The sequence below is a fragment of the Hymenobacter segetis genome, from assembly GCF_054776495.1.
Map to the genome: position 1 here is coordinate 576,717 of NZ_BAAHBV010000003.1, position 57,671 is coordinate 634,387.

At 61.3% G+C, this 57,671-nt stretch carries 33 protein-coding genes and 1 pseudogene (2 of these 34 cut by a window edge); 8 read left to right on the top strand and 26 right to left on the bottom strand.

Annotation, left to right across the window (positions count from 1 at the left end):
• Window positions 1–144, bottom strand: the beginning of a protein-coding gene (gene lipB, locus ACYU70_RS19355) for a lipoyl(octanoyl) transferase LipB (RefSeq protein ID WP_342300453.1). 675 nt of this gene lie to the left of the window's left edge; the window shows 144 of its 819 coding nt (coding positions 1–144); its start codon is at window positions 142–144; its stop codon lies beyond the left edge, outside the window.
• Window positions 145–306: 162 nt separating this feature from the next.
• Here lipB and ACYU70_RS19360 point away from each other — a divergent pair, with 162 nt between their 5' ends.
• Entirely contained in the window at window positions 307–666 is a 360-nt protein-coding gene (locus tag ACYU70_RS19360) for a YraN family protein (RefSeq protein WP_342300451.1), read from the top strand.
• A 5-nt stretch (window positions 667–671) separates the two neighbouring features.
• Here the strand turns inward: ACYU70_RS19360 and ACYU70_RS19365 are convergent, their stop codons facing one another.
• The gene (locus ACYU70_RS19365; protein ID WP_342300450.1) at window positions 672–1,727 is read right to left on the bottom strand and encodes a toxin-antitoxin system YwqK family antitoxin; all 1,056 of its coding nucleotides are present in this window, start codon (window positions 1,725–1,727) and stop codon (window positions 672–674) included.
• Between the two features lie 199 nt (window positions 1,728–1,926).
• Here ACYU70_RS19365 and ACYU70_RS19370 point away from each other — a divergent pair, with 199 nt between their 5' ends.
• Window positions 1,927–5,958, top strand: coding sequence for a DUF7948 domain-containing protein (locus tag ACYU70_RS19370; protein WP_342300448.1), 4,032 nt, complete (start codon window positions 1,927–1,929; stop codon window positions 5,956–5,958).
• Between the two features lie 349 nt (window positions 5,959–6,307).
• Entirely contained in the window at window positions 6,308–9,658 is a 3,351-nt protein-coding gene (locus ACYU70_RS19375) for a DUF7948 domain-containing protein (protein WP_342300446.1), read from the top strand.
• Window positions 9,659–9,668: 10 nt separating this feature from the next.
• Here the strand turns inward: ACYU70_RS19375 and ACYU70_RS19380 are convergent, their stop codons facing one another.
• The 5 genes from ACYU70_RS19380 to ACYU70_RS19400 form a co-directional block, all read right to left on the bottom strand.
• Window positions 9,669–10,934, bottom strand: coding sequence for a lipopolysaccharide biosynthesis protein (locus ACYU70_RS19380; protein ID WP_342300444.1), 1,266 nt, complete (start codon window positions 10,932–10,934; stop codon window positions 9,669–9,671).
• 86 nt (window positions 10,935–11,020) lie between these two features.
• Window positions 11,021–12,274 (bottom strand): glycosyltransferase, encoded by a 1,254-nt coding sequence (locus ACYU70_RS19385; RefSeq protein ID WP_342300443.1) that lies wholly within the window; start codon window positions 12,272–12,274, stop codon window positions 11,021–11,023.
• A 125-nt stretch (window positions 12,275–12,399) separates the two neighbouring features.
• On the bottom strand, window positions 12,400–15,858 hold the full coding sequence (locus ACYU70_RS19390) for a TonB-dependent receptor (protein WP_342300441.1): 3,459 nt from the start codon (window positions 15,856–15,858) through the stop codon (window positions 12,400–12,402).
• A 309-nt stretch (window positions 15,859–16,167) separates the two neighbouring features.
• Window positions 16,168–17,907: a T9SS type A sorting domain-containing protein gene (locus ACYU70_RS19395; RefSeq protein WP_342300440.1), complete on the bottom strand. Its 1,740-nt coding sequence runs from the start codon at window positions 17,905–17,907 to the stop codon at window positions 16,168–16,170.
• Between the two features lie 135 nt (window positions 17,908–18,042).
• Window positions 18,043–20,925, bottom strand: coding sequence for a TonB-dependent receptor (locus tag ACYU70_RS19400; RefSeq protein WP_460616081.1), 2,883 nt, complete (start codon window positions 20,923–20,925; stop codon window positions 18,043–18,045).
• Window positions 20,926–21,185: 260 nt separating this feature from the next.
• Here ACYU70_RS19400 and ACYU70_RS19405 point away from each other — a divergent pair, with 260 nt between their 5' ends.
• Entirely contained in the window at window positions 21,186–22,085 is a 900-nt protein-coding gene (locus ACYU70_RS19405) for a YicC/YloC family endoribonuclease (RefSeq protein ID WP_342299300.1), read from the top strand.
• Window positions 22,086–22,441: 356 nt separating this feature from the next.
• Window positions 22,442–22,978: a hypothetical protein gene (locus ACYU70_RS19410; RefSeq protein ID WP_198069415.1), complete on the top strand. Its 537-nt coding sequence runs from the start codon at window positions 22,442–22,444 to the stop codon at window positions 22,976–22,978.
• Between the two features lie 54 nt (window positions 22,979–23,032).
• On the opposite strand, the gene ACYU70_RS19415 is transcribed toward ACYU70_RS19410, so the two are convergent.
• The 9 genes from ACYU70_RS19415 to ACYU70_RS19455 all read right to left on the bottom strand — a co-directional run bounded on the left by ACYU70_RS19415 (window position 23,033) and on the right by ACYU70_RS19455 (window position 41,077).
• Entirely contained in the window at window positions 23,033–24,856 is a 1,824-nt protein-coding gene (locus ACYU70_RS19415) for a VanZ family protein (protein ID WP_342299299.1), read from the bottom strand.
• 32 nt (window positions 24,857–24,888) lie between these two features.
• Entirely contained in the window at window positions 24,889–25,269 is a 381-nt protein-coding gene (gcvH, locus tag ACYU70_RS19420; protein WP_342299298.1) for a glycine cleavage system protein GcvH, read from the bottom strand.
• A 154-nt stretch (window positions 25,270–25,423) separates the two neighbouring features.
• The gene (sov, locus tag ACYU70_RS19425; RefSeq protein ID WP_342299296.1) at window positions 25,424–32,851 is read right to left on the bottom strand and encodes a T9SS outer membrane translocon Sov/SprA; all 7,428 of its coding nucleotides are present in this window, start codon (window positions 32,849–32,851) and stop codon (window positions 25,424–25,426) included.
• A 227-nt stretch (window positions 32,852–33,078) separates the two neighbouring features.
• Entirely contained in the window at window positions 33,079–33,684 is a 606-nt protein-coding gene (gene ruvA, locus ACYU70_RS19430; protein WP_342299295.1) for a Holliday junction branch migration protein RuvA, read from the bottom strand.
• Window positions 33,685–33,950: 266 nt separating this feature from the next.
• The gene (locus tag ACYU70_RS19435) at window positions 33,951–36,221 is read right to left on the bottom strand and encodes an NADP-dependent malic enzyme (protein ID WP_342299306.1); all 2,271 of its coding nucleotides are present in this window, start codon (window positions 36,219–36,221) and stop codon (window positions 33,951–33,953) included.
• A gap of 119 nt (window positions 36,222–36,340) precedes the next feature.
• Complete coding sequence (locus ACYU70_RS19440; RefSeq protein ID WP_342299294.1) at window positions 36,341–38,515, bottom strand: LysM peptidoglycan-binding domain-containing protein; 2,175 nt, start codon at window positions 38,513–38,515, stop codon at window positions 36,341–36,343.
• A gap of 172 nt (window positions 38,516–38,687) precedes the next feature.
• Window positions 38,688–40,118 (bottom strand): Asp-tRNA(Asn)/Glu-tRNA(Gln) amidotransferase subunit GatA, encoded by a 1,431-nt coding sequence (gatA, locus tag ACYU70_RS19445; protein WP_342299292.1) that lies wholly within the window; start codon window positions 40,116–40,118, stop codon window positions 38,688–38,690.
• A 34-nt stretch (window positions 40,119–40,152) separates the two neighbouring features.
• Window positions 40,153–40,626 carry a Sec-independent protein translocase subunit TatA/TatB gene (locus tag ACYU70_RS19450; protein ID WP_342299291.1) on the bottom strand — a complete coding sequence of 158 codons (474 nt, stop codon included), beginning with the start codon at window positions 40,624–40,626 and terminating at the stop codon, window positions 40,153–40,155.
• Window positions 40,627–40,675: 49 nt separating this feature from the next.
• Entirely contained in the window at window positions 40,676–41,077 is a 402-nt protein-coding gene (locus ACYU70_RS19455) for a Sec-independent protein translocase subunit TatA/TatB (RefSeq protein WP_342299290.1), read from the bottom strand.
• Window positions 41,078–41,348: 271 nt separating this feature from the next.
• Between ACYU70_RS19455 and ACYU70_RS19460 the strand changes: the two genes are divergently transcribed.
• A complete protein-coding gene (locus ACYU70_RS19460) occupies window positions 41,349–42,293 on the top strand; it encodes a GAF domain-containing DNA-binding protein (RefSeq protein ID WP_342299288.1) in 945 nt (314 codons plus the stop codon).
• Between the two features lie 281 nt (window positions 42,294–42,574).
• Here the strand turns inward: ACYU70_RS19460 and ACYU70_RS19465 are convergent, their stop codons facing one another.
• The 7 genes from ACYU70_RS19465 to ACYU70_RS19495 form a co-directional block, all read right to left on the bottom strand.
• On the bottom strand, window positions 42,575–44,110 hold the full coding sequence (locus tag ACYU70_RS19465) for a murein hydrolase activator EnvC family protein (protein WP_342299286.1): 1,536 nt from the start codon (window positions 44,108–44,110) through the stop codon (window positions 42,575–42,577).
• A gap of 169 nt (window positions 44,111–44,279) precedes the next feature.
• On the bottom strand, window positions 44,280–45,068 hold the full coding sequence (locus ACYU70_RS19470; protein WP_342299284.1) for a DUF4292 domain-containing protein: 789 nt from the start codon (window positions 45,066–45,068) through the stop codon (window positions 44,280–44,282).
• On the bottom strand, window positions 45,061–46,881 hold the full coding sequence (locus tag ACYU70_RS19475) for a tetratricopeptide repeat protein (RefSeq protein ID WP_342299281.1): 1,821 nt from the start codon (window positions 46,879–46,881) through the stop codon (window positions 45,061–45,063). The genes ACYU70_RS19470 and ACYU70_RS19475 overlap by 8 nt, the downstream gene beginning before the upstream one ends.
• A 113-nt stretch (window positions 46,882–46,994) precedes the next feature.
• Entirely contained in the window at window positions 46,995–48,005 is a 1,011-nt protein-coding gene (locus ACYU70_RS19480) for a sugar phosphate nucleotidyltransferase (protein ID WP_342299279.1), read from the bottom strand.
• Window positions 48,006–48,178: 173 nt separating this feature from the next.
• Window positions 48,179–48,616: a dUTP diphosphatase gene (gene dut / locus ACYU70_RS19485; protein ID WP_342299277.1), complete on the bottom strand. Its 438-nt coding sequence runs from the start codon at window positions 48,614–48,616 to the stop codon at window positions 48,179–48,181.
• 57 nt (window positions 48,617–48,673) lie between these two features.
• Window positions 48,674–50,188 (bottom strand): lipopolysaccharide biosynthesis protein, encoded by a 1,515-nt coding sequence (locus ACYU70_RS19490; protein ID WP_342299275.1) that lies wholly within the window; start codon window positions 50,186–50,188, stop codon window positions 48,674–48,676.
• Window positions 50,189–50,399: 211 nt separating this feature from the next.
• On the bottom strand, window positions 50,400–51,191 hold the full coding sequence (locus ACYU70_RS19495) for an enoyl-CoA hydratase/isomerase family protein (RefSeq protein ID WP_342299273.1): 792 nt from the start codon (window positions 51,189–51,191) through the stop codon (window positions 50,400–50,402).
• A 241-nt stretch (window positions 51,192–51,432) separates the two neighbouring features.
• Here ACYU70_RS19495 and mscL point away from each other — a divergent pair, with 241 nt between their 5' ends.
• Window positions 51,433–51,861, top strand: coding sequence for a large conductance mechanosensitive channel protein MscL (gene mscL, locus ACYU70_RS19500; RefSeq protein ID WP_342299272.1), 429 nt, complete (start codon window positions 51,433–51,435; stop codon window positions 51,859–51,861).
• 239 nt (window positions 51,862–52,100) lie between these two features.
• Window positions 52,101–52,550, top strand: a complete 450-nt coding sequence (locus tag ACYU70_RS19505) for a hypothetical protein (RefSeq protein WP_342299270.1) — start codon at window positions 52,101–52,103, stop codon at window positions 52,548–52,550.
• A 224-nt stretch (window positions 52,551–52,774) separates the two neighbouring features.
• Here ACYU70_RS19505 and infB read toward each other — a convergent pair whose 3' ends face one another.
• The 3 genes and pseudogenes from infB to ACYU70_RS19520 all read right to left on the bottom strand — a co-directional run.
• A complete protein-coding gene (gene infB / locus ACYU70_RS19510; protein WP_342299267.1) occupies window positions 52,775–55,876 on the bottom strand; it encodes a translation initiation factor IF-2 in 3,102 nt (1,033 codons plus the stop codon).
• A 346-nt stretch (window positions 55,877–56,222) separates the two neighbouring features.
• Window positions 56,223–57,455, bottom strand: a pseudogene (gene nusA, locus ACYU70_RS19515) (transcription termination factor NusA); the annotation flags it as partial.
• A gap of 17 nt (window positions 57,456–57,472) precedes the next feature.
• Window positions 57,473–57,671: the final stretch of an LSm family protein gene (locus tag ACYU70_RS19520; protein ID WP_342299266.1), read on the bottom strand. The gene runs 272 nt beyond the window's last position; 199 of the gene's 471 nt are visible here — the last part of the coding sequence; its start codon lies off the right edge, out of view — the gene reads right to left on this strand; the stop codon is at window positions 57,473–57,475.

Here is a 57,671-nt window from a genome sequence, read left to right on the forward strand (position 1 = left end):
CTGCTCCTGGAGCTGCCAGGTGGGCACGTAGTCGACCAAGCCCAGGCGCTGCACCTGTACCGAGCGGTTGGGAGCGGGGCGGGCGTCGTCGGGAGCGGCGGCGTCGAGCAGTTGCGGGGGGAACTGTTCTACGAAGGAGGCCATGAGGGAGGGTTGATGAAACAGGATACAAAGGTACTAAGCGCGGCAAGCATTGGCCTGCCCCATTGAATCACTGTTGGTGCGTGCGGGCCAAACCACTAGCTTGCACTGCGGTGCGCTACTCCCCCACTGTCCTGTTTTCACTCCTTCGCCAGCTACCCGCTTATGGCCCACGCTCCCCACGAACTAGGCCAGGCTGGCGAAACGGCGGCCGCTGATTACTACTTGGGCCAAGGCTACGAGGTGCTGGCCCGCAGCTACCGCCACGGCCGGGCCGAGGTGGATTTGGTGTTGCGGCGCGGCACGGAACTGCTGGTATTTGCGGAAGTAAAAACCCGTTCCTCCGGCCAGTTTGGCCCACCTGAGACGTTTGTATCGAACCGCAAAAAGGAGCTATTCCGCCTCGCAGCCACGCACTTGCAGGAAGAGCTGGACTGGCGCGGCGATATCCGATTCGACATTCTGGCCCTGACCTTGCTCAGCCAGGGCTTTCGCATCGAGCACTTTGAGGACGCTTTTTATTAAGGCACCTATCTCCGCTTGGGCTGCACTTTGGCCGGGGCGCGGGGCACGGTGCGGGGGGCCACGGTGGGGCGGTGCTGGCCGGGACGGTCCTCCACGTCGGGCTGGCCGCGCTTGTCGATATTCTTTTCCTTGTCGTAGATGAGGACGGCGTTGCGGTTGTACTCGCGCACCAGCTCGGGCTCGGTCACTTCGGGGTCGTAGCCGGTTTCGGCGTACTGATACTCGTAGCGGCGGCGGCCCCGGAAGCCCCAATATTTGGTCCAGGTGCCCACGCGCTTGCCGTTTTCGAACTGGCCGCGCCAGTCGGGCTGGCCGTTGATGAGGAACTTGGCATAGTCGCCTTCCAGCTTGCCGTTCACGTAGGGCACCACTTCGTTGATGAGGCTGCGGTCTTCGCCATAGTAGCTCACGTTGGCATCGCGTGGGAAGCCCATTTCGTAGTGGGTTTTGCTCAGCAGCACGCCGTTTTTGTCGAACTTTTCCCAACGCAGGTGGCGGGTACCGAGGGCGTAGTAGCCGGTTTCGAGCACCTTGTTGTTTTGCATCACCTTGTAAGGGCCATGCATGATTTTCAGGGTCGATACATCCTCCTGTATCTCCGCCAGCTTCAGGATTTTATGCTTCTTGGTGTCGTAGTAATAATAGGCTGGCGCGTAGGCATTCAGCGGCTTGGGATACTTCAGGTAGTAGAAAATGGCAATTTCCTGGTTGCGTCCCTTGGGTCCTCTCTTCACGAAAGCCCGCTTCATCTTCTCGCCCAGGAAGACGTTCTTCTTCTTCTTTTTTAATTTGCGCTGGGTGTCCTTCTCGGCATCCTTGGCGGCTTTTTCCTGCTCCTTGGTGAGCACCACCTTGCGGGCCGTGCTGAGTGAGGGCTTGCCGTTGAGCGAGTCGCTGGTGCGCGTGAGCGTATCGGCCGCGAGCACGGCCAGCGCGGGCTGCTCGGGGTTGCTGTTGAAAGAAACGGCTTTGCGGGTGCACGCCCACGGCAGCAGCGTGAGCAGCACCAGGGCCAGGACCAGAAAGCGTAGCGGCCGGAGCCACAGACTAATAATACGCATGAATCGCACGGGATATTTTCGCGGCATCAACGCAAAGGTAGGGCGATTTGGTGCCCACGGAGCGCGACGCTGAAACAGAAAAAGCGGGCACTAACTCCGTCGGCGCAGCAGCAGGCAATGAAGCTCCAAGGTACCGCCCGGTATTCAGCAGCCCAACCCTTTATCTTTACCGGTTGCAATTCCTTTCCCCTTTTCTTCAATGAAGCTACTGTTACCCTTAGCGGCCACCTTACTGCTCGGCAACCTGACCGCCAGCGCCCAGGCGCAACCCGCAAATCCACCAGTTGCGGCCACCCCATCCCTCGAATTTATCGAAAACAAAGGCCAGTGGGACGGCCATGCCCGCTACGTGGCCGCGCTGCCCAGCGGCCGCCTTTTCGCCGAAGCTGATGGGCTGACTTTCGCGCTGCTTGATGCGTCCGCCCTGTCTCATCACGGCGCAACTGCCCACCACGAGCCCGCCAACGGCCAGCCCACCACTCCAGCCGACTCAGTGTTTCGGGGCCATGCCGTGACGCTGCGCTTTGTGGGCGCGGCCTCTACTGCCAGCATAACGCCCGCCGAGGCCACCGCCGACCGGCGCAACTACTTCCTGGGAACCGACCCGAAGCACTGGGCGCAGGATGTGCGCGGCTACCATCGGCTGCGCTACGCCGGCATGTGGCCCGGCGTGGATGCGCAGGTGTACGAAAGCGCCGACCAGCAATTAGAATACGATTTCGAGCTGGCCGCCGGGGCCGACCCTACGACCATCGTGCTGCGCCACGACGGGGCCGAAAAGGCGCAGCTCGATGCCAACGGTAACCTGCTGCTGCAAACCAGCGTGGGCCGCATCATGGAGCGGGCCCCGCAGGCCTGGCAAGCCGATGCCGCTGGCCAGCATCGCCCCGTAGCCTGCCGCTACCGGCTGGCAGCCGATGGCACCGTGCGCTTTGCGCTGGGCACTTATGACCGGCAACTGCCGCTGACCATCGACCCGGTGGTGGTGTTTTCGACCTACACGGGGTCGTTTGCGGATAACTGGGGCTTTACTTCGACCTATGATGCGCAGGGCAACCTGTATTCGGGCGGCATTGTGTTTGGGGTGGGTTACCCGGCCAGTCCGGGGGCTTTTCGCACCACGTTTGCGGGCATCACCGACATTGCCATTATTAAATATAACACGGCCGTGAGCGGCACGGCGGCGCGGGTGTGGGCCACTTACCTGGGCGGCAGCAACGCCGACTTTCCCACCAGCATGGTGGTGAACAGCCAGGGCGAGTTGCTGATGCTGGGGGCCACCTCCAGCACCGACTTCCCCACCACCACCGGGGCCATCCAGCGCACTTTCGCGGGGGGGACTTACACCGACCCTTATGGCGGCGGCGGCAATACCAGCTTACCCAATGGTACCGACCTGGTGATAACCCGCTTCAATGCCACCGGCGCGGCGCTGGTGGGCTCGACCTACCTGGGCGGCAGCGGCAACGACGGCGTGCTGTCCTTCGCCTGGTCGCCATCGGCGGGCCAGTTGGTGAATAACTACGGTGATTCCTTCCGGGGCGATATTGTGGTGGATGCGGCTGATAACGTGTACGTGGCTTCGCACACGGCCTCGACCGGGTTTCCGGTGGCGCGGGGCCTGGCGGGCGGCTACCACGGCGGGGCCACCGATGGGCTGGTATTAAAGCTCAACCCCACCCTGACGGCGCTGGTGTGGGGCAGCTTTTTGGGTGGCAGCGGGGCCGATGCGGCTTATTCGCTGCAAGTGGAGCCCGTGAGCGGCGATGTGTACGTGGCGGGCGGCACCACCAGCACCAATTTTCCCACCACGGCCGGCAGTTACCGGCCTACCACGCCCGGCTTCGTGGATGGCTTCGCGGCCCGCATCAGCACCAATGGGCTCAGCCTGAGCCGGGCCACCTACGTGGGCACGGCGGACTACGACCAGGTCCATTTCCTGCAATTGGGCTCCGATGGCGGCGTGTACCTGCTGGGCCAAACGCTGGGCGCTTACCCCCGAACGCCGGGCGCTTTCGGCACCACCAATGGCACCTTGTTCGTGCAAAAGCTGGCGGCCGACCTGGGCAGCAGCCTCATTTCGACCGCCTTCGGCAGCACTGATTCCCGTAATCTAAACCATATTTCCCTCTCCCCCACCGCCTTTCTGGTGGACCAGTGCGACCGGGTGTACGTGTGCGGCTGGGGCGGCGGGGCCAACCAGACCATCGGCTATTCTTACCTGGTTAACAATGGTTCGACGTTTGGCTTGCCCGTAACCGCCGGGGCCATCCAGCCCACCACCGACGGCAGCGACTTTTACCTGGCGCAGTTCACGGCCGGCCTCACGGGACTGGCGTATGGCACCTACTACGGCCGGACTGGCAGCACCGGTGACCACGTGGACGGCGGCACGGCGCGCTTTGACCCGCGCGGGGTGGTGTACCAGGCGGTATGCTCCTGCACAGGTTCAGGCTTTCCGATTCCGGGCGGGGTCAATACTTTTTCGCCCACCAACAACAGCGGCAACTGCAATAACGCCGCCTTTGTCCTGAACTTCCAACCCAACATTGCCAACGCCGGCACCGACCAGACGGTGTGCGCCACGGCCAGCCCGCTGGCCCTGGTGGGTACCCCGGCGGGCGGCGTCTGGGCCGGGCCGGGCGTGACGGGCAGCGTGGCCACGGGCTTCGTGTTCACGCCCTCCACGGCCCTGCTGGGCCTGCAAACCCTTACCTACACGGTGGCCAGCACCGGCATTTGCACCACGGTGGGCAGCCGGCGCATCACGGTGGGCATTCCGCCCACAGTCACGTTTGCGCCGGTGGGCACGGGCGTGTTTTGCCGGGCGGTTTCGGACCCGGTGCTGGCGCGGGTGCCGCTGGTGGGCACCCCGGCCGGGGGCACCTTCAGCGGCCCCGGCGTGGCCAACGGTTTTTTCGACCCCATGGTGGCCGGCGCGGGTACCCACACCCTGACCTATACCTATTTCAACGGCTGCACCGTGGCCCTTACGCAGCAGGTGCGGGTGGCATTCGTGTCGGCCGGGGGACCGCAACGGCTGTGCACGCCGGGGCCCGCGCCGGCTCTGGTGGGCACCCCGGCGGGCGGCACCTGGACCGGGCCGGGCGTGACGGGCAGCGCCGCCACGGGCTTTGTGTTTACGCCCACCGCCGGGCTGGCCGGGGCCAATACGCTTACCTACACCGTCGCCACCACGGCTCCCGGCTCGGCCGCGACGTGCACGGCCAGCAGCAGCGCGGTGTACACGGTGGTGCCCACGCCGGTTATCAGCCTCACGCCCGTGCCGGCTTTGTGCACGGCCACGCTCACGCGCCAGCGGCTGACGGCCACGCCGGCCGGCGGCTACTGGACCGGGCCGGGCGTGGGCTTCGATGCCGCCGGTTACTTCTTCCAACTGCCGCAGGGTCTGGTGGGCACTTACCAGTACACCTACACCGTGGGCGACAGCCCTTGCGCGGCATCGGCGGTGCTGAGCGTGGTGGTGGCGGGCCTGCCCGTGGTGACGGTGGCGGCCGATACGGTGCTTTGCCCCGGCAGCACCACGCCGTTCCGGCTGCGCGGCACGCCGGCGGGCGGCGTCTGGTCGGGGCCGGGCGTGAGCGGCAGCGCGGCCACGGGCTACCAGTTTGCGCCGGCCGGGCTCAGCAGCTTCGCCACCCTGACGTACTCGGTGGCCAATGTGGGCTGCACGGGCACGGCCACCCGGCGCGTATCCATCGCGCCGGTGCCGGACGTGGTGCCGTCGTGGGCTCCCGAAATCTGCGTTGAAACCCGGCTGGCCCCGCTCACGGTGCGCTTCCGGCTGGCCAGCACATCGAGCGTGACTTATACTGGGGTGATATGGGAGTTTGGCGACGGCACCCAATCGACCGAAATCAACCCGCTGCACACCTACGCCACCCCCAACAGCTACCAGCCCCGCCTGCGCACCCGCTACAACCAGGGCCGTTGCGAAACGCTAACCACCCTGCCCGTGGTGGAAGTGAAGGAGCGCAAAATCCCCAACATCATCACCCCCAACGGCGACAACCAGAACCAAACCTTCCAGCTGGGCCCCGATTGCCCGCCCCACCTCCAGGTATTTTCCCGCTGGGGCCAGCCGGTGTTCGAGACCGCCGCTTATCACGATGACTGGAACGCCGAGGGCCAGCCCGACGGCATCTACTACTACCTGGCCCGCTACCCGGACGGCCATCAGCTCAAAGGCTGGGTGGAAGTGCGGCGGTAGCAACAGGCTGGACGAAGCGCGCCAGCCGGTTGGCCTTTTTTGAGCTTTATACATATTATGAAGCAGGGTGCGGGGCTTGCCCCCGCCCGTCGTTGAACGATTTCGCCTGATTTCGTTTAACGGCGGGCGGGAGCAAGCCCCGCACCCTGCTTCATTTTTCGCAAACCATTTCGCGACGACTATCATAACACCATAAAGTAGCGGCGCGAGTATCTGATATGTACGAGCGAGAATTTACTACCTATGAGCAAGCATTTGGTGCGTATAAGCAGATATTTGATGCGTACGAACAAGCAGTTAGCACGTACGAGCAGTTATCAACCAACACCCCGTTTTTCAATTAGGGCGTATGAAGCAATTGCTACTCTTGGGGCTGGGGCTGCTGGCGGGCTTCAGCAGCTTTGCTCAGGCAACTGGATACGATGAGCACACGGCGCACACGCTCGAATTCATCGAAAACAAAGGCCAGTGGGATGCCCACGCCCGCTACGCCGCTGCCTTACCCGGCGGCCGCCTCTTCGCCGAAGCCGACGGCCTGACCTTCGCCCTGCTGGCCGATGACGGCCGGGCGCACCACGGCCGGCATGTCCCCGGCGATGTGCCCGCCGCCAGCCGGGCCGTGCGCGGCCACGCCCTCACCCTGCACTTCGAAAACGCCGCCCCCACCCTGCTCACGGCCGAAACCCTCACCGCCGAACACCGCAGCTACTTCCTCGGGGCCGACCCCAGCCACTGGGCCGCCGACGTGCGCAGCTACCGCGAGCTGCGCTACAACGAGCTGTGGCCCGGCATCGGGGCGCGGGTGTACGAAAGCGCCGACCAGCACCTGGAGTACGATTTCACACTGGCTCCGGGAGCCAACCCCACTGCCATAGCCCTGCGGCACGACGGCGCCGACGCCCTGACCCTGGACGGCGAGGGCAACCTCGTGGTGAAAACCAGCGTGGGCAACCTCACCGAGCGCGCCCCGCAGGCCTGGCAAACCGATGCCGCCGGCCAGCGCCACGCCGTGCCCTGCCGCTACGTGCTGGCGGAGCGCACCGCGCACTTTGCCCTGGGCCACTACGATGCTTCCCGCCCACTCACAATCGACCCGGTGGTGGTGTTTGCCTCTTACACCGGGGCCACTTCCGACAACTGGGGCTTCACGGCGACTTATGATGCGCAGGGCAACCTCTACTCGGGTGGCATCACCTTTGGGGCCGGCTACCCGGCCAGCCCGGGCGCGTTCCAAACCACGTTTGCGCAGCTCATTGACATTGCCATCATCAAGTACAACACCCACGTGAGCGGGCCGGCGGCGCGGGTGTGGGCCACCTACCTGGGTGGCAACGGCCCGGATTTTCCGCATAGCCTGGTGGTGAATAATCAGGGCGAGCTGCTGGTGCTGGGCTCCACGGGCTCCAGCAACTACCCCACCACGGCCGGGTCGGTTCAGCGCATTTTCGGCGGCGGCACGGCGGCGCAGCCGTTTGGCAATTTCGCCGCGCCCTACGACCTGCCCACCGGCTCCGACCTCATCATCACCCGCCTGAACGCCGATGCCACGGCCCTGGTGGGCTCTACCTATCTGGGCGGCACCGGCAACGACGGCGTGCTGCCGTTGTATCCCAACCTCTACCCTTCCAGCTCCGCCAAGCAGCTGGTGCACAATTACGGCGACCCTTTTCGGGGCGATATCCTGGTGGATGCGGCCGATAACGTGTACATCGCCTCGCACACGGCTTCGGCCGATTTTCCGGTGACGCGGGGCCTCGGCCTCACCTACCGGGGCGGCAGCTCCGATGGCGTGGTGTGCAAGCTCACGCCCGCCCTCACGGCCCTCACCTGGGCCAGCTACCTGGGCGGCCGGGGGGCCGATGCCGCGTATTCCATCCAGCTGGAGCCAACCACCGGCGATGTGTACGTGGCGGGCGGCACCACCAGCAACAACTTTCCGGCCACGACCGGGGCTTACCGCACCACCCCGTACGGCGATGTGGAAGGCTTTGCGGTGCGCATCGCGGCCAATGGTACCAGCCTGCTGCGGGCCACCTACGTGGGCACCACCGACTACGACCAGGCGTATTTTCTGCAGCTGGGCACCGATGGCGGGGTGTACCTGCTGGGCCAGACGCTGGGCCAGTTCCCGACCACGCCCGGCCTGTTCCACACGGCCAACGGCACGCAGTTTATTCAAAAGCTCGATGCCAACCTAGGCCAGAGCCTACTCACCACGTCCTTCGGCAGCCTCGATTCCGTCAATATAGGCCGGGTCAGCCTCAGCCCCACGGCCTTCCTCGTCGACCGCTGCGACCGGGTGTACGTGTGCGGCTGGGGCGGCATGGTGAACGGCCGCTACCTGCCCGATTTCCCGGCCGCCAACCATTACCAGGAAGGCAACGGCAGCACCACCGGCCTGCCCCTGACGGCCGATGCGCTGCAACGCAACACCGATGGCAACGACTTCTACTTGGCCCAGTTTTCGGCCGGCCTCACGGCCCTCACCTACGGCACCTACTACGGCCACGTGGACCCCAATGCCGAAGGCGAGCACGTGGACGGCGGCACTTCGCGCTTCGACCCGCGCGGCGTTGTTTATCAAGCGGTTTGCTCGTGCTTTTCCTACACGGGCTTTCCCATTCCGCCCGAAGCGAATACGTATTCAACCACCAACAACAGCGGGACGCTGGGCGGGCCGGCCGGCTGCAACAACGCGGCGTTTGTGCTCAACTTCCAGCCCAATATTGCCAACGCCGGCCCGGCGCAGGCGCTGTGCGTCACGGCGGGCCCGGTGCCGCTGGTGGGCAGCCCAGCCGGCGGCACGTTCACAGGGCCGGGCGTAACGGGCAGTGTGGCCACAGGCTTCGTTTTCACACCCACGCCTGCTTTGGTGGGCGTGAACACCGTGACTTATACGGTACTGAGCACCGGCCTGTGTACGACCTCCGACACCCGCCGCATCACCGTGCTGGCCCCACTCACGGCCGGGGCCGATACCGTGCTATGTGCTGGCAGCACGGCAACGGTCCGACTTAGCGGCACGCCGGCAGGCGGCACGTTTAGCGGGCCGGGGGTGGCGGGCAGTGTGGCTTCGGGCTTCAATTTCACGCTGCCGGCCGGGTTCACGGGCACCGCTACGCTGACTTACACCGTCACGAATACTACCTGCTCGGGGGCCAGCACGGCTACCCGGCGCATATCGGTAGCGCCCGTACCGCTGGTGCAGGCCAGCTGGCAGCCCGTGGCCTGCCCCGAAAATCGCCAAGTCCCGCTCACGCTGCGCTTCACGCTCATTAGCTCCAGTAATTCCTCAACGCCCACCGTGGTCTGGGAATTTGGCGATGGCACGCAGTCGACCGAAGTTAGCCCCGTGCATACCTACACCACGCCCGGCAGCTACCAGCCCCGCGTGCGGCTGCGCTACAACCTCGACCGCTGCGAGACCACCACGACCACGCCACTGGTAGAGGTCAAAGAGCGCAAACCCGTGCCCAACATCATTACCCCCAATGGCGACAGCCAGAACCAGACCTTCCAGCTTGGTCCCGGCTGTGCGCCCCGCCTTCAGGTGTTTTCGCGCTGGGGCCAGAAGATATTCGAGTCTGCCGCTTACCACGACGAATGGAACGCCGACGGCCAGCCCAACGGCATCTACTACTATTTAGCCTCTTATCCCGATGGGCAGCAGCTGAAAGGCTGGGTGGAAGTGCGGCGGTAGTCAACCGCAATTAAGAGCTCGAAGCCACGCGCTGCCATAGCCAGCGCACATCGGCCCAGCCCGGCAGAATATCCGTCCACGTCGCCTCAATAGCCCGGCGGTAGCGCCCCACCAAGTACAGCACCCCGGCCGCGTAGGAAGCCGACATGCTCAGCGCCGCGCCCACGATGCCCAGCTGCGGCACCAGCAGCAAACACGCGGGCACCGTCACGGCCAAGCCCAGCAGCGTAGCGCGGTTGTTGATGCCGTATTGACCCGTACCGGCGAAGTACGTGCTGGCCTGCATTCCGGCGCCATTGATGAAAATGCCCGGGGCCAGCGCCATAATGACCCCGTGCGCCGCCCCAAATTCCGGCCCGAAAATGGCCACCAGCCAACCGGCCGGCACGGCGGCCAGCACCAGCACGGCCCCTGCCGTGGCCAGCAGCGTGAGCCGGCTGCCACGCAAGGCCGCGTGGGTTTGCTCGCGCTTGTCGGGCGCATTCACCAGCGCCACATACTGGATGAGGGCCGTGCTGCGCGGAATCAGCCAGATGGCCTCGGCCAGTGCCACGCCCACCGAGAGAATGCCCAGCGCCCGCGTATCGGCCAAGTATGCCACGGCGTAGTAGCTGAAACGGTAATTGGCGAAGGCCAGCAGGTTGGATAAATGTGCGCCCCGGCTGTGGCGGGCCAACTCCCGCGCCGCCGCCCGGCGTCGAATGCGGCGGCTACCCCAGGCATCGGGCAGGCGCAGCAGCAGCGCCGTGCTGATGAGCCACGTTAGGCCGTAGGCCAGGTAGTTGGCGTAGTAATAGGCATCAATGGAAAGCCAGCGCAACGGCCCGAACGCCACCGCCAGCGCCACGGCCAGCAGCCCGGCCTGCGTGGTGGTGAGCACGTTATACATGCGCTCCCGCTGCCGGCCCAGCAGCAAAAAGACGTTGATAGACAGCAGCACCTGCACCAGCGCCACCGCCCCGAGGTGCAACACGTAGGCCACGCCCACCGGCCGCAGCAGGCCCACGATGGCCGCCCCGCCCAGGCTCACCAGCGCGCCCCAGCCGTAGGCGGGCAGCAGCAGCAGCCACACGTTGCGGCGCGGCACCAGGTATATCAAGGACGAGCCGCCCACCAGCCCCGCCAGCAGCGACAACCCCGCCACATCGGTGATAAACAGGCTGACTTGCCCGCGCCCCGCCGCCCCCAGATAGCGCGCCGTGAGCCACACCACCGCGAAGCTCAGCCCCGCCGTGAGCACCCGCGCCGCAAAATGCTGGAGAATGCGCTTTATCATACCAAAGAAGGAGCCGGTCGAAATGGAAGGCGCATAATGCTGTTGGGGCCGGAAAAATCAGCTTTTGTACCGATTCTGTACTCTTATTACTCGTTTAATACTTTTCGATACAATTCGCCAAACGCCTGCCCTACCGCAGCCGGGGCACACCGCGCCGTAGCATCCGCTCTTAGTTGGGTTGAGTCGAAGTGAATTTCCCCACCAATCAACTGTTTCAGAGCGTTTTCTAAAGCAATTTCATCATCAGGATTTACCAGCAGGCCGAAGGCGTTTTCGGGCTGAAAAAGCTCGGGCACGCCGCCGGTGCGGGTGGCCACTACCGGGCAGCCGCTGGCCCGCGCCTCCAGCAGCACGCAGCCGAAGGTTTCGGCGCGGCTGAAGGACACCAGCGCGGTGGCGCGGGCCATTTCGGCGGCCACGGCTTCGTGCGGCAGCTTGCCTAGGAAGGTCACGGTGCCGTCGGCCAGCAGGTTTAGCTCGGTGGCATAGGCACGCAGCAGCTGCTCATCGGGACCGTAGCCGGCAATGCGCAGCTTCAGGCCGGGCCGGGCGGCGCGCAGCCGCGCCACCACCCGCAGCACGCCGGATATGTTCTTCACCTGGTCGTGAAAAGCGGAAACGTGCAGCAATGTGGGCGGAAACGCCGCCTTGCCAGTAACTGCTGCTTCGCTAGCAACGAATGAAACATCAGTTGCTTTGATTTTGGCTGGTTTCTCAGGATGGAAAAGCTCGGTATCCACCACGTTGGCGATAACCACGGAGCGCGGGTTCACAAAGCCCAGTGCGGCCATGGCCCGCCGCAGGCCATCTGACACGGTGTGCATGGCCGCCGCGCGCCGCACCACCGCCCACGTGAGCACCCGGCGCAGCCACGAAATGCCGCCTGCCCGCTCGGGCAGATACAGTGTCCAATGCTCCGTGACGATGAACGGGATGCCGCGCACCGCCCGCAGCGCCCACGCAAATAGGCCCGTGCGCAGCAGCACGTGCACATGCACCAAATCGGGCCGCTGGCCGTCCCAGTGCCGCCGCAGCCGCCGGTAGCCGCGCAGCAGGCACCAGAAATACAGCAGCAGCTTCAGCGGCTTATCAACCAAACCCAGGCCGGTGGGCGCGGCGCGATAGTAGTAGCGCAGCGTGGGCCACGGGCCGCTGAAATCCTCCTCGGCCTCAATCAAGCCCGGCAGCGGCCCCCGCGCCACGGCCGCGAACAGCACCGCTACCTCCGCTCCGCCGTGCGCCGCGATGGCCGCCACGTGCCGCGCCACGAAGTCGCCGTCCTGGTCATCGTAGCGGTTGGGGTACCACTTGGGCAGGTGCAAAACGCGGGGCGTTTTCAAAGGGAATGCGAAAGAGGAAACGAGTTGATTAGCCTGCAAGGTACTACCTGAGCCAAGCGTCGGCGCACAAAAAAGCCGCTGCTCCCAACGGAAGCAGCGGCTTAAAAATGCACTGAGCGGGCTGACTAGAACGAGTAGCGCAGGCCCAGCTGGCCCTGCCAGCGCGAGGCCAGCTGGTCGATGGAGTAGGTGGCCGGCGTGCCATAGGTGAAGGCCGGGCGATTGAACGTAGCGGCGTTGTAGCCGCTGGCCACGGTGCCGGCGCTGTTGATGTAGCCCACTTGCGTGAGGCCGGTGCCCAAGGTCGAGTTGAAGGTATTGGGCACGAAGTACTGACGGCCCCAGTTGCTGTTCAGCAGGTTGCCGAAGTTGATGATGTCCAGCGACACCTGCAGGGTGTGGCCTTTGGGCGTGATGCCGGCGGCATCGGCGTCCAAGTTACCGAGTTTCATGTCCAGCATCAGGCGGATGTCGGCCTGGTTGTTCCAGGGGGTGCGGCCGGCGTTGCGCTCGGTGTACTGGCCGCGGCGGGTGCTCAGGTAGCTGTCGCCGTCCACGAAGCTGTTGAAGGCGGCGTTGCGGCTGGCATCGAGCAGGTAGGGGCTTTTATCATCAACGCGGCTCACGATGGCGATGTCGCCGGCCGTGGCCGGGATGTAGGCCAGCTGCACGTTGTTCTGCTGGCCGTTGCCGAAGTTGTAGTTGGTGTACGTCCAGGTGTAGGGCGAGCCGCTGGCGTAGGTGAGCACCGAGGTGAAGTAGCCGGTGAAGCGCTGGGCGAAGGTTTTGTGCAGGTTGAGGGAGGCCACCACGCGGTGGCGCAGGTCGAAGTTGGAGAAGGCCAGGGCGGGGTCGTTCACGTTCAGGGCCGGGTTCAGCTCCCAGTTGCTCTGGGGCGAGTTGCGGATGCCGTTGCTGATGTCGTAGCTCTTGCCGTAGGTGTAGGCCACCGAAGCATCCACCAGATTATTAATGGTCTGGCCCACCGAGCCGGTAAGCTGGTAGCGGTAGCCCTGAGTGGTGTTGGTCAGGAAAAAGGCGTTCGACAGGCCCGTATTTACCCGAGCGTTGCCGCCGGCCGGGGCCGAGTACACGGGCGTCTGCGTCGGGCCGTTGGCCAGGTAGGTCACGTTGTCGGTGAGGTTGATGTTCTGGAACTTCACGTCCTGCAAGGTCTTGGTGTATAGGCCTTCTACCGAGAAGCGTGTGCCCGTGGGCAGCTTGAAATCGAAAGCCAGCGACGAGCGCCACACCTTGGGCATCTTGAAGTTGTTGTCAATCAGATTGACTTCCGTGGGGCCGGCCTTCAGGTTGGTGGCGTTGTAGTTGGCGGGCGGCAACTGCGCGTAAATCAGGTTCGGGTCGGTGTTGAGGTACACGGTTTTCACGCCGGTGTTGGAGGCCGCCTGAATATTATTGTAGTCCACCGAGTTGAAATTCACGCCGTTGTTATAATAAGCGTAGCCGAACCAGGCAAACGGCACCCGGCCGGTGAAGATGCCCGAGCCGCCGCGAATCACGAACGACTGGTCACCCTTCACATCGTAGTTGAAGCCCAGACGGGGCGAAAACTGCACCTGACCCAGGTAGTTGTTGTTCAGCTCGCTCCAGGGCGTGTGTGAGTAGGTCTGGTTCAGCGTTTTGGCATCGTTCTGCGGGTTGTTCACTAGGGCCGTGTTCAGGGTGGGCTTGGTGGGCAGCGAGGCAATGTCGAAGCGGATGCCGGGTGTGATTTTTAGCTTATCGGTCACGTTCCACTCATCCTGCAGGTAGGCGCTGTAGAAGTTGATATTGAAGGCTGCCGAGGGGTTGTTGTAGTTGTAGGCATAGGAGTTGTCGCCCTGCGTGCCGTTGTTGTAAGTGCCGCGGATGCGGCTGGGCTTGTCGTTCAGGAAGTCGTTCACGTTGTTGTACTCGATACGGCCGTTCCAGGAGTTGATGAAGCCGTAATCGATGTGGTAGAACTCGTTGTGCGTGCCCAGCGTGAGGGCGTGCGAGCCCACGTAGTACGTGAAGTTGTCGGTCAGCTCGAACGTTTTCTGGCGCGTGTTGAAGATGCTGGCCTCGCGGTCGGAACCGAGCAGAATCTGGTTCGAGCCGGCGTAGTAGGTGGCGGTGCCGGGCGTGCCCACGGTGGTGCCCACGCCGTTAATCTGCACGGCCGGGAACAGGTTGCCCTGCCCGCCGATGAGGTCGCGGTAGTCGTGAATGTTGGTGTAGCCCAGAATCAGGTTGTTCGAGAACTTGCTGCTGAAGTTGCTCTTCACTTCCAGCACCGTCGAGTTCTGAATGTTGTGCTGCGTGTAGTCCTGCGAGCCGAACTTGAACAGGCTGCCCGAGCGCTCCAGGTTGGTGGCTTCGGAGGTGATGAAGTTGTGACGCAGCGCGATGCTGGTTTTCTCATCCAGGTTGAAGTCGAGGCGGCCGAAAATCTTGTTGCTGTTCGCGTGGATGTTGTAGTCGCCATAGTCGCCCACGTTGTAGCGGGCGGTGGTGGTCTGGGGCCCGGTATTGGTCGCGTTGGGAACCACGCCGCCGTTGCCGTTCGAAATCACGGTGTTGTAGTTGTTCAGCTTGTTGGTAATGGCCTGGGCCAAGTCCGCCGTCACCGGCGAGCCGGGCTGGCCGGCCCCGTAGAACTGGGGCTCCTGGCGGCGGGCAATTTCCGCGTTGGTGAAGAAAAACAGCTTGTTTTTGATGATGGGGCCGCCGATGCGGAAACCCGTCTGGTAGTCGTGGTACTCCGAGCCAATTTTGGCTTTATCGCTGTCGATGCTGCGGCCGGTCACGTTCTGGTTGCGGCCGTAGCCATACACCGAGCCCGTCACCTCGTTGGTGCCCGAGCGCGTCACGGCATTCACCGAGCCGCCCGTGAAGTTGCCCAGCTTCACATCATACGGGGCCACTTGCGCCTGAATCTCCTGAATGGCATCGAGCGAAATGGGGTTGGCGCGGGCCGAGCCGCCGGGCAGGCCGCTGGTGCCGCTCTGCCCGCCCAGCGAGGGCGAAAAGCCGATGGCGTCGTTGTTCACGGCCCCGTCCAGGGTCACGTTGTTGTAGCGGAACGAGCTGCCCGCGAACGAGCCGTTGGAGTTGCGCGGGTCGAGGCGCGTGAAGTCCGAAATGCTGCGCGAGATGGTGGGCAGCTGCTGGATGGAGGCGCCGCTCACGTTGGTGCCGGCCCCGGTTTTGGTGGCCTGGGTGTTGCCCACCACCACTACTTCGTTCAGGGCCTGGGCCTCGGCCGCCAGCACGAAGTTGAGGCGGGTGGTATTGCCCAGGGTCAGGAATACGTTGTCAATCTTCTGCTCCTTGTAACCCACGTAGGTTACCGTTACCTCATAAGGGCCGCCGGGGGCCAGGTTCGGAATGGTGAAGCGGCCGTCGGGCTCGGTGCCGGTGCCGCGCTTGGTGCCGGTGGGCATATTGGTGGCCACCACGGTCACGCCAATGAGGTCTTCGCCCTTGTCGGAAGTCACTTTTCCGCTCAGCGCGGATGTCGTTACCTGCGCCGAAGCCAGGTGTTGAATGACCAGAAAAAGCAAGCTGAAACAAGCAGCTCGCACTCCAATAACATACTTCATGATGAAGGGGGAATGTTTGAGCCACAAAGTTCCGGCGGTATCCAAGGGGGTAACATGAAGATTGATTCATGAAATTGTTATGCCTCAGACTGGTTGGTAACAATAAGGCAACAACCAAATCCACTTCCATCCCAGCAAAAAAGCCTGCCCCACGAATGGGACAGGCTCATAGCTCAAGCATAACATAGCCTTAATCAACACATATATAGTGTATTCGAATAGCCTTTGTCATTCCGACGCAGGAGGAATCTGAGGTAATCTGTTAAACGGTTTTACCCAGATTCCTCCTGCGTCGGAATGACAGCCCAACTACTTAGCGACCACGAAGCGCACCGACTGCACCATGTCGCCGGTGGTCACCGTGGCCAGGTACATGCCGGGAGCCAGCGTGGCGGGCAGCAGCAGGCGCTGCGGGCCGGCCGACAGCTTGCCGCCGTTCAGCACCACGGCCACTTCGCGGCCCATCATGTCCACCACGCGCACGGTGGCGGTGGTAGCGGTTTTCACGTCGAAGCCCAGGGTGGCGGCGGTGCCATCGGTCGGGTTGGGCGATACGGTGAGGGCTTGCAGCGGGGCGCTCACCACTTCGCGGTTGGCGAGTACCGCGCCGGGCGTATTATAGCAGGTAATTTGGGGGTTGAAGTTGGTCCAGCCGGTGGCCCAGTTGGCCTGCGCCGTGCCGGCCGGGCCAAACGCGCCGCGGAAGCTCACAACATCGAAGGTGCTGTTTACGCCGATGCCGGCGCTGGTCAGCTTAGCGCTAGTGAAGGCCGCGCCCGTGTTCAGCGCCGAAGCGGTGGGCAGGCCAAAGTTTGGCGCGCACTGCTTGTTGTTGCCGCAGGCTCCGTTAAACTGGAAGTTGTCGGCGTTCAGCCCGAGGCCGGCCACGGTGCGGGTGGTATCGTTGCTGCTGCCGATGAAAGTATTGATGTTGAAACCAGCCGTGTTGCCGGCGCTGCTGGTGACGCGGGCCACGCGGCCGGGCAGCGGGGTGTAGCCGGCAAACACGTTATTCTGCAGCTGAAGCGCGTTGCTGGCGGCATTGGCCGTCGTCAGGTTGGCCGAGTTGCTGTTCAGCACCACGCCGTAGCGGCGATTGGCAAACACAGAATTGAAAATACTTTCGGCCGAGTTGCGGCGAATCAGCGCCCCGGCGGCGGAGGCAAATGGTGCCGCGTACGTCGTCTGGTCGGGCATGATGACGGTCATGTTCGAGAACACGGCCGAGGTCTGGGGCGTGTTGGCGGTACCGGTGGCGTCGTTGTCGCTTTCGAAGCCGTTTGAGACGCCGCTGTTGGGGTAGTCGCCGCGCTGGGGGTCGCGCACGGCCACCCCAAATTGCACGCGGCCCGAGAAGCCGTTGTCGGTATCGAAGTCGTCGTCGGTGCCGGCCATCGCAATCAGGTACTTGGCGTTAACCGTGCCGCCGAACCACTCAAAGGAGTCATCACCGGAAGCCGTTACCTGAATGTGGTCGATGGTGGTGCCCGCGCCTACGCCGCCCAGCGTCAGGCCATTGATTTCGCTGTCCTGGATGAACGAAACGCCGGGAAACTCGATGCGCACATACTGCATCACGCCCGAGTTGTCCAGCGGGTCGTTGCCGCCGAAGGTGCCTACTACGCCGCCCTCAATGGTGGGGGTGCCGGGCAGGTTCTGCGGAGCGCGGCCCAGCAGAATGATGCCGCCCCAGTCCCCGGGAGCCCGCAAGCCGGCCGGCTGGTTCGAGGTGAAAACGATGGGCTGAGTAGCCGTACCGGCGGCATTGATTTTCGCCCCCTGACGGATAATGAGGGAGCCTTTATTGGTCAGGTCGCCCTTGATGATGGTGCCCGGCTCGATGGTGAGCGTGGCATTGTTATCCACGTACACGAATCCGTTCAGCAGATAAATATTATTGCGCGTCCAAGTGGTGTTGGTCGTGATGGTCTGGGCTGCTACCGTGACCACGTTGGAAGCCGTGGCCGGGCAGGCCGTCTGCGCCTGCGAGGCTAAGGGAGCGGCCAGCGAAGCCAGCGCGAGCAGAACGGGAAGTACAATTTTTTTCATGGCGAAAGCAGGATTTGGGGAGGTGATAATTGGTGAGGCAAAGGTCCGAGCGTTTCTACTGGCCGTGGTTTCTGGCACGGTTACCTTTTGGCCATCATGTGGTTAAGCCATTGTTACCCGCGCCGGGCAAGCGGGCTAGAAATGGTAAGTCACACCCAGCGTAGAGTAGACGCCGCGCTTGTAGCGGGCAAAGGATTTGCCGTCCTCCGTGCCGTTGATGGCACCGTTGCGGTCGAAGTCGTAGTACTGCCGCACCTCTTGGTTGAGCAGGTTCTGCACCCCGGCCCGAACTTCGACGTGCGAGCCGATGCCCTTGGTCACGGCCACGTCCACGGTGTGGCGCGGCAGCTCGATGATGGAAGGGTTCTGGAAGACATCGCCCACGAACGTGATGCGCGGCCCAATGACGTTGTACTGCGCCGACACCTGCCACTTGGCTTCGGTGTCCTGGTAAAACAGGCCCAGGTTCACTACGTAGGGCGACTGCCCCTGCAAGGCACGGGGCGGCAGCGCAAACTGCTTCTTGGTCACCGGGTTCCGGTTGTTGGGATTGAGCGAATCCAGCTCCACCCGGCTGTGAATCAGCGATAAATTGGCTACCAGCGAGAAGCGTTGCAGGAACGCGCTTTCCGTGAGGCCCACCAGCGACTTGCGCACTTCCAGCTCGGCCCCCACGTCGTAGGCCTGCTTGGCGTTCTGGTAGGTAAGGTAAAGCTCCGCGCTGGGCTTCGAGGACGTCACCTGCTCGATGGCGTTGGTGAAATACTTGTAGAAAACACCCACCGAAATCAGCTCCGAGCGCGTGGGGTAAAACTCGTAGCGCAGGTCGGCGTTGTAAATGCGGGCCGTCACCAGGTCTTTATTGCCTTCGATAAAGAAGTCATTGTTCACGTCGTAGTACGTGTACTGGGCAATTTCCCGGAATTCGGGGCGGTTCACCGAAATGCTGCCCCCGGCGCGCAACAGGCTGCGGTCGTTGAAGTTATAGGTCGCATTGAGAGAGGGCAGCACGAACGTGCGCTCCTCGGAATAAGGCTCGTCGGTGGTGCGGCCCGATACGAGCTTCTTGCGGTTGTACTCAACCCGCACCCCACCCGAGAGATTGAACTTGTCGGAAAACGGGAGCACGGTGCCCAGGTAGCCGGCTATCAGGCGGTTATTGCCGGTATAACGGTCTTCCGGGTTGGTGCCTTCCAGCAGGGTCAGGCCTTTCACGGGGTCCAGGTTAGCGGCGCTGAAAATGGTGCTCAACGGCTGCTCGCGGATGCTGGGGTTAATATTCCGGCCCGCCACGTAGTTGAAGTAGCGGCTGTCATAGTCCCGCTTTTTTTCCTCGGCATAGAAGCCCAGGCGCAGCTTTATCTGGTTCACACCCAGCGTGTCGCGGCCATTGAAACGGCGCTCTATCTGGCCGCTGGCCATGTAGGTATTTTCCTTCAGCGTCGAGAAAAAGCGCGCATCGGAGTTGGCCACGCCGCCATTGTTGATGGATACCTGAAACGGCACGGGGTTAGTATCGCTCAACTTGCCCGGCACCAGCTCCCGGTCCTGCTTGTTGAGGCGGTAGTCGGGCTCGTTGCGGTTCACGTAGTTGTAGCCAGTGGCCCAGGTCAGGAAGGTGCGGCGGGCGGGGCCGGCCTCGTGGCTGCCGCTCAGCTGGCCCGAGTAAATGCTCCGGCTCTGGTAGTGCAGGCTGTAATCGTTGCGCTCCCGCTCATCGGGAAAGTTCACCAAGTGCCGGTTCACCACTTCATCGGTGGCGTATTGGTTGAAAAAGTTGCGAAACTCTATCCGGTTGCGGTCGTTCAGCCGCACCTGGTAGTTGTGGATTACCCCCAGCCGCACCGCCGATATGCTGCGCGTATCCACATAATCGATGTTCAGCACGGGCTCGGCCCGCTGCCCGGCGGGCAAGAGGCTTTCCTTGGCATAGTCGTAAGCATAGCGCTGCCGGCGCGAGTCGTACTGCTCCTGCGTATTGGAATAAGAGACGGACGTGACATTGCTCACGTACACATGGCCAATCTCAAACTTCCGATTGATACCCAACGACATGCGCAAATCGGGCCGCGAGGTAATGCTCTTGGGCAGAAACTCATTGCGCAGGTCGTTCCGAATCGCGGACAGCTGCTCCGGAGTAGCCTTAATCGCCGGAGCCAGGCCCGCCAGACTGCCCGGCAGCTTCCGCTGTCCATTGTCAAAACCCAGGAAATCGGTCGGGCTGTGGTCGGTGCTCAGGTAGCCGCTATTGAAGGTATTGGTCGAGCGGTTCCAGCCCGAAATCGTGAAGGTGGTCGTATTCTCAAGCACCGAGTTTTTGGTATACACCTTCACCACGCCGCCGCCAAATTCGCCCGGCAGCTCCGGCGCGCCGCTCTTGAAAATCAACACCCTATCAATCACCGAGCTCGGCAGAATATCAAACGAGAACGAGCGGGTATCCACCTCGGCCGAGGGCGTGAGGGCATCGTTCAGCAATACGGTATTATACCGCTCGGCCAGGCCGCGAATCACGATGAAGTTGTTGTTCTGCACCGTCACGCCCGGAATGCGCTTCACCACTTCGGCCGCGTCGCGGTCTAGGGTGCGTACTATCTGGTCGTTGCTCATACCGCTCACCACCACCTCGCTTTTTTTGAGGTCCTGAATCATGGCCACTTCGGAGCCAGTCTGCTTCACGCCAGTCACTGTCACCTCGGTCAGGCTGGTGGCGCTTTCCTCCATCGTGCCGTTCAGGGTCGTGGTTTCACCGCTTTTGATGATGATGCCGGCGAAGGTGAGCGGCTTGTAGCCCACGTAGGTCATCGTGATGTTGTAGGTGCCCGCCTCCAGCGGCAGGCTGTAGCTGCCGTCCACATTCACGGGGGCCGCTAGGGTGGTGCCCGTCACCAGCACCGTGGCCCCGATTACGCCCTCACTGGTCTTTTTATCGGTCACTTTGCCGGCCAGCGTGCCCGGCTGAGCCAGGGCTAAACCACTCACAAACAACCACAAAAACCCGAGTAGATAATACCGCATACACTTCATGTTGGTTAGATGAAGCAAAATTACCGGGGCCCTATTACGGCATCGTAGCCCGCACATTGTCCTATTGTTACGGCCTGATTTCAAGGCTTCGCGGGCCGTCGGGAGCTACTACTTTTGCGGCCTTTTTTGCCTTTTTGAGGTGCGAAAAGCCCCGCAGCCCAACACCCGCCGCGAATGCCGTTCCTTTGCACCCGCAACCACTGGCCCCGGCCCGTGGCCCTGCTTCCCGCTCACCGCAATTCTTCCCTCGGATGCTCCTCTCCATGACCGGCTACGGCCAGGCCCACCGCGAAATCGACGCCTACACCGCCACCCTCGAAGTCAAGTCGCTCAACTCCAAAACCCTCGACCTGACCCTGCGCCTGCCCCGCTTCCTGCTCCCCCACGAGCTCGAAATCCGCAACACCGTGGCCAAGGCCCTGCTACGCGGCAAAGTCAACCTCAACCTCGATTTTGTGCGGCCCGCCACCACCCGCGCCGCCGCCACCCTCAACCGCGAAGCCCTGGCGGCCGCCTACCACGAGCTGCAAGCCGTGGCCGACACCCTGGGCCTGCCCACCGGCGAAGCCACCCTCCTGGCCGCCCTGCGCCTGCCGGGCGTCATCCCCAGCGCCAGCGAGGTGCGCGACGCCGAGCCCGCCGCCGAAGACGTGACCTGGGCCGAGCTCCAGCCGCTGCTGATGCAGGCGCTGGCCGCCATGCAGCAGTTCCGGCAGGACGAGGGCCACACCCTCACCACCGAAATCATGGGCTACATCGCCACCATCCGGCAGCAGCTGGCCGCCGTGGAGCAGCACGACCCCGCCCGCATCGAGCACGTGCGCCAGCGCCTGGCTGGCCACCTCGCCGAGCTCACCAGCCACGAGCAGTTCAACGCCACCCGCTTCGAGCAGGAAGTGCTGTACTACATTGAAAAGCTGGACATTGCCGAAGAGAAAGTGCGCCTCGCCGCCCACCTTGCCTACTTCGAGCAGGCCGTGCTCCAGCCCGACGAGGCCGTGGGCAAAAAGCTCGGTTTCCTGGCCCAGGAAATCGGCCGCGAAATCAACACCATCGGCTCCAAGGCTAATGATGCCACCGTGCAGCACTTGGTGGTAGGCATGAAGGAAGAGCTGGAAAAAATCAAAGAGCAGCTGAATAATATTCTTTAAGCCAGTCCTTTCTTTTTGGCTATCCGCATTGGCCTCAGCAGCTTTGTCGTTCGCCCGGTAAAAGTCCCAGTTGGCCGAAAACACATCAACCAAATTGGACTATACCACTTAATTTTGAAATATGATAGTGACCCTGGCGCTATGTGGCTGGAAAGTTGCGTAAGGTCATCATCTGAGCCACGATGCCTCCAACCGTTCGATTGCTAGGCATTTATTGTTAATTTTAAGCTCAACCCAGCCGGCATCTCAAAAAAAATGACAATATTTGTACGTTCAAAGTTGGATATCTGATTATTGTATCTAACTTGGGTTTACAAATAGGCAGTTAGTTAACCAAACCCTTATCCCCCATTAGTATGAAATCTACACTTTTACTCTGTATTCTGGGACTTTTACTAACGGCTGCGCGTCCCGCATCTGAAATTGAACTTGTCAAGAAGCGTGTGCTCAGCGAGCGGGTTGAAATCCTCATTCCCAAGGGCTTCGAGGTGATGACCGAGCAGCAGATGGACTTCGCTTACGCCAAAGCCCAGAGCCGTCCGAGCGTTATCTTCACCAATAACAACCTCATCAGCCTCGCCTTCAACTACAGCGACAACGACGCCGACCAGGACATGGTGGACGTGTATTCCGCATCGTTCGGCAAGACTTACCACAAGCAATACAAGGATGCCACCTGGTTCGGCGACGGTGTGAAAAATATCAACAACCGCAAGGTGGGCTACCTCGAATTCATGAAGCCCGAGATGGGCCACGAGGTGTACACGCTGGTTTTCTTCACCGATGTAGAGGGCAAGCTGATGATTTGCACCTTCAACTGCGCCGACCGCCAGAAGCCAGAGTGGGAGCCCATCGCCAAGCAAATCATGCTTTCGCTGAAAGCCAAAGGTTAATATCCCTGCAAATCAGTACCGTAGTCGGTGGTTGAACGCAAGTTCGGCCACCGACTATTTTTTTGCGGCGGGGGCGGCTCCTTCTTCGTTCAGGAAATCGCGCACCAGCCCGAAAGCCCCGGCAAAACCGGCCAGCGACAAAGCTTTGGGCTGGTCGTTCACGTCGTGGTAGGCCGCGCTGCCACCGCGCGTGTACATGAAAAACGCCGGCACTTTGGCTTCGGAAAATGGAAAGTGGTCGGAGTTGGCAGCACGGCCGCGAGCCCCCAGGGCGGGCAGGTAGTGGTGGGCTTCGTTGAGGGCCACTAGGCGACGATAGGGCGCTTCCAGCAGCTTGCCGTTGACGACGGTAGCGCCTTGCTCGCCGGTACCCAGCAGGTCGAGGTTGAACAGGAACTTGATGCTTTTGAGCGGCACCAGCGGGTGCGCCACGAAGTAGCTGGAACCCACCAAGCCGGCTTCCTCACCCCCGAAAAGCAGAAAGACTACAGAGTAGGCCGGGCGGTTTTCGGGTTTGGCGTAGTGGGCGGCCAGCTCTAGGAGCAGGGCCACGCCGCTGGCGTTGTCGTTGGCTCCCGGGAAGTACACGTCCTTGCCCATCATGCCGAGGTGGTCGTAGTGGGCCGAAACGATGAGGAAGGAATCGGGTCGGATGGAGCCGCGCACCACGGCGGCCAGGTTCTGGGTCTGGTAGCTGCGCTGGAGTTGGGCATCGACGCGCACGGTGCTCCACACGGTGCGGCCCTGGGGCGCGCCGGTAGCAGTATCGCCAAAAATGGCTTTATCGAGCCACATGGGCACCTTTTCGGCCAGCACTTCCACGCGGGGCTGCGCCGCTTGCTCGGCGGCCAATGAGGCGGTGAGCTTGGGCACCACGGTTATCCAGGCAGCGGCCGAGTTCAGGCGCTGGCGTAGGGCGGCGGGCAGCTTGGCCAAGCGGTTGGCATCGGCGGCGCGCAGCAGCAGCACGCGGCTGCTCCACTGCGTGCGCAGGTAGCGGGCCTGCACCGAGGCTTTAGTGAAAACCAGCGTATCGAGCAGCAGCAGGCGGCCCTTGGCAGTGCCGGTACCCGAATTGGGGGCGGCGATGCAAGCCGTACCGGCTTTCCAGCTCGTCATTTTGCCAGCGGGTCCATCGGCCTTGATGGAGGCGCTCACCCGGCCCGGAAACGTGTTTACGTCCAGCGTAAAGGGTTGCGTGTAGTTGGGAGCCAGCGGAACTAGTTTCAGCTCGCTCAGGCGTTCGCGCAGGTAGGCGGCGGCCAGGTGCTCGCCCTGCTTCACGTAGCCCCGGCCGTGCATATCGGGAGCCGCCAGGGCTTTGATGGTACGGCGGGCGCGGGCCCGAATTATCAAAGCATTCTGTGCCCGCCCGGGTAGCGGGGCGGCGCTGAGCGTGGCGGCAGCGACCAGCACCAGCCACGGCCCGCTGGCCAAGGGCCGGGCGCGGCGGCCGGATTGGCGGGCCGACCAGACGGCGGCCACGCCCACAGCCAACGCCGCGCCAATACCATCACTCAGCAAATCGGACCACTCGCCGTGGCGGCCCAGGCGCATGGTCATTTGCAGTACTTCGATGATGGCCCCGAACAGGATGCTGCCGGCCAGTACGGCCCAGCCGGCGTGGTGGGCCAACTGCGGCCAGCGGCGCTGCCGGTGCAACGAGAACCAGCTCAGCCCCGCCAAAACCAGGAACACGCCCGCATGGGCGGCTGTGTCGAACGACAGCAGCTCCCACACGGGCGTGCGCGGCATTTCATCAGAAGGGGTGAGCGTGAGAACCAGCACCACGACGGCCCACAGCAGCGGCAAAGCGGCGTAGGCGCGGCGGGAACGGGGTATGGGGGGCGTTGGCTTGGGGTTAACGAAATCAGGCATCGCGGCGCACAAGCGAAAGCCGTGCTAGTTTTTTAGGCTCCCACCAGCTCGCCGTAGGCTTCGGCGCTGAGCAGCTCGCTCAGCTCTTCGGGCTTGGCGATGGAGATTTTTACCATCCAACCATCGCCGTAGGGGTCAGAGTTCACGGTTTCGGGCGCATCGGCCAGCTTTTCGTTTACTTCCAGCACGGTGCCGGTAATGGGGCTGAACAGGTCCGAAACCGTTTTCACGGCTTCCACGGTGCCGAACACTTCGTGCTGGGCCACGTCCTTGTCGAGCGTGTCGATATCGACGTACACGATGTCGCCCAGCTCTTTCTGCGCGTGGTCGGTGATGCCCACGTAGGCAACGTCGCCTTCAACGCGAATCCATTCGTGGTCCTTGGTGTAGTGCAGGGTGGCAGGCAGGTTCATTGGGAGGGAATTATGAGTTAGGAATTATGAATTACGGGTTGGCCGAGATGAGTGACCAACGGCGGTGATACGTCAAAAGTAGAACCGGCAAACTTCTCCGTTCCATAATTCTCCATTTCCCAACTCATAATTCATAACTCGCAATCCATAATTACTACTGCGTCAGGCTGTAGCGCAGCTGAATACCGCCTTCGGTATTGGAGTTGCGGAAGGCGTTGCTGATGCGCGGCGTGGTGATGGTCTGGCTGTAGTAGAACTGCAGGTTGAGGCGGGTGTTGAGCAGATAGTCGATGGTTGGACGCAGCTGGAAGGTTTTCGAGCCGTTGGTAATCTGGCCCTGGGCGCGGCCCACCGATTCGCGTATGGTAGGCGTGGCAACATCAGGGTCTACCGAGTCGATGATGCTGCGCTGGATGGTGATGTTGTCGCGGATGCTCAGGTCGAGGCGGGCGGTGAGGTTGTTTTTCAGCACGCGCTGCTCGCCGCCCACTTTGAAGGGCAGCTTGAGGCTGTTGGTGGCGTAGCCGAAACCAATCACAAACTCCTTGGTCGACAGCTCGGTAACCTGGGCGTTGGTGATGTTCAGGGCCACGGTGCGGTTGGTGCGGTACTCGATGCGGCCGGTTACCTTGCTCACGGTCTGGAAGTTGACGCCGATGAGCGGGGCCAGCGTTTCCACGATGCTCACTTGGCCCACCACGTAGTAGGGCTGGTACTGAAGGCTGGCATTCGGCTGGAAGGGATTAGTCGGCGGGAGGCCCGGCGAGCCGAAGGTGGGCTCAGCCGAGTAGATGTTGTTGGTGGTGTAACTGCCGATGCTGTAGATGGACGAGTAGGCGTGGTTCAGCGTGAACGAGCTGAAATACTGCTTGATAAGCGGCAGCTGGGCGAAGCCGTTGTAGTCGACGCGCCAGTTGGGCAGCGGTATCATGGCGAAGGGGCTGAACTCTTTGGCCTGGTAGCCGTCCGACGAGCGGCCGTGGTAGGCATCGATGAAGCTCTGCACCAGCACGTCCTGCGAGTTGTAGCCGTAGGTGGCGCCGGGGCTTTGGTTGGCCAGGGCCAGCTTGTTGCGCACAGTGCGCCGGTTTTTGACAAACTGCTCGAAAGCCGCCGACGTTTCGCCATTGGCGCTGAGGTCGCCGAACAGGGTATTGATGGTGATAGTAGATGTCTGGAACGAACCCGAACCCAGCGTCTGGGGCACGATGGGCGCGTTGTCTATTGCCTTCAGCGTCTGCTCGTCAATGGTGCGACGGTAATAGGCATCAAGGTTCTGCACCTTTTGCTGGCGCGCATCCACCTGAATATTGAAGTCGCGGAACGGCTCCAGGGCCGTGCGCAGGGTAAAGCTCTGTGTGAGCAACGAGCTCAGCGGCGTGTTCAGGAACTCGCTTTCCCGGGTATACCAGCCGTTGCTGCTGGCCCGGTTGTAGAGGGTTTGCAGGCCCGGCTGCTCGCCCAGGATGAAGGGCAGGCCGGGAGCCGTGAAGGTTTCATCGAAGCCAAACGCTTTGGTCTTGGGCAAGTAGCCGGGCAGCAGCGTGCCGTTGGAGCGGGTGAAGGTGAAGTTGATGGAGCGGGCCGTCATCAGCGAGCGCAGCACGGCTTTCACGAAGCGCAATTTTTCGCGGGTGGTATCGGCGGCCGGCGCGGGCCGGTTGGGCGCGTTGGCTTCGCCGATGTTGGCCCGCATGGCCGCAGGCCGGCCCTGGGGCGGCGGCGCGTTGTTGATGATATTCAGGAACTTGACCTTGTTGTAGAGCTTCACCAGGTCGATTTTACCATTGGCACTGATTTCGGCATTGTTCTGAATCGTGTTGCCGATATTGACCTGGTAGCTCGACGTATCGGTGGCGCTGGTGGGGTTTTTGAGGGCGCGCTGGCCTTGGGCGGCGGCCTGCCAGCTGTAGGTGGCGGCGTAGCGGGTATCGGCACTCAGCCAGTCGGTGAGCGGGAATTTATCGAGCGGCAGCCGGTAGGTGAGCGCGGCCGTCTGGTTGAAATTGACGGTGCGGCCGCCGCGCAGCAGGTTGCGCTGGAGCTGCGTGCGGTTGCTGTCGGCCCGCGCACTCACCCCAATGGTGCGGCCGGAGCCTTCGTCAATCACGCCCCGGTTGGTGGCGGTGTAGTCGAAAATCAGGCTCTTGGTCAGGTCCCATTTCAGGTCGTAGATGCGGCTGATGAAGAAGGATTTTTGCACCACGGGCGCGATACCAGCCGTGCTGGGCACTTCGCCGGGGTTCAGCACGCGCTGCAGGAACCGCTCGTTGTAGCGCCGGTCGAGGTCGGTGCGGAACGAGAAGCGCGAGGGCAACGGGGTGAAGTTGATTTGCTGGAAAATCTTCAGGTACGGGTTGTCCAGCGCCTTGAAGTTGGCCAGCGGGGTGTAGTTCTTGGGCGTGGTCTGGTACACGTAGGCCACGGCGGCGGTGTAGGCCTTGGTGTAGTCGCGGTCGGTGCGGATGTCGGAGTGCAGGCGGTCGGTAATCGAATAGCTCAGGGCCACGTTCTCGATGTCCCAGGGCTTGGGCTTGGCGGGCAGGGCACCGGGTTTGGGCAGGGCGCGCTCCTTGCGCACGTTCAGCACCGAGATGCTGCGGCTGGTGGTCTGGTCGATGACCTTATTGCGGTACGCCGCCTGGGCCGATGCGTTGATGCTGCCGTCGGTGTTCTTGAATTTCTGGAGGCTTTGCTCCAGCTTGGTGTCGGGGTCGAGGGGGTCGTAGAGGGGCGAGCGGCTTTCGCGGCCCACCTGGAGCAGCACCGGCAGGCGCAGGTTCAGCTGCGGGGGCAGGAATTTCTCCACGGCCACGGTGGTGTTCAGGTCGCCGCGGAACACGTCGTCCACGGAGCGCTGCTGCACCTTATCCTGCAAGCCGCCGAAGCCTACGCTGGTGAAACTGCCCGTGGCCGTCACGTTGGCCACGTCGGCCAGCTTCACGTTGAGACGGGCGGTGGCGGCGTAGCCGGCCTGCTGCTCAAAGTCGAACACGCGGAACTCATCGGCCCACAGGTTCACGGTTTTTTCTGCCGTGCTGGGGTCCTTCGGGTTCAGAATGCCCAGCATCACGCCCTGCACCGCCGAAAAGTCGGGGTTGCCCAGCACCGTGATGGTCGCGCCGTTGTCCAGAGTTACCGTGAAGGGAATCTGGAGGTTGACATTGGGCTGCTGGTTGCGTTTGGCTTTGGCATCAATGAAATCCTGAAACGACACGTCGATGCGGTTTTCCACGGGCCACACGCCGTCGGCCGACTGGTCGCCGGCGGCCGTGAGCTTCAGCGGCAGCGAGTACTGGTAGTAGTTCTGGCTGTAGTCGGTGCCGATGCGCAGGAAGGCCTGCACGTCGCCGCTGAGGGTGGTGGGGTCGTCCGAATCGCCGTGCAGGAACATGCGCAGGCGCTTGTAGCGCAGCATGTTGATGGTGATGTTCTTGTAGGCGGCTTTGGCGTAGCCGTCGCGCAGGTTCACCACGGCCAGGCGCAGGCTCTGCTCGTTTTGCAGGCGCGAGGTGCTGCTGCTGCCATACTCCTTGTCGCGCAGAATGCCGGGCGGCGACACGTAGGGAATCTTACCCGTAACGCCCACAGCCACGCCGTTTTCCTCCACGCTCACCGTCGAGATGTTGAAAGCGTCGGCATCGGTGAGGCTGGGGTTAGGCAAGGTGTTGCCCTGGCGCGAATCCACGATGGGGTACAGAAAGCGGCGCCACTGGTTGGCCACAAACTGCGGCTGCACCAGGCGCAGCACCACGGGTTGCGACCAGCCCGTCATGTACATGCGCAGGAAGCGGATGGACTTGAAGCCGAAGTCCTTGCCGCCGTTGCCCTGTACCTTGTAGCCTTCGCGAATCGGAATGCGGAACAGGTACCAGTTCACCTCCTCACCGTTCACGTTGTTCTTCACGTTGTCGATGATGTAGTTCGAGCCCACGTTCAGGTTGCCCGGCCGCAACGACATCTTGTACTCGTAGTAGCGCTCCACGTCCTGCACCACGTTGTCGCGGTTCAGGTCTTCTTTGTCGGGGAAAGCGGTGGAGCTGAGCTGGCTGTTTTCGGGCGAGTTGCCGTCGTAGCCGTCATAGTTCTTGTAGCGCCCCAGTATTTTGGTGTTGTTCTGGTCGTAGCTCGGGTCGAGGTGGTGGCGGAAGTCGTCGCCCGAGGGGTCGGGCAGCGTGCCGTACACCGGGGCCACCGTGCCCAGCGCGGACGGGTAGTTGCTGAAATAATTCTTCTCGTTGTCGTCGCTCAGCCCGTCGAGGCCCACGTCCTGGGCCGTGCGCGCGCCGGGGGCCGCGTTGAAGGCATCGGTCAGGAACTGCTGGCGCGTCACGCGGCCCCACACCGTGTTGTTGGTGTTGTCCTTCACATCCTGCGCGTCGTTGGTCACGGGCAGGCCGTTCTCGAACTCGTGCTGGTTGCCGTCCTTCAGCACGTCCTCACTCACGTTGCCCAGGTTGATAACGAAGTCGCCGCCGATGGTAGTAGGTGCGTCGTTACCGTCCTGGTCGGTGATGTTTACGCGGGCAGCCGGGGCGTTGGGGTTGGTGATTTTCAGGAAGGGGTCCATCATCCAGAACTCCATGTACTCGATGTTGGCGTTGTCAAAATCGGTATCGAAGGTGATGGCCCGGCTGACGCCGGCAAACTTGTCCTCGGGCCGCTCGCCATTCGTGAACTTCTTGCCGTTGTTGTCTATGTTGGGGTTGTAGTTGTAGGGGCCGCGTTCGCTGGGAAAATAGGCCAGGTCGAAGCTGTATTCGAAGCCGTTGCCGGTTGAGCCCAGGTCCTTGTTCGGAAACACCTCGTCGCGCTTGATGCCACGGGTATAGTGGTTCAGCAGGTCGCTGGCCCCGATGTTGCCCGGCACGCTGCTGCCGCCGGTGTAGTAGCTCTGGTCCACGGTGTACCAGGCCAGCTTGGCGCGCTGATAGTTGTAGGCCAACCCACCCACCGAGCTGTTCTTAATGGGTAGCGGCGTCGAAGCCAGCCGCCACGCCGGAATGGACGCCAGCCCGCCCAGCGTATAAGGCGTGCGGGCATTCTCAAAGTCGTCGATGTACGACACGCCATTCTCACCGTTGCCCAGCTGCGAGCGGCCCGGCAGCAGCTTGGCAAACTCCCCGCTGAAGGCAATGGTCGAAATCTCCTTCGTCGACACGAAGGGCAGCATGTCGAGGTATTTGGTCAGCACCCGGCTGTCCTTGCGAATACTGCCGTCGAGACCGATGATAGTGTTGTTGCCCGGCTCGTCGCCAATGTTCACGCGGTTGATACCCGGGGCCTGGTTTTCCAGCAAGTGCAGGGCCGTGCCGCCGATGGTCACGTCCTTGTTCAGCCGATAATCCAGACGCACGCCCAGCAGCTTGCGCGGCTGCACCTGCACCAAGGCGTTTTTCTCGAATTCTACCCGCAGTTCATTGGCCGAATTCAGATAGGCTGGGTTCAGGATTTTCACCTTGGCCTGGTCGTAGAACACTTGGTAGTCGGTGCCCTCCGTGAGCAGCGTCGAACCCGAGCGCACCCGCACCGACCCCTGCGCAATGCCAATGCCGGGCAGGTTAATCTCATCCGAAGATGCCCCGCCCTGAAAGCGCCCGCGCAGGAAAAACTTGTCCTTTTCCTGCCGCTGCTGGGCATCACTCTGGGTCTGGTTGTACAGCTCGTTGTAAACGTACTTGTCAATCAGCGGCTGCTCGCCCGCAAACTTGCTTTGCAGGAAAGAGCCGAACGGCTGCACGTTCGGGAAAATAATCTTGCCCAGCTCGGGATCAATCGTGATGCCCGGGAAGTAATCGAAGTTGCCGTCCGGAATCTTGTCGTTGTTGGAGTTAACGTGGTCGAGGTTAAGCACCTCCACCAGCGGCCGGTTGGTCACCTGGGCCCCTTCCTTCAGCGAAATCAAGTCCACGCCCGTCGCATCGTCCTTGTAGATAATTTGCAGCTGGAAGTTGTCGCGCTGCAGCTGCGAGGCGTTCAGGGGATAGATGTTTTTCATCATCAAATCCCAGGTCGGCGTGTTCAGCGTGAGCAAGTTGGGGTTGTCCGGGTTCTTGCTAGGGTCGGCAATGCCCACGCCGGGGTTGCTGGCCTTCAGCATCTTGAGGAAGATGACCTGGTCGGGCGTCACGTTGTTGTAGTCGCCCGACAGCTCGCCCACCTTGTAGGTCTTGCCGTTGTAGATGTATTCGAAGCTCACGCCCAGCACCTGGTCGGGCAGCAGGGCGGTGTTCAGGCTCAGATAGCCCAGCTGGGCATTGAAGGTGTACTCGCGGGTATCGAGCTTGCGGGCCCGCACGCGCTCAAAGTCTACGTTCTTGGTCAGGCCTTGATTGGCCGGGTTTTGCAAAAAATCGTCGACCGCAATGTTGTCGCGCGTCGCTCCGGGGCTGGTCAGCTTGGCGAACTCGCTGTTGGCTGCGTTGTTGGCCGGGGCCTGAATGGTTGGGTTGCCAATACGGTACTTCTGAGCCTGATACAGCCGAAACGGCTCCCCCAAGTCCATCAACGTCACCACGTTGCGCAGGTTTTCGGTGGTGCGGTTGTCGTTGGTCACATACACCTCCAGCCGGTTGATGGTAATCTGGCTCTGGATGGTGGGCAGGCTGCGCAGGGCTTGGTCGTACCGGTCGCGGAAGAACTGGGCCAGGAAAAAGTGCCGGTCCTTCTCGTATTGGCTGGATTTGATTTCGTACTGCCGGCTCTGGGCGCCGTTCTGGATGCGCACCTCATCGGCGGTACCGCGCACGGTGGCGGCCACAGCCGTCACGCCCAGCTTGCCAAACTGCATCTGGGTCTTGATGCCGAACAGGTTCTGCCCGCCCTGCACCAGCGAGTTGGTGAGCGGCAGGCTCACGTTGCCCAAATCCACCTTGCGGATAATGTCCGTTTCCTCGCCCGCGTAGTCGAACTTCATCTGGTTGTCGAAGTCGAACGCGGCCTTGGTGTCGTAGTTGAACACCAGCTTGAGCTTGGTGCCGATGGCCCCCGACAGGTTGACGTTGATGTTCTGCTCAAACAAAAAGTCGCCCACGCTCTGTTGGCGCAGGGTCAGGGCCGGGTTTTCGTTCTTATTAAACCGCGCCCCAAACTTGAGCGTGACCGAGCCCGCCGGCCGAATATCCACGTAGCTGCCCCCGAAAATCCGGTTGGCAATCGGCCCCATGTAAATTTTCGGAATCAGCCGCTGGGCCTGCGCTGTGCCGGGTGCCGCCGCCGGGCCCGTAATGCCGCCCTTGGCCTTCTGCCGGTAATAGTCGCTAATGGCCTGACGGCGTTGGAATTCCGTATACTGCTTGTAGCTCAGTACGCTGGGGTCGCGGTAGTCGACATCTTTGCCCACCGTCTCCTTAACGTCGAATTGTTTCAGGCTGTCGTCAACCGCAACGTTCAGTTTTACGTTCTTCGGCAAGGGCAGCACCAGCGGCGACTCGCGGCGGTGCGGCCCGAACGGGCTACCTGGCCGGTCGTGCGCCCGCACCCGGGGCCGGCGGCTCGGCTTGTACGGCCCCGTGGTATCCGCCACCGCCCGGATGGGCCGGGGCGTATCGGAGGCCAGGGCCCGGCTGGCGCGTAGCCACATGCTGGCTGCTCGCGGGCCGGCAATAGGTGCGGCCTGAGCCCACCATGCCAGCAACGACGCAACCATAACAACCGACGCGGGGAGTAATTTCTGTCCGGATTTCAAGCAGGATAGGTGGATAATGACGCCGGCCAGATGGCCCGCGTCAGGCACGGCATTTCAAATACAATAGCAAGCCAGCTGAGGCAACCCGTGCAACGACGCAGGCTAAAAACCCGCGTCACGACTCAGTGCGACTTCAAAGCAAATTTAATCAATTCCTCCACGCTTAGCTCCCCGCCGTGCTTGTGCTGAATCTGGTCCAGCTGTTTCTCGGCAGCGGCCCGCGCAAAGCCGAGGGTCACCAGGGCCTGCAACGCTTCGGCGCGGCGCGTATTGTGTTGGCGGGCCAGCGGCACGGTGTCCACGCCGGCTTTGGCCAGCAGCTCGTCTTTGCGCAGCTTGTCTTTAAGCTCCAGAATCACGCGCTGAGCGGTTTTCGGCCCCACGCCCTTGATGCTCTGGATGGCGCGCACGTTTTCGCTCACGATGGCCTCGCGGATTTCGCCCACACTCATGCTGCTCACCATCACAATGCCCGTGCCCGGCCCGATGCCCGATACCGAAATCAGGAGCATGAACAGCGCCTTCTCACTGGGGTCGAGGAAGCCATAGAGCGTCTGCCCATCTTCCTTGATGTGTTGGTAGGTGTAGATTTTGGTGGCCGCACCCTCGGCCGGGAGCTTGGAGTAGGTGGCCAGCGAAATCCGAACTTCGTAGCCGATGCCGAGGATGTCGACAATGGCGAGGGTGGCGTCTTTGTAAGCGAGTTTACCGTCGAGGTAGGCAATCATAAGCCGGCGAAAGGAAGAAAAGAGAGGGAACAGGATGTTACTTAGGCAACACCAGTCCCCGGTTTTTATCTCCCAAATTTACTGGCTTTTCGGCCAAAAATATTGGGTCAAATGAAGAAGATGTGAGGATGAAGAAATAAAAAAAGAACGTCATGCTGAGCGTAGCCGAAGCATCGCGCGTGCCATAGTAAACCAATCGATTGAGTTACTATGGCACGCGCGATGCTTCGGCTACGCTCAGCATGACGTTCCTTCAGTTGCCGAACCTACAGCGCCCGGCTGCCGGTTTGGGCATCCACCACCGCAATGGCGGCCATGTTCAGGATGTCGCGCACGCTGGCCCCAAGCTGTAGAATGTGCACCGGCTTGCGCATGCCCATCAGCACCGGCCCGATTACTTCCGTGCCGCTGATTTCCTGCAATACCTTGTAAGCAATGTTGCCCGACTCCACATTGGGAAAAATCAGCGTATTAGCGCCTTTCTCAGCCAGCGGCGAAAAGCCGTAGTGCTCCTGAAGCAGGGCGGGGCTCAGGGCCACGTTGGCCTGCATCTCGCCGTCAATCAGCAGGTCCGGGAAACGGGCTTTGGCCAATTCGGTGGCGCGGCGGGTTTTTTCGGGCAGCGGCCCGGAGTTCGAGCCAAAGTTGGAATAGCTGATAACGGCCACGCGCGGCACCGCATCGAAGAAGCGCACGGCGCGGGCCGTGAGGCCGATAATCTCCACCATCTCCTCGGCCGTCGGGTTGATATTCACCGTGGTATCGGCAAAGAAGTACGGGCCTTTCTTGTGCTGAATGATGTACATCGACGACACGCGCTTCACCCCGTCCTCGGTACCAATGACTTGCAGCGAGGGGATAATGCTTTTGCCGTAGTCCTTCGTAAGGCCGGTGATGCAGGCGTCGGCTTCGCCGGTTTCCACCATCATAGCGGCGTAGTAGTTGCGCTCACGCATCAGGCGGCGGCCTTCGTAGAGCGTCATGCCACGCCGCTGGCGCTTCTGGTACAGGATATTGGCGTATTCGTCGCGCTTGGCGTCCTGCTTCAGAATGTTGATGATTTCGCAGCCGTCGAGGTCGAGGCTGTTTTCGCGGGCAATGGCTTCGATTTTTTCCTGCGGCCCCAGCAGAATGGGAAAGCAAACGCCCTCATCCTGCAGAATCTGAGCGGCTTTCAGAATCTTGTAGTTATCAGCCTCCGCAAACACCACACGCTTGGGGTTGGCGCGGGCCGCCGAGGTGATGCGGTTCATCAGCTTCTGGTTCACGCCGAGGCGGGCGCGGAGCTGGTCCTCGTAAGCGTGCCAGTCGGTGATGGGCAGGCGGGCCACACCGCTTTCCATCGCAGCCTTCGCCACGGCAGGGCTGATGCTGGTAATCAGGCGCGGGTCGAGTGGCTTGGGGATGAGGTAATTACGACCAAAGGCCAACGTATTATCGCCGTAGGCCTTGTTCACCATCTCGGGCACGGGCTCCTTGCTCAGTTCGGCCAGGGCACGCACGGCGGCCAGCTTCATGGCTTCGTTGATTTCGGTGGCGCGCACGTCCAGCGCGCCCCGGAAAATGTAGGGGAAGCCCAGCACGTTGTTCACCTGGTTGGGGTGGTCGGAGCGGCCGGTGGCCATCACGAGGTCGTCGCGGGTGGCCATGGCCAGCTGGTAGCTCACCTCGGGGTCGGGGTTGGCCAGGGCGAAAACGATGGGGTTGCCGGCCATCAGTAGCAGCAGGCCGGCGGGCAGCACATTGGCCGCCGAAAGGCCCAGGAACACGTCGGCCCCGGTCATGGCCTCTTCCAGCGTGGTCACGGCGCGGCTGGTGGCAAACTGCATCTGAATGGGGTCCAGATTGGTACGCTGGGCATTGATGACGCCGTCCTTATCGAACACCACCACGTTGTCCTTATTCAGGCCCAGCGCCAGGTACAAACGCAGGCACGATACGGCTGCCGCGCCCGCCCCGCTCACCACGAGCTTCACTTCGCCAATCTTCTTGCCCACGATTTCGAGCGCATTCAGCAGCGCAGCCGAAGTAATGATGGCCGTGCCGTGCTGGTCGTCATGCATCAGCGGGATGTTCATCTTCTCCCGCAACTCGGTTTCGATGCGAAAACACTCCGGTGCCTTGATGTCCTCCAGGTTGATGCCACCAAATGTGGGCTCCAGCGACTTCACGATGCGAATAAACTCGTCGGGGTCGGTGGCATCAATCTCAATATCAAAGCAGTCGATTCCCGCGAACTTCTTGAACAGCACGCCCTTTCCTTCCATTACCGGCTTGCTGGCCGCCGGGCCGATGTTGCCCAGGCCCAACACCGCCGTGCCGTTCGAAATCACGGCCACCAGGTTGCCCTTGGCGGTGTATTTGTACACGTCGTCGGGGTTTTCGGCAATGGCTTTGCAGGGCTCGGCCACGCCGGGCGAGTAGGCCAGGGCGAGGTCGAGCTGGGTGCTCATGGGTTTGGTCGGCACCACTTCGAGCTTGCCGGCGGGCTCCTGCGAGTGGTAGTTGAGGGCGTCTTGCTTGTTTATTTTGAGCATCGGGAATTCTTCAGACATGAAAACGGCCGCGCGGGCAGCGCGGCCGTCTAAGGCGAAATTACCGCGAAAAGCGCAGCAAGGCCGGGTTTACTTTTTAATTTAATGCCAGCGACGCTACTTTACCCCTGCGGCACCAGCAGCTTCTGGCCCAGCTTCACCTCATCCGAAGCCAGGTGGTTGAGTTCGCGCAGGGTCTGCACGCTCACCCCAAAACGGCGCGATATGTTGAACAGCGTGTCGCCGGGCTGCACCAAATGGACTTTCGGCGTTTCCAGCCGGTTTTCCAACTTGGCTTGCTTGGTGGCAGCAATGCTTGAAGCGGCTGGCTTGGCAGCTTTGCGCGGAGTTTCGCGTGTTTCTTCTTCATTAGCCGGAGCGCGGAACACCAGCCGCTGGCCCGGCACTACCGCCTCCGAATTCATTTTATTCCAAGTCATTAGCTGGGCAACCGTCAAATCATGCTCACGGGCCAGCTTGGTGAGGTTATCGCCTTTGCGCACAGTATAAGGGCCGGTTTGGGCTACGGCCACTGGGGTAGAATCATCAGCCTCTTCAGCCTCTGGCGCTACAGTTGCAACCGCGGTTTTGGCTTCGTTGCGCTTGGTTTCGGCAGCTTGCGTCTGCGCGAGGCGGCGGGCCGTAATCCGGGCCTGTGCCTCGGCAGCCGCCTGCTGCACAGCCTGCCGCTGCTTAATGGCAGCCAGACGTACATCCTGCATTTTCTCCTGCCGAATTATGTCTTGCAGCCGCGCTACTTCGCGGGCATTGGCCGCAGCCTGCTCGCGGCGGGCGGCAGCTTCCTCATCCGATACCGTTGGGCGCACGCGGGCGGCGGGAGCCAGCGCGACGGTAGGTATTACTACCGTTTCTACCGCCTTGCCGGGGGCTGCCGTTGGCATTGGCACGAATACCACCAGCTCGCGGCCTGGCTTCAGTGGCCGGCCTTTGGGCAGCTCATTCCAGCGGCGCAGCTGGGTCTGGCTTACTTCAAACCGCTCGGCCAGACTGGCCAGGGTTTCACCACGCTTCACTTTATGAGGGACGCGACGGAAACGCGGGGCAGTTTCAGCAGCATCGGCGCGCGGACCAGTAGTGACGGCCAGCAGCGAGCGGTTCACCCACGGCTCCACGCCTTCGAGCCGTGGCGGCAGGAAGGCTAGCGGACGGGGCAACTCGGTGGCCGGCTGGCAATAGTCGAGCAGCGTATTGCGGTCGGCATCGCCAAAATGCACGGCCGCCGCCGCCGGAAACCGCACGACGTAGGGCCGGTAGCCGGCCGGCAATGCCGCCCGCCGCAGCTCCGGGTTGAAGCGCGTGAGATACAATGAATCCTCGTAGCCACAGGCCTGGCTTAGGCGGCGCAGGTCGAAGGCCCGGCCGCGCAGGCTGAGCGTATCCATCGGCTCGGCATACTGGTAGCGCAGCGTGGGCGTGCGCAGGCCGTGGGCCTCCGCGTACTTCATGCTGTACATGATGGCCGTGAAGGTGGGCACGTAGTTGCGCGTTTCGGCTGGCATGTAGGGGTACAGGTCCCAGAAGGTTTTTTTGCCGGTGCGGCGCATCACGCGCTGCACACTACCCGCGCCCCAGTTGTAGGCGGCCAGCACCAGTTCCCAGTCATGGAACACGCCGTAGAGGTAGCGCAGGTGCTTGCAAGCCGCTTCGGTGGCTTTTTCGGGCGCCATGCGCTCGTCAATCCACTCGTCGCGCTTCAGGCGCAGGTCGCCGGCCGTGGGCCCCATGAACTGCCAGAGCCCGGTGGCACCTACCGGAGATTTAGCGGTGGGAATCAGGGCCGACTCCACCACGGCCAGGTATTTCAGGTCGATGGGCAGGTTGTACTGCGCCAGGTATTTCTCGAAAATCGGGAAGTACAGGTTCTCGCGTTCCAGCACGCGCTGCATGTAGCTGCGGTTGCGGGCTGTGAACAGGGTAACGTAGGCCATCACCGAGTTGTTGAACTGGTGCGGGGCTTCGGTTTCGAAGCAGCCCACGCGGTCGCACACCAAGTCGCGCATGGTGGGCGGGGTGCGTAGCCACTCCAGCCGGGCCGAGTCGATGACGCCGGGCGTCACAGGCACGGCTACCAGCGAATCGGGCTGCAGCTCCAAGCGCACCCGCACGGTATCGCCCAACAGTGCTGGCATTGTGGAAATTACCCGGCCCGTCGAATCGCGCTGCGTTCCCTGCTGGGCCTTGGCAGCGGTGCCCTGCAACAACAGAAAAGGCAGCACCAACCCCAGCCATAAAGGGCGGGGGCGGGAGAATTTTACGTGCTTAATCCCTTGCTTCATAGCACTAAGATAGGCGATAGGTAAAGAACTTGTAGAGATGCCGGCAAAAAAATCCTGATACGCAGCTAAGCGCTTTCAGGATGGCCTATCAGCAAAAATGCCCCAGCCAATGGACCGGGGCATTCGCAATTACCAGCGTGCAACGTACTGGCCAGCTTCTTACTAACAGGTTTTAAGCCACCACTTCCTCGGTAATGGCGCTGGCAAAGGCCAGCAGCTCGGCCTCGCGGAAGGAACCTGCCATTATCTGCAAGCCAATGGGCAAGCCCGTGGAGTCCTCCCCTACCGGCACCGAAATGGCGGGCACGCCGGCTAAAGAGGCTTGAACCGTGAAAATGTCGGCCAGGTACATGGAAACCGGGTCCTGCTTCTCGCCGATTTTGAAGGCCGTGGTGGGCGTGGTGGGCAATACCAGGAAATCGTACTGGCGCAGCAACTCGTCGGTTTTGTCCTTAATCAGACGACGAACACGCTGGGCTTTAGTGTAATAAGCATCGTAATAATTGGCGCTCAGCACGAAGGTGCCAAGCAGGATGCGGCGCTGCACTTCGGCCCCGAAGCCCTGGGCGCGGCTCTTTTTGTAGAGCGACTCCAAATCCGTAGCATCCGGGGCACGGTAGCCGTATTTCACGCCATCGAAGCGGCCCAGGTTGGAGCTGGCTTCGGCGGTGGTGAGGATGTAGTAAGTCGGAATCATGAAATCGAGGTAGGGGAAATCCACCGCCTCAACTACGTGGCCCTGGCCGCGCAGCAAGTCGAGCTGGGTTTCCATGGCCGCCTTGATTTCGGGGTTCAGGCCCTCGCTGTTCACGGCATCGGCGATGTAGCCGATGCGGTAGTGGGCGGCAGGCGTGAGCTGCTGGCTGTAGGCGGGCACTTCGCGCTGGCTGGCGGTGCTGTCCATGCCATCGGGGCCGGCCATTATTTCGGTCAGCAGCGCGGCATCGGCCACGGAGCGGGTGATGGGGCCAATCTGGTCGAACGACGACGCAAAGGCTACCAAGCCGTAGCGCGAGATGCGCGAGTAGGTCGGCTTAAAGCCTACTACGCCGCAAAACGCGGCCGGCTGGCGCACCGAGCCACCCGTGTCGGAGCCAATTGAAGCCAGGCACATATCAGACTGTACGGCCACCGCCGAGCCGCCCGACGAGCCACCGGGCACGCGGCTGGGGTCCACGGCGTTGCGGGCCGGGCCGAAATACGAGGTTTCGTTTGAGCCGCCCATGGCAAACTCGTCGCAGTTCTGGCGGCCGATGATGATGGCATCGGCATCGAGCAGGCGCTGCACGGCCGTACCGGTGTAGAGCGACTTGAAGCCATCCAGCATCAGGCTGCTGCTTTGCAGCGAGTGGCCGGCGTAGGCCAGTACATCCTTGATGCCGATGACCATGCCGGCGAGCGGACCGGCGGTGCCGGCGGCCAGTTTGGCATCCACGGCGTCGGCCTGGGCGCGGGCCTCGTCGGGCCACACTTCCAGGAAGGCGTTGAGGGTGGAATTCTGGCGCTCGATGTTGCCCAGGTAATACTCAACGAGCTGGCGGCAGGACGTGGTGCCCGCCGTCAGCTCGCTACGAACTTCGGATAAAGACTGAAAACGCTTCAAACTATTTGCAGATTTTAGGTGACCGATTCTGGAATTAAGCGTCGGGATTGGCGGGAATGTAAGGCTGCCGGGGCTGGGTACCTTCGGGGGCCAGGTTGGGCGGCAACGCGGGAGCTACGTACGGCGCATCGGCCGTGGGGTAGCTGGTGTGCTCGGAGTGAGTCGTGGTGACGGCCGCAGCAGCGGGTGTAGCCCACGGGTCGAAACCGGAGCCGGGCTCCGCCACTGGAGCTACGGGAGCCTGCGGCAGGGGCGCGGGGTACTGGTTCTGGGGGGCGTAATTGGGGTTGGGCTGCTGGTTGTAGTTGGGCTGCCCGGGCTGGCCGGCCTGCTCAAACTCGCGGCGGATTTCGGTGCTGGCATCCTTGAACTCGCGGATGCCTTTGCCCAGGCCCCGGGCCAGCTCCGGAATTTTATTCGCCCCAAAGAAAATGAGGATAACAACCATTATCAGCATCAGCTCCGAGCCGCCGATATCGCCCAGAAATAGGATGAGTGGGGTTTGCATGATTTCTAACTAGCGTTGAAACGGGATAAATAAAGAACCGGGCAGCGGCTTAGCCGAGCTGCTGGTTAGGGTCGTTGGGGTTGTAGGCCGGCGGGGCGGGCTGCTGGTAGCCCGGCTGGCCCGGCTGCGCATACGTGTTATGCTGCGGCTGCTGGGGGTAGCCGCCTTGCTGGGGATAACCCTGCTGCGGATAGCCCTGGGCGGGAGGTCCCTGCTGGGGATAGCCCTGCTGGGGATATTGCTGCTGGTAGGGCGGGGCTGGCTGGTCGCGGTACTGCGGCTGCTGGTCTTCGGGCTTGGTGCTGGCGTCTTTGAACTCGCGTACGCCCTGACCCATGCCCCGGAACAGCTCCGGAATACGCTTGGCTCCAAATAACAGAATAACTACGAATAAAATAAGCAGCATTTCGGTTGTCCCGAAGCTACCAATCAGAAACAGGGAATGAAGCATGGAGAGGGGGGCACTTGGGCCCAATATTGGGTGAGAAAAGAGGATATACGCAGCCGAGCGCCTTTTGGAGTATCAAAGATACCCGATAGAGCTGTTTAGATGATGAAGCGCGCCTTCGACGGACAATTCACCGGGGTTCAACGGGCAAGCATTACGGTTGGACGACATCGCCGCTGCTTACTTGTCCCAACCCATTAGCTTTGTTGTTCCGTTCATCCGTGCTTTCTCATTTCGAATGAGTTACGGCAGCTCTTCCCTAATCCAATCAGTTGTGAAATCATCCAAGACCACGAATTCCGCCACCCTTCCCCTGCGACAGGTAAACGAGCCCGAACGTCTGGAAACGCTCTATAGCTATAATATCCTCGATACCGACCCGGAGCAGGTATTCAATGATTTGGCGCAGCTGTCGGCTTTTATCTGCGGCACGCCCATGTCGCTGGTTTCGCTGATTGATGGCGAGCGGCAGTGGTTTAAAGCCCGCGTGGGCCTCGAAGCCAAGCAAACGCCCCGCGAACACGCCTTTTGCCAGTACGCCATGCGCGCTCCTGATGTATACGAGGTGCCTGATGCGGCCCTCGACCCCCGGTTTGCCGATAACCCGCTGGTAACGGGCACGCCCAATATCCGCTTCTACGCCGGCGCGCCCCTGCTCTCGCCCGATGGCCAGCCCCTGGGCACCCTGTGCGCCCTTGATACCGTGCCCCGGCAGCTCACCTCCGACCAGCGCGAGGCCCTGCGCGTGCTGGCCCGCCAGGTGATGGCCCACATGGAGCTACGCCGCGTGCGCACCCAGCTCGAAGACGAGCGCCAGAAGCTGGAAGGCGTGCTGCGCATGGCCAACAGCACCGGCGACTCGCTATTTACCAACGGCCGGGCCGAAATCTTCGTGAAGCAGGACCAGCGCCTGGTGCGCGTGGCCACCGCCGATTTGCAGTACGTGGAGGCCCTCGGCGACTACGTGAACCTGCACACCACCCGCGAGCGCCTCACCGTGTACGGCACCATGAAGGACTTCGAAGCCAAGCTGCCCGGCCGCGATTTCGCCCGCATTCACCGCAAGTACATCGTGCGGCTCGACCGCATCGTGGCCATTGAGGCCGACGCGGCCCTGCTCGACGGCAGCTCGAATACCGGCCCCACCCGGACGCCCATGCGCGTGCCCATCGGCAGCTCATACAAAGCCGGGTTGCTCAATCGGCTCACCTTGGTTTAGAAGCTGGCGGGGGCTACAATTACTCCAGACCCGGCAAAGCTGACGTTCGCCGCGCTAATGGCTCCCTTCACCGAATTGCTCAGCTAATAGGTAGCCCCGCCCTGCATCTTTGATACGGTTATCGGTTGCAGCAGGCTAGTAGCCGCCGCTGCCGACAGCTAAGTTTGTTTTCATAGCTCAGAAAGACCCGCACCTTTGGAGCGGGTTTTTTTATTTTTAGGCTGACTTGGTCCGGCAGGGCTGTTATTCCCTACCGCAAGAGCTCATATCAGCCCCAGCGCCTAGCGGTGACCCAGCCAGGATTCCGGGTTGAGGTTGGACGAGTTGTGCCATACCTGAAACTGCACTTCGGACGTGCCCTCGGCATCCGTCGCCACCGTGCCGATAACGTCGCGGGCACTCACGCGCTGGCCCACGCTCACGCTTACGGAGCGCAGCTTGGCATACACCGTGAAGAAGTCGCCGTGCTGAATCATCACAATGGTGTTCATGCCCGCGATATTGGTCACGGTCTGCACCTTACCATCGAAGCAGGCGCGCACGGCCTCGCCGGCCCCGGTCTGGATGTCCACGCCCCGGTTTTCGACGGTCACGTTTTTCAGCACCGGGTGGGGATGCCGGCCAAAGTGCTGGCTGATAAAGCCTCGGCTCACGGGCCAGGGCAGTCGGCCCCGGTTGCCCGAAAAAGAAGACGACAACTGCGCAGTTTCGGGCGTGAGGGCAATGCGCACGGCGCGGCGGTCGGCGGCAGCTTCGGCGGCCGTTTCGGGCGCGTCCATTTCCGGGTTGGCCGTGTCGTTGTTCGCGTCGGAGCTGGTTTCTGCAGTGGTGGCTTCTTCGTTGCGACGGGTGCGGGCGGGGCTGGCGCTGGCGTTGTTGCGGGCAGCACGAGCGGCGCGGGCATCGCGGGCGGCGGCCACAGCGGCTTCGCGGCGGGCGGCCAGGCGGGCGGCACGAGCGGCACGGGCTATTTCTTCGCGCACCCGCTCGGCAATCAGGTTATCGAGGCGGTTGACGGCCTGGCGGCGCTCCTCCAGCTCCTGGCGCAGGCCCTGCTCCTGCTGGCTGAGCTGCTGCACCATCTCGTCTTCTTTCGATTTGAGGGTGAGCAGGTTTTTATTCTCACTCAGCTGGCTGTTCAGCAGGCTGCTTTTGCGCTGCTGCTGCTTGGTGAGGCCCGAAAGCTCCTGATGCAGCCGGTATTGCGTGCCCATGATGCGGGCCGCCTGCCGCTGCCGCTCCTCGGTGTATTGCCGGATGTAGCGCAGCCGCAGCGCAAACTGGTTGAACGACTCCGATGCAAACAAAAACATCAGCCGGTTGAAGCCATTCGACGTTTTTGAAGCCGTATAAAGCAGACGGGCATATTCCGCCTTCAGCTGGGCCAGGGTCTGCTGGGTCTGAATAACCTGCTTCGCCGTCTGGTGCACGTTGGTTTCGATGCCGTGCAGCTGGGTCGAAATCCCCTGAATAACCTGCTTTTTCTCGGTCAGCTTTTCGGTGATGACGTGAAGCTGGCCCAGACTCACCTTTTTCTTTTCCTGGGTTTGGTTCAGCGCCTGGCTGGTTTGCTGAATCTGGCGCAGGTTGTTCTGGCGCTCGCGCTCCAGCTGCTCTTTGCTTTTGGCACGGGCCGGCCGGGTACTGGTGGTAGCCTTTGTGCGGGTACGGGTGGGCTGCTTGATGCTCCGGGCTGACTTTGCCGGCTGCCGCACCGGCTTGGCGGGTTGTTTGGGCTTGCGGTGCTGCGCACCCACGGGCCCCGCCAGCAGCAGGCCCAGCAGGGCGAATAGCCACCACCGGCCACGAATGGCCATCGCGCCAGCTTTTACTTCCGAAACGAGTGCTTTCTCAGCCTGTACTACCTGCTTATTCAACGTGCGCCATTCAAAACCCGCCACTACTATGGCGGGGCAAAGGTAATCGGGTGAGTGGTTGTTAATTGTTGGCCCGAATCAGTTTCGCGCCACCGCGCTTGCGGCCCGGCTACTTAATGCGCCGAAAGCCCTTGGGCACGGCAAACGGAAACGTCAGCCGCTCGCGGCCAGTGTTCACCTTATTGTAATTGATGGCTGCCGTGACCACGCCCGCCGCCGGCTGTTGCGCCTGAATGAAAGTGGCATGCGCAAAAGGCAGACCCGCCGGCTCATCCAGCGGCTGGAAATCGGTGTAATCGACGGTGAGGTTGCGTTTGGTGGCTTCGTCGCTCATTTTGAGCTGCTGCACGCGGCCGGTGCCGGCTTGCAGCAGGCGTTCTACCAGCACATCGGCCAGGGGGTAGCTCACACGCTGGCGGCCAGCTTCTTCGGTGGCCACGGTGGGCTTGGTGCCGGTGGGGGCGGGCAGGTAGTCGCCGAGTAGCAGGGCCTGCATCTGGGCAAAGCTCACGGGCACATTCAGCAGCTTGCTGAGGTAGTCGTAGCCGCCCGAGAAGTAGGTTTTATCCAGCCGGTTCATCACCCGCACCGAATCATGCGTGAGCACGGCGCGCACGCCCTCAATACCCGCCAAACCCGCCGACACCCAGATGATGCTGTCGCGGCGCATCCGCAACGAGAGGTTGGCTCCCTGCTTGTTGCCCTTCATGTTAATCTGGGCTTTCGCCTTGGCATTCAGAAAGATGAAGGTAGTATTGGTGGCCTTCACCGAAGGCAGAGCGGGCTCCATCATGGGGGTAGAGGTGCCCGGCCCGGCTGCCGACGTGGTAGTGGGTACGGCCTTGCGGGCGCAGCTGCCCAGCAGCCCCAGGGCCAGCAGTAGCGTGACTTTATTCATACAGTTTATGGTCTTTCAATTTCCGCTCCAGCAGGTCGGACGTTCCTCCGATTTTATGAGCCCGCTGCCATTCCACCACGGCTTTGTCCTTCTCGCCGAGCTGGAACAATACGTCGCCGTAGTGCTCGATGATGGAGCCGTCTTTGCTGGTTTGCAGCGCTTTTTCCAGGGCAGTTTTTGCCCCGGCGTAATCTTTTTGCTTGTAAAGCACCCACGCATACGTATCCAGATAGGTGTCGTTGTCAGGGAATTGCTTCACGACTTTGCCCGACATCTGTTTGGCCTTGTCTAGCTTTTCGCCCCGTAACGACAGGAAATAGCTGTAATTGTTCAGCACCTGCACATTATCCGGGTCGCTCACCAAAGCTGATTCATAAGCCGAATCCGACTTTTCGTACTCGTGCAGCTCGTGGTAAGCATCGCCCAGCTGGGCATCGAACTGGCCCAGCAACGGCGCGTTGTTCACCACCAGCTTGCGGCCGTGCTCCAAGGCTTTCACGCCTTTCTGAGGCTGCTTTTTCAGCAGGTAAGCCACACCGTTATAAAACCACAGCGACGACTGGTTGGGAAATAACTCCAGCGCCCGGCCCGAGTGCACGAGCAGCGAATCGGTCTGGTTCAGCTCGGCATCAATCAGCACCACCTGCTGCCACACCTGGAACTTGGAATTGTCGTAGCGCAGGGCTTGCAGGTAGGTGTTGCGGGCGTCCTTTTTGTGGTCGGTCAGGGTCTGCACATCACCGGAAATGGCGTAGGCCTTGGCATCCTTGGGGTAGCTTTTGACGGTGGCCGCCGCGAGGTCGCGCACCAGCTGGTTGGTCGGTTCCTTGGGGCTGGGCAGTTGCTTGATGTAGCCCACCAGAATGCGCACCCGGGCATCAATGTCCAGCGCGGGGCTGGCAAAAGCCTGGCGGAGCTGCTGGTCGGCATCGGCATCCTGCTTCTGCTGGCGGTACACTTCCGACAGTATCAGGTGGGCTTGGGGGTTGTCGGGGTCGAGGCGCAGGGCCTGTTGGGTCACGCGCACGGCATCGGGCAGGCGGTTGTTGCTGGCGTACATCTCGGCTTGGGCCAGCACGTAGCGCGCCTCGGTCGGGTTGGCCTTGATGAGCTTTTCGCCCTCAGCCAACGCCAGGTCCAGCTTGTTCTGCTTGAGGTAAATCTGCTGCTTCTTGAAGGAAATCTCGTCGACCTGGCCAAACTCTTTTTCGGCCTGGTCCAGCGTGGTCAGGGCCTCGGGCAGGTGGTTCTGGGCCAGGTAGAGGTCGGCCAGATTGAACAGGTAGCTGCCCGAGTTGGGTACCTGCTTGATGAGCGTGGCGTAGGTTTTGGTGGCCGCCTCATACTGCTTCTGGCTGGCCTGCGCTTGGGCTAACAATAGGTAATAATAGGCATTTTGCGGGTCGAGGCGGGTGGCGGCTTCGGCGTAGTTGGTGGCGTCGCGCAGGTTGCCGCTCAGCAGGCTGGCTTCGGCAATCTTGTAGTTGATGGCCGCGTTGTCGGGGCGCAGCGAGTAGGCTTTCAGTAGGTTTTCGAGGCCTTTGGGGTAGTCCTCCAGCATCACGTACTTCACGCCGTCCACAAACAGGGCCTCGCTCTGCTCCTTCTCCCGCTCCGACAGGCCCGGCATCAGGGCGCGCTTGGCGCGGAGTTCGGCCACGCGCTTCTCCAGCTCGCGTTGTTCTTTTTCCAGCACGCGCTGCTCCTTGCGGCTCAGCTTGGCCGGCGGCTCAGGCGTGCCCGACGGGGCCTGTGCGTATCCCGGGGCCGTCAGCCCCACCCAAACCAGCAGACTCAGAACAACTTGACGCATATACAAGAAAACCGGACCTGAGGCCCGGCCCACGAAATTACGGGGAATAAAAGCCAACGACGCGGCCCCCGGGAGAAGGCCGCGTCGTGGTAACGCATTTCGGACTTAAAATGTCACACCCGTAGCTGGTTATAATCGCCGAGGCTCAGGTCATCGGGCGTGCCGGTCACGGTGGCGAAGTTGCCAATCATCGAATTGGTGATAACCGCGTTCAGCACCGAGGCCGACTGCTGCACGATGGAATTCGACAGACGCGAGTCGCGCACGTTGGCGCTGGCACCCAGCGAAACGTGCGGCCCCACCACCGAATCAGTAATGATAGCGCCCTCGCCGATGTACACCGGCTCGATGATAACAGAGTTGGTGATTTTGGCCGACTCAGCTACCAGCGACTCGCCGCGCTCCTTCAAATACTCCAAGTAGCGCTGGTTGGTGAACACCGTGGCGTCCTTATTGCCGCAGTCGAGCCACTCGGTCACGCGGCCGGGTACGAAAACGGTGCCCTTGTTCTTCATGTTTTCCAAGGCATTGGTGAGCTGGTACTCGCCCTTGTCCTTGATGTCGTTGTCGAGCAGGTATTGCAGTTCGCTACGCAAATACTCGCCGTCCTGGAAGTAGTAGATGCCGATGATGGCCAAGTCTGACACGAACTCCTGCGGCTTCTCCACAAACTCTGTAATCTGGCCCTGCTCATTCAGTTTCACCACGCCGAAGGGCTTGGGGTCGTCCACTTTCTGCACCCAGATGGTGCCGGGCACACTGGAATCCAGCGTGAAATCGGCTTTAAACAAGGTATCGGCAAAAGCCACCACCACCGGGCCAGTTAGCGATTCTTTGGCGCACAGAATGGCGTGGGCCGTGCCCAGCGGCTCGTCCTGATACACAATGGTACCCTTCGCCCCCACCGACTCGGCAATCTTCACTAGGTTTTTCTCCACCTCCGCCCCGAAGCGGCCAATGATGAAGGCCACCTCGTCCACCGGCTCACCGCAGACCTTGGCAATGTCCTCCACGAGGCGCTGCACAATGGGCTTGCCCGCAATGGGAATGAGCGGCTTGGGAACGGTGAGGGTGTGGGGGCGCATGCGTTTGCCCATGCCGGCCATCGGGACGATGATTTTCATGTGGTTGGTTGGTGATTTATCCTAGTAATTATTGGTAAAAGAACGTCATGCCGGGCACAGTCGCAGCATAGGTGTCGAGCAAATAATTTACTTGCCGGAGTTAGCGCTGCGGTAAGATGCTTCAAATGCGCGGATGCCAGCCGGCACGGCATTCGGCTGTTTTTGCAAGCTGGTTACTGCTTGCCCGTGCTTCCATACCCGCCCGCGCCGCGTTGGGTTGCGCTCAGCGCCTCAACGGGCTGCCAGGCAATGGTTTCGTGTTTGGCAACTATCAGCTGGGCAATGCGTTCGCCGTCATTCACCACGAAAGGCTCGTTGGATAAATTCACGAGCAGCACCCGGATTTCGCCTCGGTAGTCGGCATCAATCGTTCCCGGACTGTTCACAATACCGATGCCGTGCTTCACAGCCAGCCCGCTGCGTGGTCGCACCTGCGCTTCGTAGCCTACGGGTATTTCCAGGCTTAGGCCGGTAGGGATAAGCTGGCGTTCCAGCGGCCCGAGCGTGACGGGTCCATCGGCTAGGTGAGCGCGCAGGTCGAGGCCGGCGGCGTGGGGTGTCTGGTATTCGGGCAAGGGGTGGCCCGAGTGGTTGATAACGGGAATGTGCATGGGCAGTAATAAGGGAACGGGCAAAGATAGAAGCAGGCCTATACTATCCCAACCGCATTACACTTTGGCAACATTCAATGCCGGGCGGGGCCGCTCCACCGCGTACAGCGCCAGCAGGAAGGCCACCGTGAGGCCCGCGTGCCAGGCGTGACGCACCCACCAGCCCGCCGGTTGCACCCACCAGCCTAGTGCCACCAGCCCCGAGGCAAATACCAGCCACAGCCCCAGCCGCACCGCCGGATACGGCACCGGGAAATGCCGCTCGCCCAGACGCCAGCACAACACCGCCATCATGAAATAACAGGCCAGCGTGGCAATGGCCGAGCCCAGGTAGCCCAGCAGCGGAATCAGCACGAAGTTGAGGGCAATAGTAAGTACCGCCCCGCCCGCCCCGATGTAGGTGCCGTAATACGTCTTATCGGTGAGCTTAAACCATACCGACAGGTTGTAATAAACGCCCAGAAACAGATTAGCCAGCAGCAGAATGGGCACCACCACCAGCCCCTGCAAATACTCCGGCCGCCGCAGAAACAGCCGCCCGAAATCCTCCACATTCAGGCTAATTCCCACGAAAATTACCGCGCAGCACAGCGTAAACCACTTCAATATCATGGCAAACGTGGCCGGCGAGTTCCTCTCCGTGCTTTGAGCGAAGAAGAACGGCTCGGCCGCGTAGCGGAACGCCTGAATGACCAGCGACATGAAGATGCTCAGCTTATAGCACGCCCCATAAATACCCACTGCCGTGAGGCTGCTCTGGCCGGGATAGAAATTATCGGGCAGCCACTTGGGCAGCAGAATGCGGTCCAGCGTCTCGTTCACCATGCCGGCCAGCCCCATCAGCATCAGCGGGAAAGCATAGCCCAGCAGCGGCTGCAGCAACGATAGATTCAGCCGAAAGCGGAAATCCAGCAGCTCGCGCCACAGCAGCAGCAGCGTAAGGCCGCTGGCAAAGAGGTTCGATAAGAAAACATAGCCCACGCCCACCGTGGGGTCGTACACCCGCGCCACCAGCGGCTGCAAAAAGGTCAGCCATTTGCCGCTCATCACCGCCGGGCAGAGCACGATGAAAAACAGGTTCAGCGCCACGTTGGCGATGATGCCGGCCAGCTTGATACCGGCAAACTTGCGCGCCTTGTTCTCCAGCCGCAACCGGGCAAACGGGATGGCCGTCAGCGCATCCAGCCCCAGAATCAGGGCCACCCACACCGCGTATTGCTCGTGCCCAGGCGGTATTTCCAACAGGCTCAGCAGCGGGCGCGCCAGCAGCATCAGCAGCACCGTGAGGCCGGCCGTGCTCACAAATAGCAGGCTCAGCACCCGGTCGTACAGCTCCTTGCGGTCAGCACCCGCCCGGTTGGCGAAGCGGAAAAACGTGGTTTCCATGCCGTAGGTAAACACCACGTTCAGAAACGACACGTAGGCGTACAGCCCCGTCACCACCCCGTACTCCGCCGCCGAAAACGCCGCCGTGTATATCGGCACCAGCAAATACGTGAGCACCCGGCCCACAATGCTGCTCACGCCATACACGGCCGTTTGCGAGGCTAATCTTTTGGCAATTGCACTCATATTGTCATTGCGAGCAAAACGCAGTGGAGCGCGGCAATCCGTCCTTCCAATGTGATAAGCCCTGAATTGTGATAAGCACCAGCCTCTATAAAACAAATACGACGCGGTGCCAGCAGTTAAAGGGAGTTGTCACAGCAAGAAAGCTGGTCGCTGAAAACAGGACGAATTGCCGCGCTCCACTGCATTGCGCCCGCAATGACAATCCTCAACATTATTTCCCGGTGAACACCGCCGGCCGCTTCTCCACAAAAGCCGTGGTGCCTTCCTTGAAATCCTCGCTCTCAAACGCCCGCTCAAATGCCCGGGCTTCGGTTTCGTAGCCATCGGCGCCTTTGGTGTAGTGCGCGTTCACGCAGTCCAGCACCAAGCCCACAGCCAGCGGGGCCTTGCCCAGAATCTTGTTCAGCAGCTGCGTGCAGAACGGCAGTAGCTCCGCCTGCGGCACCACATGGTTCACCAAGCCGAGGCGCAGGGCTTCGTCGGCTTTCACCATATCGGCCGTTAGCAGCAGCTCAATGGCCTTGCCCTTACCGATAAGCTGCGGCAGGCGCTGGGTGCCGCCGTAGCCGGGCGGCAGGCCCAGGTTCACTTCCGGCTGCCCAAAACGGGCATTGTCCGAAGCCACGCGCATGTGGCAGGCCATGGCCAACTCGCAGCCACCGCCCAGCGCGAAGCCGTTCACGGCTGCTACCACCGGCTTGGTACTGGCTTCGATGCGGGCAAATGCCTCTTGTCCCGCCAGCGAGGCCCGGCCGGCCCGCTCCGGCGTGAGGGCCGCCAGCTCCGCGATATCCGCGCCGGCCACGAAGGCCTTCTCGCCGCTGCCCGTCAGGATAATGCCGCGCACCTGCGGCTCGGCCAGCGCCTGCTGCACGGCCGCGTCGATGTCGGCTATCGTGGCCGCGTTCAGCGCATTGAGCTTGGTGGGCCGGTTGATGGTGATGGTGAGGATGCCGCTGGCGGCGTCCAGGTCGTAAAGCAGGTTTTCGAAAGAAGCAGACATAAGCAGAGAGGAAGCCCCGAAATGCGGTTGGCAGCGCCAAAGATAGGACACGCGCCGCCCCGTGCCGGTCGGGTTAATACCCCGGTTCGCCGCCCCAGCATCCCGCCCCAACGAAACCATCTGCCCACCTAAGCCAAAACAAGCCAGCTTTGCATCGGCAATCAGGTATAGCTATTTGAATTTAAATAAGTAGCTTTAGCGCCATACCCTACTCTTTTTTCACACCTAACCTCTTACTACAATGGGCTTTGTTTCCGAATTCAAGGAGTTCATCTCCAAAGGCAATGTGCTCGACCTGGCGGTCGGCGTCATCATCGGCGGCGCATTCGGCAAAATCGTGTCCTCGCTCACCGACGACATCATCATGCCCATTCTCAGCGTGTTCACCAGCGGCATCGACTTCAACGAGAAGTTTTTCACCCTCGATGGCAAGCACTACGACACCCTAAAAGCCGCCCAGGATGCCAAAGCTGCCACTATTGCCTACGGCAACTTCATCAATGCCATCATCTACTTCCTCATCATTGCCTTCGTCATTTTCTGGGTGGTTAAGCTCGCCAACCGCTTCAAACGGCCCGCCGAAGTAGTGGTAGCCGCCGAGCCCGCCCCCACTAAAGAGCAACTCCTGCTGGCCGAAATCCGCGATTCGTTGCGTGCCGGCCGCGCCTAAGTCGCCCATTCCGTTCACCCAGAAAAAACCGTGGTTTACCGAGTGGCAGGCCACGGTTTTCGCTTTTTTGCTTCAACCAGTCATTTTATTCAAGCTGGTTAATTGGTCGATTCAAAATAAGTTGCGAACTTAGGGGCAGCCTAACGCCGCAGGCCGTCCTTTTGGATACCTGCATTGAACCACCCACTTCTCTCAATCGTTAGGCCGCTATCCTGCTCCCCTCACCACCATCGCGCCCCATGAAAATATTGTTTGTTGCCGCACTTTTTGGCGGCTTGAGTTTTGGAGCTGCCTCAGCGGCCCACGCCCAAACCGGGCCGGCATTCCCCATGCCCGGCAAAGCCACCAGCGAAGAAGGCGCCCGCGTCACCACGGCCAACAACGCCCAGGAATTAGCCCGCAACCAGCGCCGCGCCGCCATGACGCCCGACGAAGTGAAGCGCGACCAGCAGCTTGAGCTCCTCGAAGCCCGCACCGGTAACACCAGCTTCGGTGCCCGGGGACCCGAGCGCCAGTTCGACTCCAACCGCAGCGGCAACGGCTTCATGGTCCGCAAGTTTAAAGCCACCCCCGGCAAGCCCGGCTATGTTAGCAAGCGCGGCACGGGCCATACCCCGGGCAGTTCCAATCCGGCTGGTAAGCCGTTGGTGCACAAGCACAAGGGCCAACACAGATTTCTCTTTTTCTAGACCACGGATTCGCTCGGATTTTTCGGATTCCACGGATTTTGTAGACGATTTCAGTTGTCAGATATCAAAAAAGGCTGCCTCATCGGGCAGCCTTTTTCGTTTGTTTTCAAAGTTTAACAATGACGCAAAAAACAAAAAGGCTTGCCGGATGGCAAACCTTTTTGTTTTTCAATACACGTCCACAAAATCCGTGGAATCCGAAAAATCCGAGCGAATCCGTGGTCTTAGAGCGTACGCTTGATTTCCTTTTCTTCGAAGCCTTCGATGTTATCGCCTTCCTGCAGCTCGTTGAAGCCTTTGATGGAGATACCACATTCGTAGCCCTGGCGCACCTCGCTCACGTCGTCTTTGAAACGCTTGAGGTCCTGGATATCGCCCGTGTACATCACGATGCCATTGCGAACCACGCGCACCTTGGTTTTGCGGGTCAGGGTGCCTTCCGTCATCATACAGCCGGCAATGGTGCCCACTTTGGTGATGTTGAACACCATCCGTACTTCGGCATTGGCCGTCACCACCTCCTGCACCGTCGGGGCCAGCATGCCTTCCATGGCATCCTTCACCTCGTTGATGGCGTTGTAAATGATGGAGTACAGGCGGATATCAATCTGCTCATTCTCAGCCAACTTACGGGCACTCTGCGAGGGCCGTACCTGGAAGCCAATAATGATGGCGTCAGAAGCCGAAGCCAGAAGCACGTCGCTTTCGGAAATAGCGCCCACCCCTTTCGATAGGATGTTCACCTTTACTTCCGGCGTGCTCAGTTTCAGCAGCGAGTCGGAAAGTGCTTCCACCGAGCCGTCCACGTCGCCCTTCACCAGGATGTTGAGTTCCTTGAACGAGCCGATTGCCAAACGGCGACCAATTTCGTCCAGCGTGATGTGCTTCTTGGTCCGGATGGTTTGCTCACGGGCCAGTTGCAGACGCTGGGTAGCGATTTCGCGGGCTTCGCGCTCCGTCTCCATTACCTGGATACGGTCGCCGGCCTGCGGGGCCCCGGTCAGACCGAGTACCTGCACCGGCGTTGCGGGCGGTGCCGACTTCATTTTCTTACCACGGTGGTCCGTCATGGCCTTCACGCGACCAAAGTGCGGGCCGGCCAGAATCACGTCGCCCACGTTCAGCGTGCCGGTTTGCACCAGCACGGTGGTTACGTAGCCACGGCCTTTGTCCAGCGAGGCTTCAATCACGGTGCCGATGGCACCACGGTCGGGGTTGGCTTTCAGGTCGAGCAATTCAGCCTCCAGCAGCACCTTTTCGAGCAGGTCTTCTATACCAATGCCCGATTTGGCCGAAACCTCCTGGCTCTGGTATTTGCCACCCCATTCTTCCACCAGAATGTTAATCTGGGAAAGCTCCTCGCGGATTTTCTCGGGGTTAGCGGTGGGCTTGTCAATCTTGTTGAGGGCGATGATAATCGGCACCCCAGCCGCTTGCGCGTGGTTGATGGCTTCCTTCGTCTGCGGCATCACCGAGTCGTCAGCCGCCACCACGATGATGGCAATGTCCGTCACCTTGGCACCACGGGCACGCATAGCCGTAAAGGCTTCGTGACCAGGCGTATCAAGGAACGTGATAGGCTGACCTGATTTGGTGCGAACCTCATAAGCACCAATGTGCTGGGTGATACCACCGGCTTCGCCTTTGGCCACACTCGCATCGCGGATGTAGTCAAGCAGCGACGTTTTGCCGTGGTCGACGTGGCCCATGATGGTCACGATGGGGGCGCGGGGCTTGAGGTCTTCCTCAGCATCGCCGGCATCCACATCAATCTCCTCTTCTTCAGCCGACAGGAATTCCACGTCAAAGCCAAATTCGTCGGCAATCACGGTGATGGCTTCAGCATCAAGGCGCTGGTTGATGGACACGAACATGCCCATGCCCAGACACACCTTAATCACCTCGTTCACGTTCACATCCATCAGCGAAGCCAAATCATTGGCCGAGATGAATTCGGTGAGCTTGAGGGTCTTGGCGTCGAGCTCGTTCTGTGCACGCAGGGCCTCGCGGTCCTCCGCCAGCATGCTGCGCTTGTCGCGGCGGTACTTGGCGCGGTTCTGATTATTGCCGCCCTTATTGCCACCGAGCTTGGCCAACGTGGCCTTAATCTGCTCCTGAATCTGCTTTTCAGCCTGCTCAGGGGTGAGTGCGGGTGCATTAGGCTTGGGAGCCGTATTCTGGCCGGGACGCTGGGGACCACCGGGACGGTTGCCGCCGGGGCCACCGTTGGGACGGTTGCCCTGGTAGCCACCACCCTGGCCGGGAGCGCCAGCAGGGCGGTTGCCCTGATAGCCGGGGCTGGGAGGCGAGGTGGTGCTGCCGGGAGGGCCGGGCAGGCGCGTGCGCTTTTTCTGGCCAGGGCCAGCGGGCAAACCGCGCTTGCTCACATCCGACGAAGCAATGGGGCGGGGACCACGGCCACCCGGCCCACGCCGGTCATTGTTGATGGACGACAAGTCAATCTTGCCCAATACAGTCAGACCTTTCAGCGTGTCTGACTTGGCCACGATAGTGCTGGTGTCTTCGGGCGTAGCGGCTGGTTCAGCAGGAGCAGCGGCTACGGGAGTAGCAGCGGCAGCAGCCGGAGGAGTTACCGGAGCAACAGGCGCGGCCGGAGCAGCAGCCACTGGGGCCGGAGCCACCGGCTCAGCTTTCGCTACGGGCTGGGCTACGGGAGTCGGGGCGGCAACCGGGGCCGAGGCAGCCGGAGATTCTACTTTAGGAGCAGGAGCCACTGGGGCTTCCACTTTCGCTGCTACGGGAGCCGGAGCGGGTGCGGGTGTCGGAGCGGCAGCCACCGGGGCTGGAGCTACCGGAGCGGCAGCCACCGGCCGGGGCGGAACCACGCGGCCTTTGCTGTCCAGCTCGATTTTACCCAGCACTTTCAGGCCGGGCACGCTGGGTGCTTCGGGAGCTGGCGTGGGTGCCGGAGCGGCGGCAACGGGAGCCGCGGGGGCTACCGGAGCAGCCGGGGCTGGGGCAGCAGCCACCGGAGCGGCGGCCACGGGTGCCACCGGCGCGGCCGGCTTGGGAGCCGGTGCGGGCGTAGCCACCGGCGCATGGCGCGGGGCTGGGGCAGCAGGTTTTGGAGCCGCATCGAGGTCGCTCTGGCGCTTGGCCTGAATGACTTTCTGGGCTTCTTGACGGTCGTGGGCAGAGGCCGCGAATTCCTTCTCCAGCGAGGCCACTTGCTCACCGGTGAGCTTCGTGGTCGGCTTGTTCTCTACTTGTATACCTTTCTTGGCCAGGGCTTCTACCACCCTGTCCATTCCAATATTCAGGTCTTTGGCCGCCTGTTGTAGCCGTTTCGGGGTTGCTTCCGCCATTTATCTTTTCTCGCGTAACGATACGCTTCTAAGTGCAAAGGTATTACATTAAATCTTGCCAGCAGGGTGCAAACCGTGCCTACTGGCCCGATTTGTTACCCTTGCCGTACCGGCCGCGCGGCCGTCATTGGGCTGGCTCGGCGGGAGAGCTCGCGCCCGCTTCCTCAGTCGTTGGTTCGTTTTCGTTGGTCACTTCGGTTTCCAAGGGGGTATGCTCGGGAGCGGTTTCGGTAGCCGAGGCGTGGGTTACGGCCGCTTCTTCGGCGGTCGCATCGTCCGTTTTGCCAGCGGCAACGCGGTTTTTAGCCGTTTCCAGCGAGTTCTCGTCGAGGTCTTCGTCGTCGGCAAATTCTTGGCGGATAATGCGGTACACATCGTCCACCATTTCCTCTTCCAACTCCGTGCGGCGCACGATGTCGTCTTTCTTCACAGCTAGTACGGCGCGGCCGGTGTCCAGACCGATTTTTTTCAATTCGGCCAGTACCCAAGGCTCGATTTCGTCCTGGAACTCGTCCAGCGAAATGTCTTCCTCGTAGTCGATGGCTTCGCGGAATACGTCGATTTCCATGCCCACCAAGCGGCTGGCCAGCTTGATGTTGGCACCGCCGCGGCCGATGGCCAGGCTTACTTGGTCAGGTTTCATGAACACGGAAACCCGGCCGTTCTCCTGGTTTATCTTCATAGAACCTACTTTGGCCGGCGATAGTGCCCGCGCAATATAAAGCTCTAAGTTATCCGTGTAATTGATAATGTCGATATTCTCATTTTCCAGCTCGCGCACCACCGGGTGGATGCGGCTGCCCTTCATGCCCACGCAGGCACCCACAGGGTCGATGCGCTCATCGTAGCTTTCGACGGCTACTTTGGCGCGCTCGCCGGGCTCGCGCACCACGTTTTTGATAACGATGAGGCCATCGTAAATCTCGGGCACTTCCAGTTCGAACAAACGCTCGAGGAAAGCGGGGGCTGCGCGGGAAAGGATGATTTTCGGCGTGCCGTTAATCACCTCAACGCGGTGAACTACAGCGCGCACGGTGTCGCCTTTGCGGAAACGGTCTTTGGGGATTTGCTCGCCTTTCGGCATCACCAGCTCGTTGTCGTCTTTGTCCATGATGAGGGCCTCGCGGCTCCACACCTGGTACACTTCGCCAGTCACGATTTCGCCCACCTGGTCCTTGTATTTCTGGTACAGGTTGTCGCGCTCGAGGTCTTTCACGCGCTGAATCAGCGTTTGGCGGGCCATGAGCACGGCGCGGCGGCCGAAATCCTCCAGCTTCACGCCTTCGGCTACGGATTCGCCAACCTCGAAGTCGGGCTCGATTTTCTGAGCTTCGGCCAGCGGAATTTTATCGTGGTCCCAGATATCCTCCGAGTTATCGTCCACGATTTCGCGGTTGCGCCAGATTTCGAGGTCACCGTTGTCGGGGTTGATGATGACGTCGAAGTTTTCGTCCTGGTCGTACTTCTTGCGAATCATGGTGCGAAACACGTCGTCCAGGATGCTCATCATCGTGGGCCGGTCGATGTTCTTGCTCCGGGCAAATTCGCCGAAGGATTCAATGAGTTCGTGGCTGTTCATAAGAGGCAGAACTGTATTTATTTGAAAGAGATAACAACCTTGGCCTCTGTAATGTCCCCGAAGGGATAGAATGCGGCGGGCAGGGTGGTTTTCTTGGTTTTTTGTTTGATGACTTCCTCGATTTCTACGCCTTCGGCGGTGGCGGCAGTGAGGGTGCCGGTTTTTTCGGTGCCGTCGGCCAGTTTCAGGGCCAGCGAGCGGCCGATGTGGCGCGGG

Bases quoted from the DNA above. Each gene is read 5' to 3' on its own strand.
- ACYU70_RS19415 (WP_342299299.1), bottom strand. From the start codon at position 24,856: ATGCCTGATTTCGTTAACCCCAAGCCAACGCCCCCCATACCCCGTTCC.
- ACYU70_RS19495 (WP_342299273.1), bottom strand. From the start codon at position 51,191: ATGTCTGCTTCTTTCGAAAACCTGCTTTACGACCTGGACGCCGCCAGC.
- ACYU70_RS19465 (WP_342299286.1), bottom strand. From the start codon at position 44,110: ATGGCCATTCGTGGCCGGTGGTGGCTATTCGCCCTGCTGGGCCTGCTG.
- ACYU70_RS19505 (WP_342299270.1), top strand. From the start codon at position 52,101: ATGAAAATATTGTTTGTTGCCGCACTTTTTGGCGGCTTGAGTTTTGGA.
- ACYU70_RS19435 (WP_342299306.1), bottom strand. From the start codon at position 36,221: ATGCTCAAAATAAACAAGCAAGACGCCCTCAACTACCACTCGCAGGAG.
- ACYU70_RS19380 (WP_342300444.1), bottom strand. From the start codon at position 10,934: ATGATAAAGCGCATTCTCCAGCATTTTGCGGCGCGGGTGCTCACGGCG.
- ACYU70_RS19375 (WP_342300446.1), top strand. From the start codon at position 6,308: ATGAAGCAATTGCTACTCTTGGGGCTGGGGCTGCTGGCGGGCTTCAGC.
- ACYU70_RS19450 (WP_342299291.1), bottom strand. From the start codon at position 40,626: ATGCAAACCCCACTCATCCTATTTCTGGGCGATATCGGCGGCTCGGAG.
- ACYU70_RS19365 (WP_342300450.1), bottom strand. From the start codon at position 1,727: ATGCGTATTATTAGTCTGTGGCTCCGGCCGCTACGCTTTCTGGTCCTG.
- ACYU70_RS19455 (WP_342299290.1), bottom strand. From the start codon at position 41,077: ATGCTTCATTCCCTGTTTCTGATTGGTAGCTTCGGGACAACCGAAATG.
- ACYU70_RS19390 (WP_342300441.1), bottom strand. From the start codon at position 15,858: ATGAAGTATGTTATTGGAGTGCGAGCTGCTTGTTTCAGCTTGCTTTTT.
- ACYU70_RS19475 (WP_342299281.1), bottom strand. From the start codon at position 46,881: ATGCGTCAAGTTGTTCTGAGTCTGCTGGTTTGGGTGGGGCTGACGGCC.
- ruvA (WP_342299295.1), bottom strand. From the start codon at position 33,684: ATGATTGCCTACCTCGACGGTAAACTCGCTTACAAAGACGCCACCCTC.
- sov (WP_342299296.1), bottom strand. From the start codon at position 32,851: ATGTGGCTACGCGCCAGCCGGGCCCTGGCCTCCGATACGCCCCGGCCC.
- ACYU70_RS19470 (WP_342299284.1), bottom strand. From the start codon at position 45,068: ATGAATAAAGTCACGCTACTGCTGGCCCTGGGGCTGCTGGGCAGCTGC.
- ACYU70_RS19400 (WP_460616081.1), bottom strand. From the start codon at position 20,925: ATGCGGTATTATCTACTCGGGTTTTTGTGGTTGTTTGTGAGTGGTTTA.
- dut (WP_342299277.1), bottom strand. From the start codon at position 48,616: ATGCACATTCCCGTTATCAACCACTCGGGCCACCCCTTGCCCGAATAC.
- ACYU70_RS19395 (WP_342300440.1), bottom strand. From the start codon at position 17,907: ATGAAAAAAATTGTACTTCCCGTTCTGCTCGCGCTGGCTTCGCTGGCC.
- ACYU70_RS19490 (WP_342299275.1), bottom strand. From the start codon at position 50,188: ATGAGTGCAATTGCCAAAAGATTAGCCTCGCAAACGGCCGTGTATGGC.
- mscL (WP_342299272.1), top strand. From the start codon at position 51,433: ATGGGCTTTGTTTCCGAATTCAAGGAGTTCATCTCCAAAGGCAATGTG.
- ACYU70_RS19480 (WP_342299279.1), bottom strand. From the start codon at position 48,005: ATGAAAATCATCGTCCCGATGGCCGGCATGGGCAAACGCATGCGCCCC.
- ACYU70_RS19405 (WP_342299300.1), top strand. From the start codon at position 21,186: ATGCTCCTCTCCATGACCGGCTACGGCCAGGCCCACCGCGAAATCGAC.
- ACYU70_RS19440 (WP_342299294.1), bottom strand. From the start codon at position 38,515: ATGAAGCAAGGGATTAAGCACGTAAAATTCTCCCGCCCCCGCCCTTTA.
- ACYU70_RS19360 (WP_342300451.1), top strand. From the start codon at position 307: ATGGCCCACGCTCCCCACGAACTAGGCCAGGCTGGCGAAACGGCGGCC.
- ACYU70_RS19370 (WP_342300448.1), top strand. From the start codon at position 1,927: ATGAAGCTACTGTTACCCTTAGCGGCCACCTTACTGCTCGGCAACCTG.
- ACYU70_RS19410 (WP_198069415.1), top strand. From the start codon at position 22,442: ATGAAATCTACACTTTTACTCTGTATTCTGGGACTTTTACTAACGGCT.
- infB (WP_342299267.1), bottom strand. From the start codon at position 55,876: ATGGCGGAAGCAACCCCGAAACGGCTACAACAGGCGGCCAAAGACCTG.
- gcvH (WP_342299298.1), bottom strand. From the start codon at position 25,269: ATGAACCTGCCTGCCACCCTGCACTACACCAAGGACCACGAATGGATT.